The following is a 57,671-nucleotide window of genomic DNA, read 5'->3' as shown; positions in this document are numbered from 1 at the left end:
GAAAGGATCGGCTAATGAACCGGTCCTTTTATCATTTATACGACAATTTCTTTTTAATTCCAAAGCTTTTCAGAATATACTCCGTCCTTTGTAAGCTTCTCTATGGCCGCTTTTACAGTAGGCTTATCTTCCTGATAGGTTACACCAAACCATTTTGCATCTGTGTTAAACACCTTCATGTCTGCCTTACCTGCACGAATCATGTCGCTGATTACCTTGATATGGAAGAATTCGGCCTTTAGCGGATTGGAAGAGATACCGCCAAGGAAGTCTACAAAGCCTTTCTCAAGAGCTTCAAATACCTTAGGAGTAAGCCCCATCATATTCATAGAAGTTACATCCTCAAGGCTTAACTCGTGCTTTTCACCGCTTGCCGTAAAACCTACAGCTCCCTCTCCTTTCTTCTCTACATCAAGATGCTCCTCAATAGATACCAGATATCCGCTATTATCCACGCTGCAGATACCTCTGGATACTGAGCCGTTGTCGCTTAAAGTATTCTTAAGCAGGTAGCCTGCCATGCCAAAGTGAGCCTTCCCATCACTTTCATCCACATTTGCAAGGAAATCATGCATTATCTTGTAAGGCTCTCTTCCGTAAAAATCATCTGCATTTATGGCAAGGAATGGCTCGTGTACATATTCCTTTGCGGCTAAGAGCGCCTGACCTGTACCCCAAGGCTTTGTGCGTCCCTCAGGCACCTTAAAGCCCTCCGGAAGATTGTCCATTTCCTGATATACATAGTGAACAGGAACTCCTGCCTTTTCTTCAAGTCTGTTGCCGATGATTTCCATAAAATCATCCTTAATGTCTTTTCTTATGATGATGACAACCTTGTTAAAGCCTGCCTTTATAGCATCGAACACGCTATAGTCCATAATCACTTCGCCTTCAGGACCAAAGGAGTCAAGCTGCTTGATACCGCCGTATCTGCTGCCCATTCCTGCTGCCATCACCACCAATGTTACATCTTTCATAACTACCCCCTAAGTATATTTATTTGTCTATAATTACCTTTCCGGATTCCAGGTAAAAATTAACTATCTCTTCTTTTACTGCGCTTTCTTTAGTGATAACGCCTGCTGTAGCCTCGGTTATCTCCTTAAAGAATTTCCCTAAGACATCCTCTGTAATCAGAAGAGATATATTTACCTTTTCAAGGTACTCGGTTTCATATATGATAATACCAAGCTCCATGCATAGATGCTGAAGCTTTGGTAAGAGTCCATAGTCTATAACGAACTCATATAGCTTGGCAGTTGTTACCTCGACTATTTCAGCATTTTTAATGACCTCCGCTGTTGCTCCTGAATAGGCTCTAACAAGCCCTCCCGTACCAAGCTCGGTTCCTCCGAAATATCTTGTAACAATAACTATTACATCTAAAAGTCCTGCTCCCAAAATCACATCCAGTATGGGTTTACCTGCTGTTCCCGAAGGCTCACCGTCATCACTGGAATGTCTAATCCCCCTATCCGAGTTAAGCACATAAGCAGAGCAGCTGTGTGTGGCATCATAGTATTTCTTCTTTGTCTGCTTGATGAGGGCTTCAGCCTCTTCTTCTGACTTTACCTCTGCTATATGCGCAAGAAATTTGGACTTTTTTATTTCCGTTTCTGCAAAAGCATCCTTTTTCACTGTCTTATATGACACTTTTCACCTCTTTTACATTAGCCGTCATTGCCGTCATTTGAAGCGCCATCATCTTCGCCGTCCGCACCAATAGCCGAATCTGTCGGAACCACCGGTGTAAGATGTGTGCTGCAAGGTGTCTGTACCTGTTTAGTTAAAACGTAAGGTGTATCGGCTGTATTATAGTGCCTCTTAACTGCCTTTCCATAGGCATCTGTCTGTGTGATTTCCTCATTTTTGATAAGAAATACCTTGCTTATTACTTCAGGGCAATAAGGCCCTGCCGCCTGTCCTGACTCCTTACATATATTTAGTTTAACATGTACATCGCAGCTTTCCTTTGGTACCGTACCAACAGCAAAGTATTCTGTCTTTACAGTAGACCCTCCTGCTGCATGGTCACAAAGCCCGGGCACGGCAAGCTTTCCGGACTTTGTACATATAGTCGCTGTTGTAACAGAATCCGGCTTCTTAAACTGCTTTGTCTTTAATTTCTTCTTTACATTTATGCCGTCCATTATAGCCTTCCAGATAGGATGATGCCTAAGCTCATAGCCTATCTGCGATGTCTGTTCATCATATCCAAGCCAAACAGTACAGGTATAATATGGTGTGAAACCTGATATCCAAAGGTCATTGTCCCAGCTTGAACTACCTGTCTTTGCAGCCTGTCCCATACCTGCATTGGCAAGTTTTGCCCTGTAAGCAGTTGCATCCGTACGTGTAAGAGTATCGTGCATGGCATCAGTAAGTAAAAACGCTGTAGAATCCTTCATTACCTGCCTTGCAACCTTTTTATGCTCCAGGATGACATTGCCATCATGGTCAAGCACCTTGCTATAGAAGCTTGGCTTTATATATATACCGTTATTGGCTATGGCAGCATAAGCACCGGTTATCTCAAGATTTGTGGCACCCTTTGACAGTCCACCAAGTGCCACTGCAAAGCCATTATCATCCTCAGAAAGTGTTGATATTCCAAGCGCCTTAAGATAAGCCAAGGCTGTCGTAAGTCCAATTGCTTCAAGAGCCTTTACCGTAACTACATTCATAGAGCGGTAGATACCACGCCTATAGGTGCTAAGGCCCTCGTGGCTGTCTCCCCACCAGTTACGCACCTCTTTGTTGGAATTAGGGTAGAAATACTCTCCATCATCCTGTACGCTTGCAAGGGTATAACCCGCAGTATCAAGGGCAGGAAGATAGGTGGATAGCACCTTAAAAAGCGAACCAGGCTGTCTGGTTGAATCCGTAGCCCTGTTGAGGGTAAGGTTTCCTGTCTTTGCACCCCTTCCACCAACAATAGCTGATACCGCACCACTCTTTTGATTCATCACGGTAGCTGATATCTGTGGCTCAATGGTGTACTCACTTCTCTCACCTATTACCTCTCCACCACCTTTTAACTTGGCCTTCTTAAACTGCTTAATGTACTGGTCTGCACCGCCTTTTTTGTTGAACATCATACTATCGAGCTTAAACATCTGCTGTATATGTCCCTCAGAATAATTGTAGGTCTTACCATTTTTACCCTGTACAGAGAGTGCATAGGAAAGCTTCCATTTGCCAGGCATTCCCGCAAAATACTTCTCATTTGCAGTCTCTGTGTTGCAGATTTTTTGAATATCCGGATCCTGATAGGTATATATCTTAAGGCCTCCTGAATAAAGGAGGTTATAAGCCTGTGTAACCGTATATCCCTTCTCGTTAACAAGGTCTTCCACCACCTGACCTATGGTAGCGTCCACATAGTAGGAGTTTACAGTTGTGTCTACCTTTATCTCTTTATTTACAGCCTTAATCCTTGCATATACATCATCACTTTCAGCTTCTTTAAGCTGTTTTTCAGTGATAAAGCCAAGCCTTTTCATATTGTTAAGGACAGACTTACGCCTTGCGGCATTCTCTTCAGGGTGTGTAATGGGGTTATTCCCCGTAGGATTTTTGGTAATAGCCGCAATTACGCTTGCTTCCGAAAGTGTCAGCTTGCTTACGCTCTTATTGAAGTATCTAAGTGCGGCAGTCTGCACTCCGAGGGTATTTTGTCCCAGGTTTATTGTATTAAGATAATACTCAAGAATCTGATCCTTGCTGTAGACGTGTTCAAGCTGAATCGCAAGATACTGCTCCTGTATCTTTCTTTCAATTGCAGCCATAATAGTCTCTTCTTCACCGCCTGCAAAGACCTGATTTTTAAGGAGCTGCTGTGTAAGAGTACTTGCTCCCTGCTTTTTAGAGCCTCCTGACAAAAGCGCTACAAATCCCGCTCTAAATGCACCTCTTACATCTATACCCCCATGTTCATAAAAACGCTCATCCTCTATGGCAATGAAGGCCTCCTGAACAGTCTTTGGTATGTCTTTTAATTTCTTATAAATACGGTTCGCTCCCGCGCCTACAATAGTCCTTATCTTCTTTCCTTTTACGTTGTAAAAATAAGTCTGAAATCCTGTAGGCATAACATTTACGGAGTTAATCTCAGGTGCTTTGTCAATTATCCCCTTCACACTTCCGTACATAAGATAGCCGCCTGTCACAGCAAGTGCTACTACGGCTACCATAAATATTCTCACTATCCAAATGAGAACCTTAGAACCCAGTTTTCTTGAAACAGAACCATATTTTCGTTGTTTTTCTTCTATCTCAAATCTGCTATAGCTCATACATCTCCTTTTTTAATCTATTCGCTCTTTAAAATATTTAAAAACTGAAATACCGGTTCGGCAGTTTGTCCCATGTCATTGTAGCAAGCAGCTATGCCTCTTTCAGGCAAGGCCTCCTTCATCTTTACCACAAAGAGTTCCTCTTCTTTTTCTTCATCTATGCAGTAATCAGGCACACAGGCTATACCAAGCCCTATCCTCGCAAGGTCAATGAGAAGGTCGTTGCTTGCAAGCTCAATCTCAGGTATAAGCTCCAAATGATGTTTCAAAAACAGCTTGTGAAGGAATTCACTGGTGGTAGAAGCCTTATCAAGCATCATCATAGGATACTTTTGTATATCCGAAAGCTCACATACTTTGTTGATGAGCTTAGGAAATGACTTCTTATTTGCCACAAATATATCCCTAAATTCCTTAACAGGCAGGGCCTTACCAATCTGACCCAGCGCACTGTTAGGTGTATTTACTACAATGATATCCACCTGCCCGTTTTTTAGGTATTCCACACATTTTAAAGAAGTTCCATTGACAACCTTGATGTGTACGTTCGGATATCTACCGTGAAATTCTTTAAGCATAGGCTTAAGGAAGTATCTACAGATAGTATCGCTTGCACCTATACTTAACTGCCCTCCGTTTAGCGATTTTGACTCGAGTATCCTTGTCTCACCAAGGCTTATCAGGTTGATAGCAGGCTCTACGTGGTTGAAGAGAATCTCTCCTTCCTTGGTAAGCCTTACCCTCTTGGTGCTTCTAACAAAGAGTTTCTGCCCCAGTCTCTTCTCAAGCACCTTTATAGACTGACTCACCGCTGACTGCGATATGAAAAGCTCCTTGGATGCTTCCGAGAAGCTAAGTGTCTTTGCTACGTGGTAAAATACCTTATACAACTCGTGGTTAATATCCATCTTATTCCCCTTTAACTATACTAAAAGTAGTCCCTATTAAACAAGCCATATCCATCCTGTGTACAGAAAGGTTTTATTATTATTTCCGAAAATCTAATTTCTATAAAAAGCAAGCACTCACATAGGGCACAGCTCTTATTATCTCATTATTTGGCTCACAAATCAACTATGTTCACAATATTTTTATATATTGAAAATGTCTATCATTTATCAAGGCAATTTCCTCGACTTTATTAGTACGCAATGTTATAATTGTGTAGGTTGTTGCGACCTTATTTATGTGTTCTTAAAAATGTAAAGTAAACTTATACTAAATCTGTTTTTTATTAAGGAAAGGAGAATATTATGTCCTGCACTACAATTTTAGTTGGCAAAAAAGCCAGTTATGACGGTTCTACTTTGGTAGCAAGAAATGATGATTCAGGCTCAGGAAGCTTTATGCCTAAAAAGTTCACTGTTGTCTCCCCTGACAAACAACCAAAGGTTTACCGTTCTGTGATTTCACATGTTGAAATCGAACTCCCTGCCCACCCTCTTCGTTATACCTCACTTCCAAATGCGGTTGATGGCGAAGGTATCTGGGCTGCCTGTGGGGTAAATGAACTAAATGTATCAATGACTGCAACTGAGACAATAGCCTCTAATGAAAGGGTGCTCGGAGCAGACCCCCTTGTTGTCTACTCCCCTGCTAAAGGCAGAAAAGGCAGCTCAAATTATTCCCCGGAGAAAATCGGTGGCATAGGTGAAGAAGATATAGTAACCATAGTTCTTCCATACATCAAAAGTGCCAGAGAAGGTGTAATAAGGCTTGGCGGTCTCCTTGAAAAATATGGAACCTACGAGATGAATGCCATAGCTTTTCAGGATGAAGATGAAATCTGGTGGCTTGAAAGTATAGGAGGCCATCACTGGATGGCAAGGCGTGTCCCTGATGACTGCTATGTAGTGGCTCCTAATCAGCTTGGTCTTGACAGCTTTGACTTTGAAGATGCTTTCGGCAATAAGAAGGACCATCTCTGCTCAGCGGATCTGAGAGAATTTATTGCTGATAACCACTTAGACCTCGCCCTTTGTAAGGCCTTTAACCCAAGGGATACCTTTGGTACTCACTCTGATCTTGACCACATATACAATACCCCTCGTGCCTGGGTGGCGCAGAAATACTTCAATACTACCACAAGTAAGTGGACAGGTGATAATGCTGACTACACACCACTTTCAGACAACCTTCCTTGGTGCAGGGTACCTGAGAAGAAGATAACAGTTGAGGACATCAAATGGGTTCTCTCCAATCATTATCAGCATACTCCTTACGACCCTTATGCAAACGGCGCTAAGGAGTTATACCGTCCAATAGGCATCAGCCGTACAGATGTGCTTGCACTTGTGCAGATTCGCCCTTACATGCCTGACGCACTTAAAGCCATCAAATGGATAGCTTTTGGAAGTAATGTATTCAACTCCTTTGTGGGACTATACGCCAATATCACTAAGACTCCTAAGTACCTTGCAAATACAACAGGAAATGTTGACAGTCACAACTTCTACTGGGCAAGCAGACTCCTTGGTGTAATTGCAGATGCCCATTTTAACCGCTGTCTGCCAAATATAGACCACTATCAGACAGCAGTTGTGTCTCGGAATCATGAGATTATCTGTAAGTCTGATAAGGAATTTGCCTCATACATAAAGGGAGTTAAAAAGGATAAGAAAGCGGCTGAAATTTCATTCTGTGAGAAGGCAAATGAAGAAATAGTTAAGATGCTTGAAGAAGAGACCACAAAGGCACTTAACAAGGTGGTCTTCAGTGCCAGCTGCCAGATGAAGAACAGCTTTTCAAGGTCAGATGCGTAAATTGGAGTGTGATAAATATGGAACAAGATCATTCTAAGGTGGATGTTTCTGAGGATGCATTCTACACTGATGAACATATAGCTAAGCTCGAAAGGCGAATAGCTGATATTAAAGCAGGAAAGAATATTTCAGAGCATGAACTTATTGAAGACAATTGATGTTTTATACTAGATAATAAAAAGCCTGTAAAGCCCCACTCTCCGAGTGCCTTCGGTAAAGGGCTTGACAGGCTTTTTCTTGCTTCTTTAGTTACACAATACACTCTTACATTGTTCGTTTTTCATACCCCAGTTATACCCCAATTAGTATGGTTCAAACTGGTCTTTTTCGGTCTAAAACGACCTGTTTCACATTTTCTAAATTTCCCGAAACCCGCATAAACACTATGTTTTCAAGGTTCCTTAGTAATGGAGCTGAGGGGAGTCGAACCCCTGTCCGAAAACCCATTCATTGTACTTCTACAAGCTTAGCTGATTGTTTGACATTCCCTCCACCTGACTTGAATCAGCACAATTCAGGCTTTAGTAGACTCTAATACGCCCATAGCACCGAGCCCCTTGCTATGTCGTTTCCTGCTGATTCGATGCCTTAGCCCATTATGCAGGTATAACAGGTAAGACAGCTGCCATTAGGCAGCGTATGCTAAATTATCTTCAGCGTTTGTATTTAATTTTGGATTTAACGCATTCCTGCGGCTTGCTTCTCCAACTTCAAAATTCCCGTCGAAACCGGTACAACCCCGGATTTTTATAAAAAGAAGCCGTAGTCACCTAAGACTACGGCCCAGAACCAGCTATAAATTACTCAGCTATAGAAACATTTACTGCTCTAAGCTTGCTTGAATTCTTAGGATCGGTCTCTGTCTCAAATGTAACTCTCTGTCCTTCGTTAAGAGTCTTGAAACCCTCTACGTTGATAGCTGAAAAATGTACGAATACATCATCTCCGCCGTTGTCATTAGTAATAAATCCGTAGCCCTTCTCAGAGTTGAACCACTTAACTACACCTGTGTTCATTTAGGTATCCTCCCGTAAATAAAAAAATATTAGTTGCGTAATCTTCCAGTTAAAGAGCTTTGAAGCAGATACCTTTCTAGTAGTGCTGCGAGCTAACGAACAAGTTTAGAGAACTGAGTTCGACTTTCTTTAAACTTCAAGAATACGATATAATGTTAACATAAAAATCACAAAAAGTCAAATATAATAATACTAAACTAAGGTTAAAATCACATTAATAATTAATGATTATGATTAACACCTCTTATATAACCTGTATTAATACCTGCCTAAGTCGGCTTAAGGCACAAATACAGCAAGTATCAATACAGGTGAAACAGTATTAAATGATGCAAGCATCAAATGATAATAATTTCTTTTTCAAGCAAACCCCAAACGAGTTTTATAATTTTTAGACTTATATCATCAAATTCCCTTAAACCAGAAGCTAAACTCTAACTTCTGATCGTTTTGAATGTGATACTCCTTGTGAGGTCTTGCCCCCCAACTGTCATCTCCCCCTATACCCATTTGCATAAGGTCTGTCCTAATTACAGTGAACTGTGGCTTAGGAAGTTCATTTGGATGCGCAGCCTCTTCAAGCTGGTTAGGCGTATAAGGTAGTGCAGAGAAGCCCATATATCTGTCTGTAACTACTGAATTCTCAGCAGCCCTACTCTCTCCCTTGGTAGGATCCATCTGTTTCTCACTAACAAACAAAAGTCCTCTGCCCTTTCTGTCTGTTACCTTAGCATATCTTACATTTACCTTGTGACCACATTCCTGAGGCACAAGATAAGGTGCCATATTGTCTTCAACCTTATTGTTAAATAATCCAAGCTTTGCACCGCTTCTTCTATCCTCATAAGTCTCTGAAAAACCTGCCCCATACCAGGTAAGGTTGTCAAAGTCTGCGTTGGTCTTAAACATCATACCAAACTCAGGCATGTCAAAGTTCTCTCCCTTAGTCTCATAGCTTAGAGTAGTCTTTATGAAGCCATCTTCAAATACCTTGTAGCTTACAACTGCCTCTCCAAGTCCATCCATACCGAGGGCATAGGTGTAAACCACTTCCACATATCTATCAGAGCCGGATTTAGCACTGTTGTCATTTACCTTTACATCTACGCACTTAGCGTAATCTCCCGCAAGCTTCCATTTACCCTTTTCTGCAGGCATCTGCGCACCTCTGTCATTGTCCACAGGAGCCCTCCAGAAGTTAGGGCGAGGCTGGCTCTTTAGCAGCTCAACTCCTCTTAGCTTGTAGCTAGTTAGCCCTCCGTACATTTTTGAGAATAATACTGCAAAATGCTCTCCCTTAACTCCTACATTGTAGTCGCCAAATACATACTGGAGTCTGCCTGATGCAGGTTTAACTTCCGCATTTTCCATTGAGGAAGCATACATATAATCATATTTCTCATTCCCCTGAGAAATATCCATAAAGTGCCTGGTATCTGCTTTTTTAACTACAGCCTGTCCAAAGGCAACCTCGTGGCCGCACTTCGCATAGTTGGTGCAATGTTTAAGTCTTACGGATACTTCAGCAACGAATTCACCCTCTACATTAGGGATTTCGATAGGAAGTTTATATTCTTTTTCGGATAATGGTTCTACATCTGTAGTCATCATCTCCTTAGCATACTCTTTTCCGTCTTTGTAAAGAATCTCATATACATTAAATTCGGAGGTATTGGTAAAAAGATACTTATTTCTTATCTTAACCTTATCCCCACTTACAAAGAACTTGATGCCCTGATAGTTAAACTTAACCTCCTGCATCTTAGGAGATTCTGCTCTGTCAGATCCTATGGCTATACCATTGCCGCTAAAATTACCGTCATTTGGCCTGTCGCCAAAGTCTCCGCCGTAGGCCTGGAATTCTGTACCGTATCTGTCTTTTTTATATATAGACTGGTCTATATAGTCCCAAATGAAGCCACCCTGTGCCCTTGGCTCTTCCTCTGTGTATTCAATGTATTTGTGCATGGCACCGTTTGAATTACCCATAGCATGGGTGTATTCGCAGAGGATGAAAGGCTTGGTAGGAAATTCTTTCAAAAATTCTCTGATTTCTGTAACAGGCGGATACATACGGCTCTCTATATCTGTGCTTCCATCATAGCTTCTATCGTGGAATACTCCTTCATAGTGCACAAGCCTTGTATCATCAAGCTTTCTGAAAAGCTCAGACATATTGTAGATGACCTTACCGCCAAAGGATTCATTGCCCAGCGACCATATTATGACACTTGCTCTGTTCTTATCTCTGTGATATGTAGAAGCTACCCTGTCAAGCATCATAGGCTCCCACTCCATATGATCCTTAGGAAGTGAGTAATCCTCCCCATGTGCTCCCCTTACATCCCAGGTTCCATGTGTCTCAAGGTTGTTCTCTGCAATTACATAAAGACCGTATTCATCGCAAAGCTCATAGAGATAATCAGTATTAGGATAGTGACTGGTTCTAACTGCATTTATGTTATTACGCTTCATGGTAATAACATCCTTTTCTATCTCTTCTTTGGTAATAGCCCTTCCATAAACAGAGCTGAAGTCGTGTCTGTTGGTGCCGTTAAACACAATTCTCTTGCCATTTATAAGTATAATCTTATCTTTTATTTCTATTCTTCTAAAGCCTACTCTCTCGTTAATTACTTCTGCGAGTTTGCCGCCATCATCATACACCTTAAATGTAATGTCATAAAGTTCAGGCTTCTCAGCACTCCAAAGCTTTGGCTCATTTACAGTAAAAGAAAGCTTCAAGCTCTCGCTTATTTCTCTCTCATCAGTTAATATGGTTTCGCCCTTATATGATAGCCTTGTAGCCAACTTTCCTTTGCCAAGGAGCAGTCCTTCCACCTTAAGTTCCGCTTTCTTAAGGCTGTCATCAGGCACAGCCTTTACAGTGTAATCGACAATCCTTGTTCTTGGCAGTACATCTATATATACACTTCTGTATATACCCGAGAATCTAAAGAAGTCCTGGTCTTCACACCAACTGCTAATACTCCACTTGAATACCATTACTGCAATTTTATTTATTCCTGCACTTACAAACTTAGTCAAATCAAAGCTTGTGGCAGTAAAGCTGTCTGCGGCATAGCCCACATATTCTCCGTTTACCCAGAGGGCAAAGGCACTTTCCACTCCTTCAAAGGTTATGATAATATCCTTATCTTTAGCATTTTCGGAAATGTTTAAGGTTTTTACATACATCCCCACAGGGTTGAAGTCGCTAGGAACCCCGTCATGTGCCACATCCTGTACACCATCCCAAGGATACTGCACATTGGCATACTGAGGGATATCATAGCCCTCCATCTGCATATTGGAAGGTACGCTTATGCTGTCCCAACTCTTTACACAATAGTCTTTTTTGTAAAAGTCTTTGACTGCAAGGCTTAGATTCTTAGCGTAGGCAAACTTCCAAAGCCCGTCTAGCGACACTCTAAGACTTGACTTTCTCTCCTTTATCTCCTCTTCATTTCCGTATGGAATGAAGGCCGCCTTAGCAGGGAGAGCATTCTCCTTGAAAAAGGATACATCTTTAATTTTGTTGAAATCAAACACCTTTATACCTCATTTCTATATTTGATAATTACTTTATAGCTCCTGTAATACCTTCCGCAAACTGTTTCTGTAGTATAAAGAAGACTACAGCTGTAGGAATGGTTGCAATAAGTACACCTAGCATAAGCATACCATAGTCAACTGTATATCCTCCGAGGAGGTTTGCCACAAGCATAGGCATGGTTGTGGCTTCATTTTTCTGAAAGATTACCTTTGGCCATAAGTAGCTGTTCCAGGTATTCATAAAAGTTACGGTTATGGCAGCGCCGTAGGTAGAACGCATTGTAGGGACGAACATTGTAAAGAATATGCCTACTTCAGATAAGCCATCCATTCTTGCTGCTTCAATGATTTCTTTTGGAAAGCTTCTTGCTGCCTGCCTAAACATCATTATAAGAAACGGTGTAGCGAGTCCCGGAAGCACGAAGGCAGGCCATGTGTTTACCAGCCCAACTTTTGAGAACATGGTAAAGAGCGGAATCATAGTTGCTACAAAAGGAAGCATCATTGCTGTAAGAAGCACAGTGAAAAGAACGTCCTTTGACTTCTGATGGTATACTTCGAATCCATAACCGGCAATCGAGCAGATAACCATAGACAACAGTGTTAGTATAACAGAGTTTCTTACTGAGTTAAAGAAGGCTCTGCCTAGGTTCTGATTGTGTATTAAAGACTTGAAATTTTCAATCAGGTATCCTCCGGGGATGAGTTTTCCTCTCATTATCTCAACACTTGTATTGGTAGCTGCGCAAGCCATCCAATAAATTGGAAAGATTGAAATGAGTGAAACTATTGTAAGAAATGTATAAACGAAAATTTTCTGTGTTTTAGTCACGCTTATCACCTACCTTCATCTGAATCACCGAAAGTGTTCCTACCATTACAAGAATAACAACCGAAAGTGCAGCTGCATAAGGGAAATTAGGGCTCGTTACAAATGAGGTGTTGTAGATATAGTGTGACATTGTTATTGTCGCTATACCAGGGCCACCTTTTGTGAGGTTTACTGACTCATCAAATAACTGAAGAGTTCCGTTAATTGACATAATTGCAGTAAGAAGAATAGTCGGTCTAAGTAGAGGCACTGTTATCTTTCTAAAAGACTGGAAAGGAGAAGCACCGTCAATCTTAGCGGCCTCATATACCGAGTATTCTATATTCTGCAAGCCTGCAAGATAGAATACCATGTTATATCCTGTCCACCTCCAAATAAGCGCAATTATGATTACTGCCCTTGCCATCCAGTCATTCTGAAACCAGCCTATTCTGTTAAAGCCGAAGTTAACAAGCACGTTGTTTATGAAACCGTCATTTGCAAACATAGACCTAAATATCATTGAATATGATACAAGGGAAGTTGCACAAGGCAGGAATATCATGGTTCTAAACAGTCCCTTAAATCTAAGGTGCTTGTTATTGAGAATAGATGCGAGTGCCAGTGCTATACCAAGCATTATAGGCACCTGAATCACAAGATAAAATAATGTATTAAATATTGCCTGTATAAACCGCTTATCCTTTAATATTCTCGTATAGTTTCCTATTCCGTTCCAGATCATATGAGTTCCAACGCCTTTTTTTAGCGATAGTAATATAGCCTGAAACATAGGCAAAAAGCTAAAGATAACGATAAGCAGAGTAGCAGGAATAACAAAGCCCCAGCCTATCATAAGATGTCTTTTGGCAAGGCTAATTCCTTTCTTACCCTCCATAATGGTCTCCTTTCTTACAAAAAGGGCTGCCGCATTAAAGATAAGCACTTATTCTCTCTTTATTGTGACAGCCCCGTTCTGACTTATGCTAAAAAGCTAAGCTTTTATCAGCCACCCATATTAAATTCTACTGTTTCCTGAGCTGACTTTAATTCTTCTTCAATGTTTGCGCCCTTTTGAAGCACGTTGCTAATAGCCACACCTACGGCATTTCTTGCATCGTAATAATAAGCACCTGTTTTGTTGCTTGGAATCTTACTTGCAAATTCGGTGATAAGTGAGTAAATTGGCTCTCCACCGAAGAACTTCTGTGGCTTGCTGTATACTTCACTCTTTCCTGCAGGAAGATATGTTGCAAGTGCTCCTGATGAAGGAAGGATAGTCTCGTAGAACTCTACACTTCCTGCAAAGGTTGCCTTTAAGAAATCAACGGCAAGCTTCTGGTTCTCCGACTTGGTTGTAACTGCCCAAGATGATCCACCGTTATTGGAATAGTTGGTTGCACCTTCTACATCGTCAAGCTTTGGCATATCTGTTATTGCCCACTTTCCTGAAAAATCCTTAGCTGCGGTAATAGATCCTATAATCCAGCAGCCGTTGATAACAGCAGCTGAGCTTCCGCTCTGAATTGCTGCTATATACTGATCCCAGTCTGTAACCTCAACAAGGATTCCTTCCTTGTAAAGCTCCTGATATATCTCAAGTGCCTTTCTAAGTACCCCATTGTCAACTATGTTAAGTGAACCATCATCATTAAATAGTGATGCTCCTGCGGACTGAAGTATCATCATTGCAAGATCATTTGAACCTGCGGTAGCACAAAGTAGAGGTGTGTTGGTCTTCTGTTTAACCTGCTTTCCAAGTTCTATAAACTTACTCCAGGTAATGTCCTTAAAATCATCTATTTTAAGTCCTGCCTTCTCAAGGATATCTGTTCTATAAGCAGCAATTACTGCTCCATTATCAAACGGTACTCCGTAGTGTACTCCGTCAAGCGTGGAATACGCCTGCTTTGCCTCACCAAAGTCCTTGTAGTTAATGCCTGAATCATTGAGTCCTAAGAATACATCGTTAAAGTTTGTAGTGTATTTCTGGAATGAGTTGTCCTGCATAAGGAAGATATCCGGTAAGGTGCTGAGGTCTCCTGAAGTCGCAGCGGTTGTTATCTTAGTTTCTACATCATCTGAAAGCACTTCCTGAATATTTAACTTAAACTGTGGGTCTATCTTCTGATATATCTTCTCCGCTTCCTTCATAGCGTAGATGTTAAAAGCAGGATCCCAGCACCATACTGTAAGCTCGTGGCTTCCGTTGTCAGTATAGTTTCCGGCAGTTGGAGCCGTTCCCGATGTTTCTGATGCCGTACTTGAAGCCGCTTTAGATGCTGCGGATGATTTTGCTGCACCCGAGCTGCTTCCTCCTGAGCCTCCACAACCTGACAATAGGCTAACTCCCATTGCCATTACAAGTGCAAGTGACATAATTTTTCTCATTTTCATACCAATTCCTCCTCTTAAAGATAAGTATTCGGGAAATAAATTATAGTTTTACCCGAGATATATTAGTTAATTTTTAGACAATTTCTATATGTAGGTATATATCCTTGGTAATTCTGTCTAAAAAATCAACTGCTTTTATGAGGATATTATAACTAACAATCAAAGCGTAATGTTGCTAATAATTTACAAAAAAAGTGCAATTTCGACCAAATTGCACTTTGCATTTTACCAGCCTTTTTTAGTTGATACACTTGCTTTTAATAGTTTGCTTTCAAAATTGGCAGGATTTCTCTTCCACCTATAAGGAGATTCTCCTATTATTTTCTTAAAGTTCCTGTTGAAAGTAGACATCTGAGAATACCCCACCTTCATTGCAATATCTTCCATGGAGTACAGAGTTGATTTTATCAGCTCACAGGCTTTATTTATTCTAATCAGATTGAAATATTCTAAGGGGGTACGCCCCATATATGCAGAAAACAGCCTTCTAAAGTTAGTCTCACTCATATTGCAGCTATCTGCCACATCCTTTATCCTTATCGGTTTTGCATAATTCTTGCCTATGTATGATATTGCAGCAGATATAACGCTCATATCCCTGTACTCAGTTTCAGCTGAAGTATCACTTGTATTCTTTCTTGCCACCTCAAAAAACAAAGAATTACAAAGCATGATTGTTTTTTCACAGTAATACGCTTTTTTATTTCTCATCTCCTCAAAGATAGACTTTATCACACTGTATAGTTCCGGCTCCTTTTCACTATGACAAAAATATACCTTACTATTCAGCCTTTTTAAGGTGCTTTCAACAAACGGTCTGTTGTTTGGAAATGCCCTGTTTAAGATGTCTTCCGGATCACAAAATATATATTCCCAGTAGCTTTTAGTTCCTTTTTTACTTACGGTATTATGAGGAAAGTTAATTGGAATAATGGTAAAATTACCTGCCTTATATTTTTTGCTTTCTCCATCAAGTATCATCTCTCCCTCACCTGATATACAGCAGCCTATCTCCATGAGGTTATGAAAATGCAGGTTGTTAATCATTTCACCATTTGTATCTTTCCCGTATTCCCTTATCCAGCTCTCCCCAAGCATGGCAAGCACAGGCTCTTTAATCGGTTTTTCATAGTATCTAAGCTCTATGACAGTATTTTTCTTTTTTGACATAAACCACCTACCCTTATAGTAAAACACCGAAAGTTCCCTCTAATCACAGGTAACTTTCGGCATTCAAGAGTCGTTCAAAATATACTATAAATCTTTCTTACTCTTTTTCTTTATGTAAAATAAACCAACTGCTCCCCTGCCTCAGCCCTCTTAAGAGGTTCTTTGGCATAGAGCACTATTCCCTTGCCCTTGTAGTCTTTGCAGTATTCAAACCTTGCCTCTGCCTCTATATAAGCCCAGTCTTTCTGTGCAAACTCTGACGCATTGGGTGCGTGGCAGACAAAGCCTATGAACTGTACGTCTGCTGCACAACAGGTCATTGCAAATCTTCCGGGAACCAGCTTATCTTCAGGGAAATTCTTATCCCTGTAGATAAGCGCCCTAAACTTCATAGTCTTTCCCTTATACTTTTCAGGATGATCCATGGCATCCATGTACCAGAGTCCAAAGTCATCATCCTCAAGCTCAATTACAGGTTTGTCTGTATCAAATGGCAGGCTCTCCACATAGGCATCATCGAGGTTTCCTTTTTCATCCTCATAGAGGATCTGAGCCTTTCTGTTTAGTGCCTTTATACGCCTCCTATAGCCTCCCCTTACCTCATTGTCAGTAACCCTGTTAAATACAACTAGGTCGGCAGGCTTAACCTGCTCCATAACAAAGCTTCCCATATTCTGTAGGTAGCTCTCAAAGGTAGAGCCGTCTATAAGATTGATACACTGTACAAGCATCCAATTCTCAGGGAATTCATCTATAATCTCCTGCGGAATCCACATACCATTGTTCTCGATTACCACCCTATCAGGGTTATATTCCTTTTCAAGGTTTTTTAAGAATTCCTCAGTTATATCTTCCTTGTCTTCTACTACAACTGTAGACATTTTATTCCGCTTTAAGAGTTTCTCTGACAGCTCGATTTCGCCCTCTTCACACAGTATGAAAAGGGATTTGTTGCCATCTTCAAACTCACCGCCCTCTAAGGTATCCCTTAAAAATGCGGTCTTTCCACTCTCAAGCATACCTGTAAACATATATACAGGTATATCTTTTTCCTGATTCATATATTCTCCTTATCAGCCTTAGTATATCCACATAATGCCACAATACCTTATGTCTGTCATACTTTAGGCTTAGATAATACTCTCTGATTATATAGCTGTCAAAAGCATTGATACAGACACTATAGCTCTTACACTTCAAAAAGAGCCTTAATATCATCTTTTTTAAGTCTTGAGCCTATTACACAGAGCTTACCTGTTACGTCAGGTGCACCATTTCTTACTTCAAATTCTCCAGGCGTAAGGTCAAACTCAAGCCATCCTTCACCCTCTGACTGAACTATACCCTTTGCACGTAGTATGATGCCAAGGCCGTTGCCCCAAGCGAGCTTGTCAAGTATCTTCTCAAGAGCCTCTTTCGTAAAACGCTTAGGAGTTGTGATGCCCCAGCTGTCAAATACCTCATCAGCGTGGTGATGGTGGTGGTGATGTCCGCAGCCGCACTCATGACCGTCTTCATGGGTCTGCTCGTGATGGTGTCCACAACCACACTCATGGCCGTCTTCGTGCTCATGATCGTGATGATGTCCGTGGCAGCACTCGTGGTCGTCTTCATGCTCATGATCGTGGTGGTGTCCGTGGCAGCACTCGTGGTCGTCTTCGTGCTCATGCTCGTGATGGTGCCCGTGGCAGCATTCGTGGCCGTCTTCATGGGTCTGCTCGTGATGATGTCCGTGACAGCACTCATGGCCGTCTTCGTGGTGGTGATGTTCACAGCTTTCAAGCTCTTCCTTTGTAAATAGTAAATCCTTTATCTCTCCTGCTGCCTTCTCCATTGTATCAAGAATCTGCTTTCCTGTAAGACTATCCCAGTCTGTTGTTATGATAACCGCCTTGTCATTGTGCTCCTTTATGGCAGCTACAGCCTTTTCAAGCTTACTCTCAGGAGTCTTTGATGTACGGCTAAGTACAATAGTGTTGGCATTTTCAATCTGGTCATTGAAAAACTCACCAAAGTTCTTCATATACATAGTAGTCTTGCCTGCATCGGCTACCGTAATAAAGCTGTTAAGCTCTACATCCTCAAAGTCCTTCTTCACATCAGCAACAGCCTTAATTACATCCGAGAGCTTGCCTACTCCCGAAGGCTCAATGATGATTCTGTCAGGAGAATACTTTGTAATAACATCTCTTAGTGCGGCTCCAAAGTCTCCTACAAGAGTACAGCAGATACAGCCGGAATTCATCTCTGTGATTTCAATTCCTGCCTCTTTTAAGAAGCCTCCATCTATACCTATCTCGCCAAATTCATTTTCTATAAGCACTACTTTTTCACCGCCAAGTGCCTCTTTTATAAGCTTTTTGATGAGGGTTGTCTTACCTGCGCCAAGAAATCCTGAGATTATATCTATTTTTGTCATTTTACTACTTCCTTTCACACTATTTATAGTTAGTTAAATGTAACCCTTTCGGAATAGTCACTATAGTACCACAACAAATCTTCAAATTCAACTTTTAAAATTCCTCAAAATCTAAAAGGCAAATTCTCCCTCTCAAAGCTATTTTATAAGCTCCAGTTTTTTAAGTACTTCTTCCATCTTGTCCGTATCAAGCGGCTTATTCGCATAGCCGTCGCATCCCAGTTCAAAGGCTCCGTCTACATAGTTCATATCGCTAAGTGCTGAAACCATGATTATCTTAGGACATTTATCCTCCGGAATCTTAAGCCTTTTCTCACTCTCCCTTATCCTATATAGCGCCTCTATCCCGTCTGTCCCAGGCATCATTATATCAAGGCAGATAAGGTCGTAGTACTCTCCATCCTCCGCTGCAAATTCAAAAGCAGCCACTGCTTCTTCTCCATCTACAGTCGCATCCACTTCTCCATATTTGCTTAGAAAGCTTATTCCAAACTTTCTGCTGGCATAGTCATCTTCGGCCAGTAAAATTCTCATGTCATCCTCCTCATTATTCTGCAATATGGTCGTAAGGAAGCTCTATATCAACTTCGGTTCCTTTACCTTCTTTGCTTTTTAGCACTACTCTGCCATTAATCTCTTCAATCAGATGGGCTACCTGGTCTAGCCCCACTCCTCTTCCCGAATAATCTCCTATGGTCTTCCTTGTTGTAAAGCCTGTCATAAACGGTATCTTCAATATATCTTCTAAAGTATAGCTTTCCTTCGGATTGAGGAGTATTCCCCTCATCTCTGCCGCCTTAAGTATCTTGTCAGGATTAATTCCCACTCCGTCATCAGAAAAATGAAGCTCTATTCCCTTGAATTTATCTGATTTTACTATCTCAAGCCTTATATGTCCTTCTTCTTTCTTACCCGCCTTAACTCTTGCAGTCGGTGCTTCTATTCCGTGGTCAACAGCATTTCTTATAAGGTGGGTGAGCGCCTTTGAGAGATTGGCTGTCTTGTACTTTTCTATATGAATAACATGCGTCTCATCCTCCAAAAGCTTAACCTCAAATTCAGCCTTCTTTCCTGTATGCTTAAGCAGGTCTTTGGCTGCAATCTTAGCCTTAGACACAAGCATAGACAAATCAGTCATCCTTGCATCCATTACCCAGCTTTTCACCCCTTTAGCAAGGCTGTGGGCCTCCGATACTACATCTGTCTTCTTTCCGGCTTTTAACTCATCCGCCAGCTTCTCTAGTCCAATACTTAGCTTCCTTATCTCTTCCATCTTGTCATCAGTGATGGTAAAACTTATGAGCCTGCTCTTTAGCGAACTTAAGATCTCATTGGGTGTCTTTGGCTTTATGAGACCATCTTCATATTTTTTATTCTCATCCAGTAGAAGACCGTCAAAAACTCCCTTTTTAGGCGATACTACAGCTGTATCATTTGCAGACTTACTGGGAATATAATACTGCTTACGCCTTGTAGGTGTTGAGGTAGGAAGCTTATTAAAGCCTACTACTCCTGTATCCATGTGGTCGATAAGCTCTATTATCTCACTATTATCTCCGTCAACCTTTTCATTGTGAGTGAGTTTATAAAGCTCGCTGTGAATGAAGACCGAATAAGCGTTTAACACTTCCCTGAAGCTCTCAAAATCAGGACTTTCAGCCCTCACATCCCTGTAGCAGTCCATTAGCTTTTCAAGCTTGCCACTTACCTGGGCTATCCCGTCAAAAAGCAGCATACTTGAGTCCATTCTGATGATGCGCACAAGTTTAGCAAGCTCCACTATTAGCTCTCTTTCAAATTTGCCCGCATTCTCACCTTCAAGCATGTATTTATCAAATGCTTTTATCGAGTCTCCGGCTTCACTTGCAAATATTTCAATTATAGGTTCTTTTTTTGCAACTCCCAAATCTAGTTCCTCCTAATCCCGCTTAGTATCTTCATAAATATGTCTACAATGCCCGGATCAAAGCTCTTCCCCGACTCTTCTTTAATTATCTCAATCGCTTCATCATGAGTGTATGCATCCCTGTAGCATTTATCCCTTGTAAGCGTGTCATACACATCCACCAGAGAAAATATCCTCGCTGACATCGGTATTCCCTTCCCTTTTAGTCCCTTTGGATAACCAGAGCCGTCCCATTTCTCGTGGTGATAATATGCAATATCTATAGCCATGCCAAGATATCTGCTAAACTCATTGTGGCGGTAAACCTCTGTAAGTGTCCTTGCGCCTATCTCAGCATGAGTTCTCATAACTGTCATCTCGTCAGGAGTCAACTTGCCCCTTTTTAGCAGTATCCTGTCACTTATAGTAAGACTTCCTATGTCGTGAAGAGGGGCAGCAAGGCCTATGTCGTCTATGAAGTTATTGCTGATGTACTTTTCATATTCAGGAGACAGCTGCAAACTCTGCGCCAAAAATGCAGAATTTGCAGATACATTTATCATATGGGTACCTGTAGGGTCTTCCCTTGATTCTGCAAGCCTTACAAGGCCATATATCAGGTACCTTTGGTCGTCCGTTATCTTGGCTATCTGGGTATTCATCATCCTATGCAGTCTTTTATTATACTCTTCAAGTTCACGCTGCATAACAAGGTTTTTTATCTGAGTATTTATTCTAAGCCTTACCTCATCAAAGTCAAAGGGCTTAACTATAAAGTCCACCGCTCCCACGTTATAGCCTTTTTTCCTCGAATTCACGTCGTTTAAGGCTGATACAAAAATCAGAGGAATATCCGCTGTCTTTGGATTGGACTTAACCATCTCGCAAAATTCATACCCGTCGATATCAGGCATGGACACATCCGACAGGATAAGGTCGGGCAAAAGGGCGTCTATTGCCTCCATAGCCTGCTTAACATTCTGTACGGGTCTTGCTATGTAGCCCTCACTTTTTACTATGTCAGACATAAGTGCAAGGCTTGTAAGTACATCATCAACAATGAGAATATTCGTCTTCATTTACCTCTACCCCTTTTAGAACCCGAGTTCGGCAAGCTTCTCCTTAAATATGTTGTACTGCTCTATAGCCTTGTCGTGGTTACCCCTTCGAATAATCAGTTCAAGCCTAAAGGCCTCCTTTTTAAGCTGCTGCTCGGATTCGTTGTCAGAAATCAGATTTTTAACGACACTGGCAAAATTCTCTGCTTTTTCCCAGTTGCCTAGTTCAATGCATATAAAAAGTTTCTCGAGGGCTGAATTTATTTCCTTGATATTCTCACTGGTTCCAAACTGGTATATCTTGTCCGAATTGGCAGTAAGCCTCCAGTCTGAGCTTCCTTCACCCGAATAGCTCGACTCCTCCTCTGATTCGGTATACTGTCCGCTGCCTTCATAGACGAAGTTTCCGTTAGGAAGTTCTACTCCTGTAGTCTCTTCTGCCGCGTCTGCTTTGCCAAGAATTACATTGAAGGAAAATGAGCTTCCCTTGCCCGGTTCGCTCTCTACCTTGATGTTTCCTCCCATAAGCTCAACTAACTTCTTGCTTATGGACAGCCCAAGACCTGTTCCACCAAATTTCCTTGTAGTAGAAGCATCCACCTGCGAAAATTTCTTAAACAGCTTATCCATGTTTTGTTTGGAGATACCTATACCCGTATCAACTACCATGAAGAAAAGCTCTACATAGTCGTCCTCTTCACGTATGAGTGATGCTTCCACCGCAATGTGGCCTATGGTTGTAAACTTAACCGCATTGCTTAGAAGGTTGTTAAATATCTGCATAAGCCTTAGCTCGTCTCCCACCAGATACTTAGGGATATCATCTCCCACATGTACAAGAAGCTTCAAGCCCTTTTCATTTACAAGGGTTACGTTAAATGCCATTACGTTGTTAAGAAATTCTCTAAAAGAAAAAGCCTTTTTCTCAAGCACCAGCTTATCGGATTCCATTTTTGAGAAATCCAAAAGGTCATTGATAATCTTGGACATATTCACGCAGCAGCCCTCGATTATCCCCACAGTTTCAAGCTGGTAGGAATTGAGCTCTGTATTAAGAAGATTCTTAGCCATTCCCTGGATGCCGTTTACAGGCGTTCTTAGCTCATGAGTAATATTGGATACAAATTCAGTCTTGTACTTAAGTTCATACTTAAGTTCCTCTTTACAGCTTTTTAGTTCTCTCGCAACATTTCTTTTTTCAGTTTGATCTATTGCAAATATAATAAATTTATCGTCTTCATAGCTTACAATCTTAAGGTCTGCAGGAAAACATGTTTCATTTTTCCTGTACACGTCAGTCTCAATATGTTCATGAAGGGCAGTTTCTTCCAGAGAAATATTGGGAAAGCTTATCTCAAATTTCCCTACTTCCTCTTCAGGTAAATAACCAAGGCTTTCCCTTGCTTTGTCTGAACAGGTAATACACTTACCTGTTTTGTCATAGATAAAAACAAGTTCAAGACATTCCTCTTTAAGAATATTATACAGCTTCATATCGACACTCATAATCCACCCCACTATACACAATTTGTGTATTTTTTTGCAATAACGTTTGACATTTTACGTTCAAAATTATATATTTATAGTATACTATATATTTGTAGTATGTTGTTTTGTTATACAATCTCTTTATTTCAAATATATCATTACAGGAGGTAACATATGAACTTTCATTTGAGACTTAAACAGCTCCGCCAGAAAAAAGGACTTACTCAGGGCGAACTTGCCGGCATACTGGGACTTAAGCCTACAGCTATCTCAAACTACGAATCAAACAGAAACGAGCCTTCCTTTGAAAAGCTGATTGCTTTGTCTAAAGAATTTGACGTAACCTGCGATTACCTGCTAGGTGTATCCGACTCTGCACTTCCTATTGGCGGAGAAATACTTGACAAGGAAATAGTTGATTTCTTCCTTGTATACCAGCAGCTCATGCCTGAAAGTGCAGCATCTATAAGAGATTATGCAGAATATCTTCTTGACAGACAGGAAAACAAAAGGAACCGTAAGCAGTCCTAGTTAGTGCCGCTGGTTCCAAAACCGCCTCTGTCCTCATTTTCAAGAGAGTCAACTTCAAGGAAGTTTATCTGCGGCTGATGTTTCATTATACGGAATTGGCAAAGCCTGTCGCCTACATGAACCTCTGTGTCACGCATAGCCAGGGCAGGCCATTTCCATTCATCAGCATCTCCCTTGTAGCTCTCGTCAATCACTCCCATGTGGTTGGTCTGGATGAGCCCAAAATTTTTATAGGTTGAGCTTCTTGGCACTACGTGTGCCTCATATCCCCGGGGCAGCTCCATAGCCACCCCAAGTCTTATGAGTCTGAATTCACCCTTTTTCATCACCACATCTTCTGCTACTCTAAGGTCTATCCAATCTGAATTGCCGGCTATATAGCAGAGTTTATCAATCTTATCCGTAAAATATTTTATCTTTATCGTTTCCATTTATTCTCCTAACAATGTGAGCATCCTCTTGGCCTCTACCGCTCTTTGGGTATCTCCATGCTTTTCTACAATCTTATTGTACCATTCAATGGCTTTAGTCTTGTCTCCGGACCTGTCGTAGCTTCTGGCAGTAAAGTACATAGAGTCGACATTTTCAGGATTCATCTTTAGGGAAGTTTCAAATGCTTTAAGTGCTTCCTTATACTTTCCCCTGCTATACTGGGTATAGCCTTCCTGATACAGCCTTGCAGACTGCTCAGCAAATACCTTCACAGAAAGCTGGTTGTAGAGGTTTAGCATGTTCTTATCCTTAAGGGTGGACTTATCTACCTTTACCAAGGTATCAGCCGACTTTGCCTTATCATCCATAGTATAATATGCCGCAGCCTCAACAAGAGCACCAAAGCCGTTATTTTCATTCTTCTTGGTGGTTTCTGAAAGCTGTTTATTCTTAGTCTCAAGAGTCTCTACCTTTTTCTTAAGCTCTGCATTTTCGCTCTTGATGCTGTCAAACTCCGCATTGGTCTTAGCCATGGTCTCATTGAGGCTAACTATCTCGGTATTCTTATTGGAGACAGACTTAGCCCTTATACCAGGCACGATTGCAATCATAAAAAATGCCATGCCAAGCACTATTCCTGCCAAAAGACTAATCCAAGGCAGGATTCCGTGTTTGTTATCTCTGTAAGCATTCATAGGAGCAAAGGATTCTCTTGCATTTAGGACAAGTTTATTGGCATCATTGTCCTCTGTCACATCCTCTCCCTGGCTCTTCCCCTTGACCTCAGCCATATAAAGCATGGCAAGAGGGTTCATTTTATCTACCTTTAGTGCCATCTTAAGGTATTTCTTAGCCTGTGAGATATTGCCAGCCTTGATATTTAAGAGGCCAAGAAGCTGTAAGCCTTTGACATGCTTAGGGTTAAGGGAAATCAGCTTTTTAAGCTGAATGATGGCAAGGTCATAGTTGCCGGACTTAACAAGCTTTAGTGAGGCATTGTACTTTTTGATAACCTGCCCCGCTGCATCAAGCCTGGTCGGATTGTTTTGAAAAAACGACAGGTATTCGGACGCGAGGTTATTATCAGGCTCAAAATGACTGCTTATTATCCACTCACTGAGGGCATCCACTGTCTCGCCCATTTCGCTGTATATAAGTCCTAAGAGGTTTCTAGCCTCGGTATTCTTTTTATTTATCTTTAAGCTGTTTTGAAGGCTTATCACCGCACCGGACAAATCCCTTGCCTTAGCCTTTTCGAGTCCTTCATTGTAGCATCTGTTTGATATACTGTATAGTTTCTTAAATAGCTTTACGTCACTGCCGCATTTTTCACAAGTGTCCCCGGCTGTGAGTGTTGCCTTACAATATGGGCACTGCATATATTTACCTCGTTTCTCTGGTTTCTTTAAGTACTTCCTTAATCAGGTCGGCAACATCTGACACATCGTTATGTCTGACAACATCAGCCACCTCTTCGATTTCAAGGCTTGGCTTAAACTTCTCAAGTTCTTTTTCAAAATCCAACATAATAACTCCCTTCATATCGTAGCTATATCAAAAATGTGGTATATTTATAGTTTTTCCACCCTAAAATGATACCACATTTTGTAGTCTTATTCAATTAGAAACAAGAATTAATCATAGGCTTACTTCTTAAATTAATGTGGATAGATACAGCGCTATTTAATCTGCCAAATAAAACCTGTCTGCCGCTAAACAAACGGGTAATACCTGCCGATATATGTTTATGGAAGTAAAGTACCTTAAATAATATATTTTTCACGAATGGAGGGAACCATGGGAAAAAATAAGGAAAGAAAGACTACCGAAAAGAAGAGCATTTTCAATAGTTTTGCAGTAAGAGTAGGTCTTATTGTATCGCTTGTTTTGCTTGTAGTTTTAGGAGCAAAGGCGGTATTTGATAACAACTACGAAAAAGAAACTGCTATTCAAAACGTTGAAACCGCAAAGCTTGAAGAAGCAAAGAAGATAGCTTACAAGATTGAAAGTCAGTTTGCCGGTGCATATCAGATTGGCTATGATGTAAAGTCCATAGCAGAGGCCATGCTTAATGATGTTCCTCTTGAAAACAGAAGCAGGAGTATGATTGTAGGCAGCGCAAAGCAGATATTTGACAACAACGACTTTATATCAGGTGTTGGCATTTACTTTACTGAGAATGGATTTGATGGTAAGGATGCTAAAGATGGCCGTTTTTCAGAGTATATCGAACGTGAGGATGGCAAAGTCATCTCCACTTATGAGGATGGAATTGATGATAAAGAATGGTATAGTGCTACATTATCAGGAAATAAGCCTATTCTTTTAGACCCTTATATTGATACAGATAACCAGTTGAAGACTTCATACTGTATTCCTATATCATACAAGGATAAGGCAGTGGGAGCTGTTGTTGTAGACATACTTTTAAGTGATTTACAGCAGGATTTTAAGGATGATTCAACAGATGGTGAAGAATTTAAGGGACTCCTTACAGACACCGGTTTCTTTATAGCAAATGCTATGGATGACAGTGAGGTTGCAAAGAACCTATTTGAGCAGGTTCCTGAGGCAAAGGCAAATGTGGCTGAAGCCATTGCGAATGGTTTCAAGCAGTCCGAAGAAACAATAGCAGGTACGGACTTACCTGGAAAAATCACCTATGTTGTAGTTAATTTCCCTGGGGTAGATAAAAAATGGTGCCTTGAAAATATCATTTCATACAGAAGGGTGGTTGAACACGCTACACAGTTTGTTCTTAGCAACATCATATATCACGCAGCAATCATTTCGATAATAGCAGGAATAGTTATCTTCCTTATGATTACCCGTGTGGCAAGGCCTATGGCACTCATAGAGAAGGCTATGCATAAGATGGCTAATTACGACCTTGATATATCTGATGAAACAGCCAATGCCACAAAGTACATGAAGGGCAAGGATGAGATTGCAAATGTAATGAGGTCAATAAAAACTATGACAGAGAACCTCTCTTCTATAGTTAATAACATCTCTTCACACGCGCAGAATACAGCAGCTACAGCTGAGGAGCTTACAGCAACTGCACAGTCTGCTTCCTCTTCATCAAATGATGTATCTAATGCTGTAAACAATATATCCGAGGGCGCTATGAGCCAGGCAGAGGATACTCAGAGTGCTGCAGGCTCAGTTGAGAAATCAGGCGAGCTTCTTGACGGCATGGTAGAGATACAGGAAAAGCTTTCACATTCAATGGAGCATATTAACAGCCTGAAGGATGAAAGTAATGTGATTATGAATGAGCTTGTACAGATAACCGGAGAGAACAAGGAAATATCTGAAAAGGTATCAGACGTAATTCAGGAGACAAATGATGCTACAGAAGCAATTGCAAGCGCAAGTGAGATGATACAGTCTATCTCAGACCAGACTAATCTCCTCTCATTAAATGCTGCCATCGAGGCTGCAAGAGCCGGAGAGGCCGGAAGAGGCTTTGCTGTCGTTGCTGATGAGGTTAGAAAGCTTGCAGAGGATTCCGCTAAGTTCACAGGCGAGATTAGAGAAGTTATTGACGAGCTTAAGAAGAAGGCTAAGGAAGCTGTAGATATGATTAAGCTGTCTAATGAAATCATTGACAGACAGGGAAGCAAGGTCAAGGAAACAAATGACAAGCTTGCTGAAATATCTGCTGAACTCGAAGGAAGCAAGAGAATTGTAGAGAGCATCAATGAGTCCTCTACTCAGATAAAGACCGAGAATGAAAACGTAGTTAAGGTAGTTGAGAATCTTTCTGCAATAGCAGAGGAGAATGCAGCAACAACTGAAGAGGTTGCGGCATCTGTAGATACTCAGGTACAGGCTATCCAGAACATTTCTCAGGCATCTGAGAGCCTTGCTGATATTGCATCACAGTTGCAGTCAGAGGTTTCTAAGTTTAATCTGTAATAGCTTTGCTGCCACCTTAATAAAATTTGTTAAGGCGGCAGTTTTTTCTTGCTTTTTTTTATTTTTGCTGTTAATATAATATCAAATCACGATTTACTAAATCACGATTTGATATTATGGAGGTCAACATGTTTATTGGAAGAGAGCAAGAATTGCAGTTCCTTAATGATAGATATAACGAGAATAAAGGACAGTTAATTGTTCTTTACGGCAGGAGGCGTGTGGGTAAAACTGAGACGCTCCGCGAGTTTTGTAAGGATAAACCCCATGTATTTTTTTCCTGTACTCAAAGCACCGATAAGGCACAGCTGAGTAGATTTTCCTCTATCCTCCTCAAAGAAAATATTCCTGCTAGAGATTATATAAGCGAATTTTCTGATTGGGAAAAGGCTTTTCGCTCGGTCCTTGACCTTCCATACAGAGACAGTAAAAAACTAATTATAATTGACGAATTCCCGTATATGTGTAAGGGAAACCCCAGCATACCTTCTATCTTACAAAACCTCTGGGATATAGAATTTAAGGATAAAAATGTAATGATAATTCTCTGCGGTAGCTCTATGAGCTTTATCGAAAAGGAAATTCTGTCAGAGAAAAATCCTCTATACGGCAGAGCTACCGGTGTATATAAAATGAAGGAGATGGGCTTCTATGACGCGATACAGTTTTTCCCTAATTATTCTGAAAGGGATAAGGTATATGCATACTCCATCCTTGGAGGTATCCCACATTACTTAAAACAGTTTAATCCTGAACTTCCACTTAGAGAAAATATAAAACGTGGTATACTTACCAAAGGTTCGGTGTTATACAGTGAGGTAGAGTTTTTGCTGCATCAGGAACTTAGGGAAACTTCCGTTTACAACTCAGTTATAGAGGCCGTTGCCCTAGGCAGCACCAAGCTAAATGATATCAGTCAAAAATCAATGGTTGAAGATACTTCAAAAACGAGTGTATACTTAAAAAATCTAATTGAACTTGGACTTATAAGCCGCGAATTTTCCATTGAATCATCTACAAAGGAAATGGCAAATACGAAAAGAGGTTTATACAGGTTAAATGACAACTTCTTTAGATTTTGGTACGCTTTCGGATACGCAAATATCTCACAGCTTGAAGACGGCGATGTAGAAGGCGTGCATAAATACATAGTAGAGCCTTCTCTTCATGAATTTGCCTCTTTAGCATTTGAAGACGTATGCAGACAGTTTATCATGGAACTTCAAAAGAAAGACCAGCTCCCATTTCGTATCATTAAGCTTGGACGATGGTTTGGAAAGACTACCATGCATGATAGCAAAGCCTCAAGCGGACTAAGGATAGCCGAAACAGAGATAGACCTTCTAGGTATAGGAAGGAATAATAAGGAATATCTAGTCGGTGAATGTAAGTTTAAGAATGTCCCTTTTGATTACTCAGAGTATATTAGCACCGTAGCAAAGCTTACTCACGAAAAGGAAAAAGCCAAGTTCTACTATGCTCTTTTTTCAGAATCAGGCTTCGATAAGAAAATACTTACGGAGGCAAAGGCTTCTAAAAATATTTATCTTTATGACTTGAATACGATTGTGAATCTATAGGAATTATGAGAGTTGCACTGTTGATAAACTTCATTTGTCTGGCTCTCATTATTCGATAGCCTTTAATGCTAGTCAAAAACCGGCACAGATGGCGGAATATCCGTTACCTGTACCGGTTTTAATTAGCTGTAAGAATCTGTCATAACATCTTTATTACCTGGCATCTTTAATTCCAAGTACTTATATACCTTGAGTTTTATGCCCCTTTGGACTTAATTCTAAATCCTTAGTTTTTCTTAAGTCTTCCCAGCTGTTCTTCTACCTGCTTAAGCATCTCGGTATATTTAGCGAGCTTCTCCTTCTCCTCATTTATCTTAGCCTCAGGAGCCTTGGATACGAACTTCTCGTTGCTTAGCATACCGTTTGAGCGGGCAATCTCTCCTTCAAGCCTCTTATGCTCTTTTTCAAGTCTCTCCACTTCCTTATCTATGTCTACAAGGTCGCTAAAAGGCATGTAGATTACTGCCTGAGATATAACCGCAGATACTGCATTGTCATCAATTCCAGACTTATCTGCCTGTACCTCTACCTCACTTGCATAAGAAAGACTTGCAAAGAAGCTCTCACCCTCTGTAAATACCTTTCTTACCTCCTCCTTGTCAGAAACGACTATAACCTTTGCCTTCCTTGAAGGTGGTACATTCTTATCTGTACGCACCGCTCTGATACTCTTTACGGCCTCTTTGATAAGGGCAACTTCTGCCTCTTCCTTCGCAAAATCCCACTCTGCCTTAAATGTAGGCCAATTAGATATCATAATGCTCTCTTCCATAGCAGACTTAACTGCCTCATTAGGCTCATTTTCACGAAGTGCCTGATAGATTTCCTCTGTAACAAAAGGCATGAAAGGATGGAGGAGTTTCAGCATATTGATAAGTACCGTCTTAAGTGTAAATAAGGCAGCTGCCTTGGTCTTATCAGTATCGCTGTAAAGGCGAGGCTTCACCATTTCGATATACCAGTCACAGAACTCCTCCCAAATGAAGTCATATACCTTCTGAACTGCTATACCAAGCTCAAAAGCATCCATGTTCTCAGTCATTTCTGCTGAGAGCTTGTTTGCCCTGCTAAGTATCCATTTATCGGCAGGAGTAAGTTCAGAGAGGTCAATGTTAGCAGGAACTTCTGCGGCGTCCAGGTTCATCATGATAAATCTTGATGCATTCCATACCTTGTTGGCAAAATTTCTGCTTGCTTCCACTCTTTCGTTGTAGAAACGCATGTCATTACCGGGTGCATTACCTGTGATTAGTGTAAACCTAAGTGCATCAGCACCGTATTTGTCTATGATTTCAAGCGGATCTATACCGTTGCCAAGCGATTTACTCATCTTACGTCCCTGTGAATCCCTTACAAGGCCGTGGAACATAACAGTATGAAAAGGTGCCTTTCCTGTCTGTTCGTAAGCGGAAAATATCATCCTTATAACCCAGAAGAAGATGATGTCATAGCCTGTTACAAGCACATCTGTAGGGTAGAAATACTTGTATTCAGGAGTCTCATTAGGCCAGCCAAGTGTTGAAAATGGCCAAAGTGCTGATGAAAACCAGGTATCAAGGGTATCCTCATCCTGCTTAAGATGTGACTTACCGCACTTAGGGCACACCTTTGGCTCTTCCTTGGCAACTATAATCTCTCCACAATCACCGCAGTACCAGGCAGGTATTCTATGTCCCCACCAGAGCTGTCTGGATATACACCAGTCTCTGATATTGTCTGTCCAGTTAAAATAGGTTTTGTCCATTCTCTCAGGGATGAGCTTAATCTCACCTGTCTTTACAGCCTCGCTTGCAGGCTTAATCATTTCATCCATTTTTACAAACCACTGCTCTTTGATAAGAGGCTCAACTACGCTGTGACAGCGGTAACAGGTACCTACATTGTGGCTGTGGTCTTCTATCCTGCCAAGGAGTCCAAGGCTGTCAAGCTCCTCAACGATCTTCTTTCTAGCCTCATATCTGTCAAGACCTTCGTACTTGCCACCATTTTCATTGATGGTAGCATCATCATTCATGATGTTGATTTCAGGGAGGCCATGGCGTTTACCTACTTCGAAGTCGTTAGGGTCGTGAGCAGGAGTAATCTTAACTACACCTGTACCAAATTCCATATCTACATAGCTATCTTCAATCACAGGGATTTCACGCTCTGCTATAGGAAGCCATACTGTCTTCCCCTTAAGGTAGGTATATCTTTCATCCTCAGGATTTACCGCTACAGCTGTATCTCCAAGCATGGTCTCAGGACGTGTGGTGGCAAATTCAAGGAAGTTGGTTGTGCTAGGCTTCCCGTCTTCCATAATAGGGTATTTGATATGCCAGAAATGCCCTGCCTTTTCCTCGTGCTCAACCTCAGCATCTGAAATGGAGGTATTACATACAGGGCACCAGTTTACAAGCCTTGAGCCCTTGTAAATGAGCTTCTTGTCATAAAGCTTTACAAATACCTCTTTAACCGCCTCAGAGCAGCCCTCGTCCATAGTAAAGCGTTCTCTCTCCCAGTCGCAGGATGAGCCAAGCTTTTTAAGCTGTGAAATGATTCTTCCGCCGTACTCATCCTTCCATTCCCATGCACGCTTAAGAAAGCCTTCTCTACCAAGTTCTTCCTTAGAAGTACCCTCTTCTTTAAGCTTTTCTACTATCTTAGCCTCAGTAGCTATGGAAGCGTGGTCAGTTCCTGCCTGCCACAGTGCCTCATAGCCCTGCATCCTCTTAAAACGGATGAGGATGTCCTGCATGGTATTGTCTAATGCATGTCCCATGTGAAGCTGTCCTGTGATATTTGGTGGCGGCATAACTATGGTAAATGGCTTCTTGTTAGGATTTACTTCCGCATGGAAATATCCCTTCTCAGTCCAGTTATGATAGATTTTGTCCTCAATCTGCTTCGGATCGTAGGTCTTCTCAAGTTCTTTTTTCATGTAATCCTCCTTTAAAATAAGAATCCTGCAAAGCAGGATTTTTCGCCTGCTGCGGGTCGCACTAGCGACATCTACTCATCCGCCGCAGTGCAATCCCTCGGAGAGATTTTTATTTGACAGGAAATTTTGGAGAAATTTCCTGTCAAATAAAAAAACTCCCACCCCTAGCCTTAGCTAAGGGCGAGAGCATATCCCGCTGTACCACCTTAATTTATGATAAATTTCAAACATTAAGTTCAATTCATTCACACCTCAGGTCACAGACCTCTTTTTTAGATAAGTGAATAATTTGAGTTACGTTAAACTCATCACCTTTATCTCCGTAACGGGGAATCCGTCATCTCCTAATCTGCTTATCGCACTTTCTCAGAGATGCTGTTTGAAAGCTACCTTCACTCCTTCTTCCTAAGACCTCTCACCCACCGGCCTCTCTCTGATAAGAATACGGAACTACTCCTCTTTCGCATTACATTTACAAACATAATAGCGAAATGAATCAGTTTTGTCAACTACTTGGTTTCATTTGCTATATTTTCCGTATACCTGCAATTTGGATAGGAACTGCAGCCAAAAAAGCTGCCAAATTTGCCATTTCTAAGCTTAAGAGTTCCTCCACACCTTGGGCATACCTTAAGGGGCTTTTCGCCATTTTTTAGTTCCTCTCCCAACCTTTCAAATACCTGCTGGTTCATCCTACAGTCATTCAAGGCTCTGTGTGCTCCTTCGGCTGGTATCTTATAGTATGTAGCAAGGTCTGTAAGCTTATGGTGTCCTAAGATAGGCAGACATTTCCTTGCCAGAGGCAGGGTATCTATGTAGTCATTGCCAAGGAAGAGCCTAAAAAATGCCTCACAGTCCCTGTGGATAAACTTCATATCAAATTCATGGATATTGTGCCCAACAAGGATATCATCTCCTATAAAATCGATAAAATCCTTTAAGACCTCCTCAAAGACCGGCATATCAGCCACCATCTCATCGGTAATTCCGTTTACCCTAGATGCTCCGTAAGGAATCCTCCTCTTAGGATTTACCAAGGTCGAGAACTCATCTACAATCTGCCCGTCCCTCACCTTGACTGCAGATATCTCTATAATTGCATCTGTAAGTGGCGATACCCCTGTTGTTTCAAGGTCAAACACCACATAATCCTTCACATATTTTTCCAGTTTTTCACCGGTTCTAAGACCTAACATTTTAACCTCCAATGTAATGCTAATAGTTTTTTAGTTAATTTAAGCTTATATTATAGGATTGCTCGCTATATCTCTGATTGACAATCACACCAAATAAGAGTAAACTCTAAAGCAAGAAATGAGTTTTTCAACCGTACAATTTTTACTAAAGCGGCCTGCTCGTTTCTTTTTTTATCCTAACTTATATCAACTATTTTACTCTCATAGTCTATAATAATATATATACACTGAGTTAGCAACTCTATAGTATTTTTAACATCGTTTGAAAAGCCATTATTTGCTTTTAGTGTTCGTAGTGAAGCCAATAGAAATTTTCCTTGTAGTATTTGAAAATGAAAGGCTTGGAAGTTAATGTTATGATGAAAGAATGTGGAATAACACATCATTGATTTAAGAGGTATGAACATTGATAGAAATAAGAGAAATTACAGAAAACAAGAAACAGTATTTATCACTTTTATTGCTGGCAGATGAGCAAGAAGATATGGTCGACAGGTATATAGCGGATGGCACAATGTACATTTTAGATGACAATGGAGTTAAGGGCGAATGTGTAGTTCTACCTATAGGCGGCAATACTCTTGAGATTAAAAATATTGCCATTCATCCGGATTATCATAGAAAAGGATATGGAAAAGCTTTGATTGATTTTATCATAGAAAAATACAAAGGGAAATATTCTGTATTACAAGTGGGAACGGGAGAAAGTCAGGCTACTATTCCTTTTTATGAAAAATGTGGTTTCATTCGTTCTCATACCATCAAGAATTTTTTTATAGATAATTATGACCATCCGATTTACGAAGAAGGTATCCTGTTAGTGGATATGGTTTATCTTAAAATGGATTTGTAAGTCTTGCTTTATTAGCATGAAAAATTATAAGTGCATGAAGAGATGATTTAGTTTTAAAGTCTTTGGCTGGCAAAAAAAGCTCATGGTAGAATATCCATTTCGCCTTACGAGTTTTCGGATATTTACCATGAGCTATTAATTGAAATAAGACACTTCTTTGCTAATTAAACAAAGCTTATACTTGGGAGAGTAATATTTACCTCTTATAATAAGCCTTAACACAGGCATTTACCGGGTAAGCTGGACCACTTTCAGTTGCATACTGATTCAAGTCCATGAATCCCATTTCCTTATCGTAAACGTAAGTTTCTTCTTCTCCTACCTTTGCATTTTTACCTTGTCCCATAATATTCTTTTCTTCAATAACCATATCATACTTATGTTTAGGATCCTCTTTGTCTGAGTTTTTTGTCCAGATTCCGACTGCAAAGTCTTTACCCTTTTTTATCTTAGCATCTACTTCAGCCGGGATATCAAGAGTATGATAGCCTGCATTATCAGCTATTCCTGACAATACCTTATATTGCTGAACCATCTTGTAAAACTCTTCTGCTTCATCTTCACCCAAATCTTTAGCATCTGTAGCAAAGCTATTAAAGTCAGGTATTAAATACACTTCATACTCTGCATTCTTCTTTGTAGTGTAGAAGCCTATCTTCTCTATCTTTGAGTCACTTACAGCCTTATATCTGTTAAACAAAACATCTTTTTCATCAGTCGCAAAGTTGATTCCTTCCCTAAACCCTGTGAATGCAAGCTCATCGTGCTGATAAATACTATACTGTGGCTCGATTACCTCTGTAAACACATAAGGATTCTCGCCCATTGAAACAGACTGAAATGACACGTAGAAATATCCCTTATCGCCGAAGTCTTCACTCTGTGCATCCCTTACTATCCAAGCTCCGTCTATCTCAGGCTTGGTGGTAAAATTATCCTTTGAGAAATCATCATCCCACCCAACTATAGTTATAGCGTGATTTGCTCCGTATTTTACTCCGTCTGCCTCTACGGTTTTGTACTTCGATGTCCTGTCACTGTCTTTCCCATCAAAATAATAAGCCTTGGTCTCAGGATTGTAGTACTTTACATCTGTGTATGGGAAGGTCTTATTGCCGTCGTGAGCCATGTACATATCTGCTACTACTCCACCATTCTTAGCAATAGCTTCTTTAATCTGCAAAAGTTCATCATCCTCGGCGGAGATAACCTTTGTTGTATCAACAGTCTTAAGGAAGTCAAAGCCCATAATCTGCTTAACTCCGTCTTTAATAACAGGATTCTTAGCTGCTGCATTTACCTGCTCCTGTGTAAGGTAATTTCCTTCCCCACCTTCACCCTTCATAGGAATGTACGGATCATCTTCTTCTAATATAGGTCCATAGTTTACAAGATAAGGTATATCAGAATTTCTGTTTCTTCCCTGCCTTACATTATTAGTGCCAAAGTAAAAGCCTTGGCGGTTCTCAAAGTTGTTCTCTGAAAGGTCAAGCTCTGCCCCTGTTTTAAGCTTGATGTGAGACTCCAGCGCACCAAGCGCAGCAAATGACCTACAGCCACCATCTCTGAACTGATTCTTTATCTTACTTACTGCATTCACTTCTCTAAGGTCATACTTTCTATAAACCTTACTATTTGCTTCAAGCTTAGGTTCAGGCTTCTCATCTACAGGAGAGTTATTCTCGCCTTTTTTCTCATTGGTTTCAGGCTGTCCTACCACATTTCCAACTGTATTTTGAAGAATATTATTGATGTTAGTTCCATCCCCAAGAGGAGTAGTCTCATCATTTAGGCTTACTGTATTGTCTAACGAGTTTTCATAGCCTCCCTTATCAGCTAAAACTCCATTCTTAAGTTCTTTGTAAGCACCACTCATCAGCACTGTCTCATCACCTGAAGCATTCTCTACAAATACTTCTTCCTTTGTTTCATTCTTAACTACTACATTTACCTTCTGGTCAGTAGCCTTTACAGATGAACCCTCCGCCCCCTTCTTGAATATGGCTTCAGTATTCTTATTTGCTATAAGCTCTACCTGTACACTGCTTGTGACCTTGGTTCCCTCAGCGTTTACAGTTACAGGCACAAGATCTGTCTTTCCACTTAGACTAAGCTCAGCCTTCTTTTCAACTACTAGGCTTGTAACCTCGCCCTTTATGCTTACATCAGCCTTAGCACCTGATTTTAGGAATCTGATGAAGGCTACCTTTGCATTCTTACTTACTTCAATGCTGCTCTCTTTGCTTTTTACCACGAGACCATTTCCATTAGCCTTCTCAACCCACTTCTTGCTGCCTATTTCAATTATCTTAAATCTTCCCTTATTAGTAACCTCTGCCTTAGGGGCATCTATTACGAGCTTAACCTTCTTATGGTTTCCCTTGAGACTAAGTTTTACCTTCTTATTTGTATTCAGGCTAATCTCTGTATTGGCACTGTTCTTAAGTGCCTTGTTAAGCTCTGAAACAGTTTTTACTACTACTGTAGTCTTATTTTTAGAAGTAGTCTTATTCTTTGTAGCATCCTTCTTTTTTGTAGTAGTCACCTTTGCATTCTTAACACCTGCGCTCGCATAGTTTGCAGGCACTGAGCTTATTACAAGTGCAGCAGCAAGTACTCCTGATGCTATCATCATATTTTTTCTTTTCATCTTTATTTCCTTCCTAGGTCTTTTATATTGTATCTATCTACTAAGCCCGGTTTACAGGGAAGAATCCTGCAAAGTAGGATTCACACAGCTTTTATCCCCGGTATCGAGGCTAAGAGTTCCTTCGTATAGTCATCCTTAGGATTTTCAAATATCTCTCTTGTCGAATTTTCTTCAACAATCCTCCCCTTGTACATGACCATAACTCTGTCGCTGATATTCTTCACAACTCCCAAATCGTGAGAAATAAATATATAAGTTAAACCCTTCTCCTTCTTGAACTTTTCGAGCAGAGCCAAGATTTCAGCCTGTATAGATACATCCAGCGCTGATACAGGTTCATCACAGATTACAAGCTCCGGCTCACCTATAAGCGCCCTTGCTATTACTATTCTCTGCTTCTGCCCCCCTGAAAGCTCGTGCGGATATCTTTCGGCAAAGCCTTCGTTTAATCCTATTTCATACAAGGCTCTCTTCACCCTTTCTTCAGCCTCTTCTCCCCTAATCCCTAAGTTATTAAGAGGAGCGAAGAGGCTTTCTCTTACCGTCATCCTTGGATTTAGCGAGCTGTATGAGTTCTGAAATATGAGCTGTACCCTCTTCCTAAAACACTTCATATCCTGCTTTGAAAAGCTTTCTATCTCTTCACCGTCAAATACTATCCTGCCTGAGGTTTTCTTTATAAGTTTTAGTATAGTCCTGCTAAGCGTAGACTTGCCACAGCCCGACTCCCCTACAAGCCCTAAGGTTTCACCCTTATAGACATCAAAGGATACCCCGTCTACTGCCGGTATATATTCAGTCCTGCCAAAGAGTCCCTTTCTGCCTGCAAATGATACCTTTAGATTCTCCACGGTTAATAGCACTACTCCCTTAGTCTGCCCCACTTCTCTAAACCCACTCATATCAGGTATGGAGGATATTAAGAGCTTTGCATAGTCAGACTTTGGCTTGTTAAATATCTCCTTTGACTCCGCTTCCTCTACTATCCTACCGTCTTTCATAACCAGAACCCTATCAGATACCTCGGCAATTATCCTTAAATCGTGTGAAATAATGATGGCTGCTGTATTAAGCTCCTCACAGAGTTCTTTGATTAAGATGAGAATCTGCTTTTGAGTAGTCACATCGAGAGCTGTAGTAGGTTCATCAGCTATAAGAAGCTTCGGTTTACAGGCAAGAGCCATAGCTATCATAACCCTTTGGAGCATACCGCCCGATAGTTCGTGAGGATACTGCTTCATACGTAGCCTCGACTCATTTATACCTACCTTATTAAGCATATCTATGGATTTTTCATCGGCCTCTCGTTTCTTTAGTCCTTCGTGCAGGCTGAATACCTCGGAGAGCTGTTTCCCTATTGTATCCGTGGGACTTAAAGAGGCGGCGGGATCCTGAAAAATCATAGATATATCCCGCCCACGAAGCTTTACCATATCCTTTTCGGAAATATCTACAAGATTTTTTCCGTCAAAGTTTACTTCATCTGCACTAAAGAGCGCATTCCTTGGCAAAAGTCCGATAAGAGCTGATACTAGCATAGATTTTCCACTTCCGGACTCTCCCACAATCCCAAGGCTGACTCCGGAATATAGTTCAAAGCTTACCCCATTTACTGCGGTAAGCCTTGACTTTTTATTCGGAAACTCTACTGATAAATTTTTAACAGAGAGTAATTTTCCCATATATTTTATTCACTAACCTTCCAAGTATGAATTTCCCAGTTAAATGTACTGAAGTTCTCAGGTTTAACCCCGCTAAGACGCTTATTATAAGCAACTAAGCTGTTTGTGGTAAAGAGATATCCATAAGGGCTTATCTTCTTCATTTCAACCTGAAACTCGTCAAATACAGGCTTTCTTTCCTCCATTGTCAGAAGTGAATCACCCTTCTTCAATAGCTTAATAAGCTTATTATTCTCTTCGATTTTGCAAAGATTAAACGCTCCCGTAAGCATCTCAGAACTCTCACTAGGATTCAATGAACCTCCTGAACCTACTATTCCTAAGTCCTCATCGCCCTTTTTAGCTGCTTCCATAAATGCAGGGAAGTCCACCTGTACTATCTCAGTCTTAACTCCAACAGCTTTAAGGTTCTCGGCTATGATTGCTGCAGCCTTCTCACGCATAGAGTTACCAGTAGGTACGTAGAACTTTAAGGTCTTGTCAAACGGGAACTTAGCTTCTTCAAGCTGCTTTTTAGCCTGATTTACGTCATACCACACTTTAACATCCGGGTTATAGTAAGGGTTGATAGATGAGATAGGTGTAATGATAGGCTCTCCTTCACCCTGTAAAAGCTGCTCTACAAGGCTCTTACGGTCAATAGCCATGCTAAGCGCCTGCCTAACCTTCTCACTCATATACTTCTTAGAGCAGTTGAAAATGAGGAGCTGATAGCCCTGACTCTTAACTGACTCAGTTACAAGATTTTCCTGCTCCTTAGCAAGCTTAAAGTCATCAAGAGGCACACCGCCATAAAGTACTGTATCAATCTCACCATTCATAAGACCTGCAAGTAAGTTAGCTGAATCAACCACACGGATAACGAGTTTATCAAAATCAGGAGCTCCGTTATAATACTCTTTATTTGCCTTAAACTCTACTCTTTCACCATCTACCATGCTATCGTAGATAAATGCACCGGTTCCGTTTGGATTAGCCCAAGTCTCTGCCTTGCCAAGTTCCTCTGCAGACTTATCCTTAAGCTTGGTACCCTCTACTATGTACACATGGCTTAAATCATCAAGGACTGTATCAACAAAGGTAGGTTTCTTAAACTTAAATACTACTTCGTTGTCACTTTTAGCAGTTACCCCTATAGAACCCTTCTTAGTCTCAACTCCGCTCTCATCACAGCCATCAAGATATCTGAGATAGTATCTGCTGGTGGTTTTGATATCAGGGTTTGAATATATCTTGAAGCTTTCAACGATGTCATTTGCGCTAAATTCATCACCATTATGCCACTTGATTCCTGATTTTAACTTAAAAGTAAGCTCTGTAGATTCTTTGTTTACTTCCCAAGACTCCGCTAATTCTCCCTGATAGCTTCCGTCACCATTTAACTTAACGAGAGAATCATAGACCTGATCAAAGATAATATTGTCATAATGCGAATCCTCACCCATAGGATAAAGGTCTGACCACTTGCCAGGCATAGCCGCTACTACAGTCTTTTCACCCGACTGTTCTGTTGTGGATGCACTGCTTGTCTTACCCACTGAGCTTGTTGCCTCTGCACTACTTGTTTTTGTAGCAGAGCTTGCTGTAGAAGAGCTCTTTGTCTCAGATGTCTTGGTGTCAGCAGGCTTTGAGCAGCCTACCATAGAAATTGTCATGGCTGCCATCAAAAATGCAGCTAAAACCTTTTTCTTCATTTTCCGTTCTCCTTTTTTATTTGGTTTACTTTGATACAGGATTGAATAAGCCTAGCTCCTTCAATCCTAAAATATATATGTAACCTGATTATTCCGTTTTAGCTCATAATATAATCTTTCTTTATCTAAGATAGAAGTATCATAACTTAAACCGATAATCCGGTGGTTACCTGCTTAGTATGCCTTTGGATCAAGCGCATCCCTGAGCCCGTCTCCAAGAAAATTAATACTCATTACCGTAACTATGATGGCTATTCCTGCCGGCACCCACTGCCAGGGCTTACCTATAAGTATGGCTATGGATTGGGCTTCAAATATGATATTTCCCCAGCTTGCCTGTGGTGGCTGAACACCCATACCAAGGAAACTAAGAGCAGATTCTGTTAGTATAGCAGAGGACATATTAAAGGCTGAAGATACGAGTATAGGTGCCAGGCTGTTAGGAAGTACATATTTCCATATAATCTCATTATTTCCCGTACCAATCACTTTTGCTGATTCTATATATCCAAGGTGGCTTACAGTAAGTACCCTGCTGTAAGTAAGCCTTGTAAAACCTGTAAACCCCATAATTCCAATAATTATGGAGACAGACCATACAGAAGGACCTACAAGGGCTACTGCAACCAACACTAAGATTACTCCCGGAAATGCCATAAATATATCCGTAATGCGCATAATTACGCTTTCTGCGATTCCTCTGTAATATCCTGCATATAGACCTAAAGGTACCCCTATAGCAAGGCTTACTAAGGTAGAGAAAAATCCTACAAAAATTGAAACCCTGCCCCCATACACAAGCCTTGCAAGTACATCCCTGCCTATGCTGTCTGTTCCCAAGATATGTCCACCCACTCCGGGAGCAGTTCCAAAGTTAATACTGTCTACCGAATATGGATCTAACTTCATTATCATAGGGATGAAGGCAGCTATAAATATCTCAGCCAAAAGAATGATAAGCCCTATAATAATCAGTTTTTCATTTCTAATTTTGTTAAAAGCCCTTTTCATGCCTCTCCTTTAACCTTTGATTCTTGGATCTAAAATGCCGTATAAAATGTCTGAAATCAGATTGACTATAAGTACAACCACAGCCGTAAGCACTGTTACTCCCATAATCACAGGATAGTCCCTTGCCTTTATAGCAGCTATAATAAGCATTCCTATGCCCTGCCAGCCAAAGAGCTGCTCCGTAACCACAGCCCCTCCTATAAGCCCCGGTATGGTACCTGTAATGACTGTAAGTACCGGGATGAAAGCATTCTTAACTCCATATCTGATTATAGCCTGTGTTTTTGACAGCCCCTTAGCCCTTACCGCCCTCATGTATTCTTCCTGTAAGACTTCTAAAAGAGAGCCCCTCATCTGCTTAAACCAGCTTCCAATATTTTGTATAGATAGCACTATACAGGGAAGCACCATATGCTTTGCAAGCATGAGCACCGTCTTTTCACCCGATGCATCATACATTCCGCTTGAGGGAAGGAGTTTAAGCTTAACTGAGACCGTATATATAAGTATGAGCCCAATAAAAAAATTGGGAACTGACATAAGGAAAAATGAAATTGCACTAAGTACATAATCCTCTCCCTTACGCCACCTTGCCCCAGCCCACAAACCAAGTGGAATGGCAATGACAAATGAAACTATGAGAGACGCTGTCCCAAGCATAAGAGTTGCCGGAAGTCTGTCTGTGATAAGCCCAAGCACCGGTCTGTTTCCTGAGTATGAGTAACCAAAATTCCCCCTCAATATATTTACTAACCAATGGTAATACTGTATAAAGACAGGCTTATCAAGTCCAAGTGACTCTTTTATCCTTAGAAGTTCTGCTTCCGTAATACCCGGAACTGAGAGAAAGGCATCCATCGGGCTTCCCGGTGCTAAGGACATAAGCAGATAAACAACAACTGTTACACCAAAAAAGGTGGGTATCATAAGCAACAGTCTTTTAAGAATGTATTTTTTCATATTAGTCCACATAATTAAGCCCAAATTATCCTTAAAGTGACTCGAATAATTTGGGCCAACTTCTAAAATCAATAAGTTTCAAAAATAATTTTTATAAGCAGTGACAATTGTAGTCTTTTTTCTGATTATTTTCAATAATTATAAAAAAACACAATAATTATATATATCTATCGCGATTACCTATTAACGCAATAAAAGTAACTCCCCTCAAGAAGAGTTACTTTTAATTATTCTCTATTGTCTTTATTATTTACTTTAACACGATTCCTTTAACAGTTATGCTATTATTAGGCTCTCCGTCAGGAAAAGATAAATAGCTGAAGTCCTTTTCATTTCTAAAGCTAAGGGTAAGGTCTATCTTCTTTTCTCCCTTTGCCTTAAGTTCAGCACCAGCTGTCTCATTTAATGTGAACTTTATCTTGCCTTCTTCAAGAGCAACCTGAATATTGCTGTCACTCGAGGCAGCCTTAATATTGGCAGCACCAATTGAAGCCAGTCCCTTAACAGGTGAGTCCATTTCTGCTGTTAAATCTGATACTTTAGCTGCTTCACCCTTGTAATCTACATTCTGTCCATCTATAACAGCCTCATAAAGCGATGTTAATCCTGAGAGAGGAGTAAAGTCATAAACCTTATTTCCATTTAGCTCAATACTTCCAAGCTCTGAAAATGCTGATATAACAGCAATGTCTTCTACATTGTTCTTTGAGAATCTAAGCTCTGTAAGTCCTGTATTCCCTGCAAGAGGTGTTATATCTGAAACTTCATTACCACTAAATCTAAGCGCTGTAAGCTTTGTCTTACCTCTTAGTACATCGAGGCTTGTAAGCTTATTGTTATCCAAATAAAGGTTGTTAAGCTCGGTACAGTTTGCTAAGAAGTCAACGCTTGTTAATCTGTTATTGCTTAGATCTATCTCGACAACCCCATTAAGCCCTGCAAAAATATCTCCCGTAACATCAGCATCATCTATTCCACAGTTATTTAAGTTAAGCTCTTTAAGCTTGGTAAGGTTCTTAATAACCTTGATACCGCCAAGATTTTTATTATCTTCAAGATTAAGAGTTTCAAGCTTTACCAAATCTTTAATGCAGTCAATATCTTTTACATCATTTTGCTTCACATTGAGTATGAGAAGACCTGTTATGTCTTTGAGTGCAGAAATGTCTGTAATCTTGTTTCTTATAGCATTGAACATGGTCATTTTGTTATAATTCTTTGCTACACTCACATCTGCAATATAATTTATTGAGATATCAAAGTCCACAAGATTTGTAAGTTTTCCTAAAGAGCTTACATCTGCAATTCTATTGTGCGAAATGTAAAGATGCTTTAAGTTTGTAAGCTCTTTAAGAGGTGTAACATCCTCAATATTATTATGTGATAACCTCAAAAACTCTAACTTCTTCAAATCCTTAAGAGGATTTAAGTCGCTTATAGAGCTGGCTGAATATCTGATGTCACCAGCTTCCGGGATATCGCTTGATGAGAAGGTAAGCATCTTAAGGTTAACTGCCTTTTCAAGGCCCTTTATACTCTTAACAGTTATCTCATTCTCATAATCCTTATCCCAGCCGGTAAAGGTGAGTGCCTCAATCTTTGCCATCTCACTTTCATATATCTCAGTATCCTTAGGATTCTTTCTAAATGATGTATCTGTGAGTTTGATTACATACTCGCCCTTCATATCATCACGCTCTTCATCACCCTTATAGCCCTTAAGCAAGGCAAGAAGATATTCTTTGAGGTTGTTGTCTTCAAACTGAACAGTTTTACCCTTTGTAAAGTTAAGCTTAACATTCTGCACTGAAAATCCCATCCCGGCAATGTCACTGATAACAAGGGGAACTGTTATTTCCTCCGTTCCAAGCAATTTTAATGTATCAACTAATTTGTTACTTACCTCAAGCTTGATTTTATTTGTTGCTTTATCATACACAGCCTTTATGTCATCTCCGTACTTTTTAGCCTCAACCCCCATAAAGAACTGAACATCATCTTCAGCTATTTTGCTAAGACTTGCATCAAGCTCATCTATGCCTAAAAACGGATTGTCAAATTCAGCCTTACCATTTGATACAAATACTTTTTCATTAAAATCTGTTGTCTGACCTGAGAAATTAAGGCTCCAGCCAGGCTCTTCATTTGCAACCTTTATATATCTCTCAGCTAAATACTCACCAAGCCCTCTATAATCAGTAATATTGTTTCCTGATAAATCTAAATCTTTGATATGAGTAAGGTTCTCAAGTCCCTTTACATTGGTTATTCTATTTGCGGAAAGGTCTAAAAACTCAAGCTCTTTCATATCCTTTATGGCTTCTGATACTTCGGTGATGCCCTTAGACTTAACCTCTTTACCTTCTTCCTTTGTAACTGTTACATTATAATGTAAGTCCAATCCCTTTAACTTAGTAAGACCTGCCAGAGGTGTAACATCCTCAATGAGGTTGTTGTAGAGCTTTAAGTATCTAAGTTCTGTAAGCCCTGCGAGTGGACTTACATCGACTATCCTATTTCTCTGAAGCTCGATATATTTTAACTTTTTGAGATTTCTAAGCGGGCTTATATCTGCTATTTCATTTTCATTTAACTTAATCTGCTCAAGATTTACAGCATATTCAAGACCTTTTATGCTCTTAATTCCTCTAGATACCATAAACTTAAAGTCAGGAGTATCTTTTAAGCTTCTTGGATTGCCTAAGATAGATTCACTAGGTCTGTCGTCATCTTCACCACCCAAGAATTCACCCTGGGACACCTTTGGCTTACCATCTTCTCCGAGAAAAATCGATATAACTTTAAGGCTTGCCATTTCTTCCTTAGTCACTCTCTGATCATCAGCCCTGTCTTTATCAATGTTTTTGTTTATGACCTTTAACAAAAGTTTATCTTCAATAGGAGCATATTTATCCTCATCAGAAGCCAAGCCCATAACATTGCCTGCGTTTATAAGAGTACTTCCTGTAGAAATACCTGTATTTACATCGCCAAGAGGAGTAGTATCATCATTTAAGCTTACAGTATTATCTAATGAATTTCCTGATTTGCCCTTATCAGCAACTATTCCGTTCTTTAACTCCTTATAAGCACCGCTCTCAAGTACAGTCTCATCTCCTGCTGCATTCTCTACAAATACTTCTTCCTTGGTTTCATTTTTAACAACAACTTTTACCTTATTATCAGATGCCTTTACGGATGAACCCTCAGCCCCCTTCTTAAGTACGGCCTCAGTATTCTTAGTTGCTGTAATTTCAATCTGAACACCGCTTGTAATCTTGGTTCCACCTGCATTTACCACTATAGACACAAGTTCAGTCTTACCTGTAAGTTTAAGCTCTGCCTTCTTATCTACAATGAGGCTTTTCACTTCGCCATTTACGCTAACATGAGCCTTAGCACCTGACTTTAGGAACCTTATATATGCTGCCTTAGCGTTCTTGCTAACTTCTATACCGGTCTTTGCACTTTTTACTACAAGGCCGTTTCCTTTAGCCTTTTCCACCCATTTCTTGCCATTTATTTCTATTATCTTAAATCTGCCTTTGTTTGTAATCTCTGCTTTAGGAGCACTTATTATAAGCTTAACCCCTTTATGATTTCCTTTAAGATTAAGTGTGATTTTCTTGTCAGTTTTTAATCTAATCTCTTTATTAGCACTGTTCTTAAGTGCGTTGTTAAGCTCAGAGGCTGTCTTTACAACCACCCTAGTCTTCTTCTTTGAGACTGTTTTCTTTTTCTTTGCAGCCACGGCTCCGGTAATATCCCTTACTTCTGCACCTGCATAATTAGTTGAAAATGAACCAATCACAAGGGCCGCAGCCAATGTTCCCGCCAGTAACTTAACTTTCTTTGATTTCATACCTTCTCCTTCTGATTCACTATTTGATGTATCATTTGATAAAATGGCTATTTACACGTATTTTGACATATCAAAACTGTAGAACTCCCCTATGGATGACCCCAATCAGATTATTACAAATTTTTCAGAGATATTACCTTATAATTTTGATAAGTTCTACGAATAAATATTAACTGTGTGCTATTGTATTCTCTTTTCTGACAAATTACAATAATTATAGCCATTTACAATATATGCTCATATTTATTACATTATCAAATATTTAGATCAATTATTTTTTTGTGTACTTAAGTATTATATACATGATACCGATATATAAATATGTCTACATATTATATAACAAGGAGTAAATTATCAATAAACGCCATTGACAAGTTACTTGTTATACTGTATTATACTAATACATATTTGTATGCGTGAACTAAACACATTATGTGAATATCGAATAAATAAGGAGATTTTATGAGAGGAAAACTAATTAGGCATAAAGCCTGCGGACTTGCTATTGCACTTGTTACAACCAGCTCACTTTCACTATTAACACCATCCTACTCTTCAGAGGGTTCATCACTTGCAGGACTTGTTGCTAAAAATACCGGTCTCAGTGTGGTTGTTAAAGCAGAAACAGCACCAACCTTAGCTTTAACTGCTTCTGATTTAACTGTAAGTGGCGACACCATTACAGGATTTTCTGCATCCGGTCTTGCAAAGGTAAATGCGGTTACTGTAACAGGAACTTCTATTAAGTTCCCTACAGGTTTAGCTGCTACCAAGATTGGCAAGTCAGCTTTTAGCAAAAAGTTCAAGAATAAGAAGGTTAAGATTGAACTTCCTGATAGCATTACAGAAATAGGCGACTCAGCTTTTGCTTCAAATTCAGCTATTACAGCTGTTAAGTTCGGTTCTACACCTACAAGCAGCAAGTTAAAGACAATCGGAGCAAAAGCTTTCTATGAGGCAGGTCTTGCTGAAAATATAAAGTTCCCGGATGGTTTAGAGACCTTAAAGGATGATTGTTTTGCAAAGAATGAGTTAACCTCTGTTACTCTCCCTGATAATCTTTTAATAATTGAGGGACGAGTATTTGCAGATAATAAAATAACAAAAGCTGATTTGGGTAAGTACGATAAAGTTAAAACCAAGATGAGAGAATATAAAGTTGGAAGCAATAATGTTATTGCTGACGCAGATACTCTTAATGTTATTCCTTACGGTATATTTTGGAATAATCAAATTAGTAGCTTAAAAGATGTAAAATTTCCAACAAGCATTTGGGGAATAGGTGAGTCTGCATTTGCAAATAATAAATTTACTTCACTTGAACTTCCTGCACATATACATGATATATTTTTCTACGGATTTAAGGATAACAAATTACTTAAAAAAGTTAGTTTCCTTACAAAAGACGAAGGCACAAATTTTGAAAGAAAATATCTTCAAATTGACAGAGGTTCTTTCCAAAACTGCGCTATCGAAGGGCATCTTGAGTTCCCTACCAAGACCAATCAGATGGGAGGCTTTTCATTTGCAGGAAATAAGATTACCAGCGTAGACTTTGGACCTGATGCACCTCTTATAGGATATCAATCTTTTGAAGGTAATCCTATAACAGAAATATATAATCTTAATAGCTGGGGACTCGAATGGAAGCCATTTTTCAACACAGATGCTCTAAAGAACATAAATTTTGAGTATAAAAACCCTAAGTCAGGAGAGCGCGGAACTTTTGGTCAAAGTTTTGACAATACTATTAGCCTTAGGGCCTTTAATAAAGGTTTACTAAAAAGCATTAAATTTCCTGCTTACGTAGATAAAATGATTTTTGATATAAATGGCAAAAAATACATTTCAAATGCATTTTTAGAAAATCCTGGTTGGACAGAGGGCACAAATAAAGTTGCCTTATATAGAGTTGCTTCTGACGGGGCTACCTATGTAACTGACAATGCTCTTGATGATAGTAAAGCAAAAGATTATATTATAAACCCTGTCTTAGTGAAGTTTGTTGCTAAAGACCAGTATGGAAATGCAGTTACCTTAAGCAGCATTGAGGTTGAAAGAACCAGAACAATAAAGGGAGCTTCTGAGGCAAAAACTGTTACTTCTACAGCTGTTAACCAGGCTGACTTTAAGTTAGGTGATAAGATTAAGTTTGCTATTCCTGCTGCCCCAGAGGGTTATGAAATTGCAGAAAGCCCTGTTTCAAACAGTGCTATAACCAAAACAGCAGATGGTAATTACGAGGTAACCCTAGATCCTACAAATGTAGAAGTTGTTAAAGAAGTAGCTTATGGTGATGGTTACAAGGTTGGATATAAGGAGACTGTGATTGAGATAGGATACAAGAATCTTTCTCCTGAGCCTCCAAAGCCTGAGGTAAAACCTGAGAACCCTGGCACTCCTGCTACTCCTGGAGCAATACAGCCTGAGAAGCCTAGCACTCCTGGAGCTATAACTCCTGAGAGCCCTAGCGCTCCTGCTACCCCTGAAGCTATAAAGCCTTCTGAGCCAGCTAAGCCTAGTGAGCCTGTAACTCCTAGCACACCAGGTAACCCAACAACACCAAACACCCCTGTAGTACCTACTAATCCTACAGAACCAACAACACCGGTTAATCCTGCAACACCTACTACTACAATCCCTACGGAAAACCCACCTACCAATGTACCATTTACACCTGAAAGAATAGTTAATCCAAACCTCATTCCTGAAGGTAACCCAGTGTTCAACATTGTCGATGAAGATGGTACTTCACTTGGTAATGCTGAGGTAAACAAAGATGACGGAACTTATACTTTCGTAAAAGACAAGAGAACTCCTAAGGGAGTAGCTAAGATCCGCAAGGATAATACCCTTGAAGTAGTTAAGGTATTTGATGGAAAAACTCCTCAGGGCAAACTCCCAAGAACCGGAGGAAGCTCTGAAGAAGGACTTGTTCTTCTTGGTGCAGCAATGCTTGGACTTGGAGCATTTTTCAGAAGAAAAATTAAATAAGATTCACTCATCCCCGACAGAGTTAGACTTCCTGTCGGGGATTTTATTATTAGTTTGTACAATTATAAATATACACAATAGCCAGCTTCAAGCGGATTTTTATACTATTGATATCCATTATCATATCTTAATATTTTCTAAACATTTCCTTAAATTTATGCTTATTCTCCATTTTTAATTGACTTTGAATTTTTTATGGTATAAAATCCCCCTAGACAAAAGCTACATTTTATTCATCTATATGGATAAAATGTTATATTTTTTTGGTGCTTTTATGGTTGCTTTTATTTGGCCAAAGCACCTCATTTCTTTGTCAAACGTTATTAAAATACTTTACAAAGGAGAATGACAATGAAGAAAAAGTTTAATAGCAGACATACAGCAGGGATACTCGCTCTTGCTCTCGTTGCAACCAATTCGCTTTCACTGCTTGCCCCACCTATTAGCTCTGGCAGCTTGGGTATAGGTGCTTTAGCCGCAAAAAGCTTAAATTACTCTGTTGTTGCAAAGGCAGATGTAAGAGAGGATGATACCATCACCCTTGATAGCTCTTGTCTTAATATAAACGGATCTAATATTATATATCGAAATCGCGATGCGATTGAGCGTAAATTAAGGAATACATCCGGAAATATTATCAAAGTGAAGTTTGACCCTAATCTTAATATAAAGGGGATTTCTAGAGCAGCCTTCAGGGGAGCATTTAACGGCAAGCAGTTCATACTTGAATTGCCTGATTCGCTTGAAACTATTGGTGATTACGCATTTGCAGGCTGCGATTTTATCTCAATCAGGTTTAATAATAAATTAAAATCAATTGGCGATGGTGCTTTTAGTGGCAATCCTATCCTATCCTCCGTTAACTTAAACAACGGTGTTGAGACCTTAGGAAATAGCGCTTTTTATAATTGCGCTTTATCATCTATCACCCTTCCAAATACTCTTAAAAGTATCGGTGATAATTGCTTTAGAAGCAATAAGATAACCTATGTTTCCATCCCATCAAGCCTTACAACCGTAGGTATCAATGCCTTTAGAAACAACCAGATATCCGGAATAAACTTTGGATATGGAAACTATAACGTAAAAGGAAGTCTTAAGGCAGGTAACGGTGAAGACTTTGGTCCTGCCAGCAACGGAGGCGATAATCCGGGTGACGCTCTTATGGGCGAAGTTAACAATCAGTTTATTATACCAAACGGAATGTTTGCATATAACAAGCTGACAAGCTTAACTCTCCCTACCAATATCAAGGCTATAGGCAATCAGGCATTTATTGGTAATGATATAACAGACATTAATATCCCTGCCAGTGTAGAAGTTATATATAATGAGGCTTTTCTCAGAAGCTATGAAAATTTTAATAGTAACTTCACAGCAAGGCTTAACTTTGCATACGGCAGTAAACTTAGGAAAATAGGATATGCGGCATTTATGGGCGCCAGCATAGGAGGAAGGCTTACCTTCCCAAGCACAGTTGACTTCATTGGTGCTCATTCCTTTGAATACAATAAGATAACAGGGCTTTCACTTAATGGACTTAATGCTCACATCCGCACCCGTGCCTTTGGTAATACAACCTTAAAATCCGTAGAAGGATTAGATTTTAAGCCAAGCGGTGATATAAAGGTTTTGTCAAAGGAGATGTTTGCTGAGATTGGACCTGATTATGGCTCATTGCATTCGCTTAAAAACGTTAGCTTTGACTATGCTAACCCAGACCCTGGCTTTACAGGTTTAGGGTATAATGCTTTTTATGACCAGCCTATTAGAAGCATGAAAATTCCTGCTCAAATTGTTAACTTTGACAAGGATGTATTTGGCTCCTTAAATGCTTACCTTGAAAACGGCTGGTACCAGTCTACCGAAGACCCTAACGCACGTGATTTCAGAGTTGCCTTATACAGGGTAGATAAAAACCTCAACTATGTGACTACTAACAATGTACCTGATGGAGATACCTATGTCTTTAACCCTGTGCTTTTTGAGCTTAAGCTTAAAGACAATTCCGGGAATAATTATGCTGATTATGTGACCAATATACAGATTGAGGGTACTAACAGGAAATCCACAATTGCAAAAATCGACAGGGAAGATGCTCGCAACGATGTTGATTATAAGCATTTCAAGTTAGGAGATAAAGTTACCTTTAGCCTTAAACAGAGTCTTCCTTCAGGCTACAGGCTTGAAAGCCCATGGCTAAAGTCACTTGGAAATAACAGATATGAGATTGCGCTTGACCTACGTAGTGGAGCTGTAAAGGAAGCTAGATATAATGATTCTGAATACAATGTTGGATATATGAAGACAACCATAAGCTTGGTTGATCCTACTAAGCCTGTACAGCCAACACCTCAGCCTACACCACAACCTACTCCACAGCCTACTCCTCAACCAACGCCACAACCTACACCTCAGCCTACCCCTCAGCCTACCCCTCAGCCGGCTCCACAGCCTATGCCTCAGCCGGCTCCTCAGCCTACACCTCAGCCGGCTCCACAGCCAAGCAATCCGGTTCAGCCTTCTCAGCCGGTTACTCCTAGTCAGCCAAGTACAGGTGGTGGCGGACAGGTTGTCTATCCGTTAATTCCAAGTATTAACGATAACGGTTCATCAAACACAACTGTTAGTGATGACACCACCCCTCTTAGCCCTGTGAAGCTATCAGCTTTTGACAAGCTTATCGCAAAGCTTAAGAAGACTGCTGATAAGAACAAGCTGAAGGCTATCCGCAAGAAGATAAATGCCAAGAAGGGACTTACAATTGAACAGTTTGCAAAGGAGCTTGTAAAAAAGAAAATAATCAAAAAGGCAAACAAGAAGGATACAAAGAAGTATCTAAAGGGTGTTAAAACTTCAAAGTGGGCAAGAGCCTATGTAGCCGGCCTTATAAAGACAGGTGCTCTTACCAAAAAGGATATTAAGAATGTAAAGAAGAAGGTTACTGAGAATAACGCAGCTAAAATACTTACAAAGATTTTTATCAAAAGTAAGAAGATAAAGAAGTAATCTAAATTTGCAAAGAAAATTTGTCATAAGAATAGGGTGTCAGACATTTTGACATCCTATTTTTTGTTAATTTGACATAATAACAAACCAATTTCTCCAACAAGAAAAAATCCTACAGGTTTTAGTTCCCTGTAGGACTTTGTATGTTTACTTAGCATCCCTTATATAGTAAAAGTTATCCTTCGGCAGCTCTCCTATAGCCTTTTTGTCTACCTTTTTAAGAGAGTCAAGGTAGGTCTTAGCTGCCTTTTTCATGGTTTCTCCCCTTAGGCAGGCTACCTTACCTGAAGCAATTACCTTAGCAGCCTTATCAGAATCAGCAGCATCATATTCTTTGATTAGCTTATCTGCCTCTGCCCCATTATCCTTCTCAGTCATCCACATAGCAGAATAACTATAGTCTCCTAAAAGAGCGTCTACAGCATGCTTATTTTCCCTTACAAACTTAGCAGTTGTAAATATACCTGACATAGAATGTTTTTTCCTGTTAGACTTATCCCACTTTTTAGTAACATCAATCACAGTAGTTGCAACCATCCTGATATTACCATCTGTTTCACCATAAAGCTTTACAGCCGCTTCAATAGGAAGTACTGCCATGTCAAGCTCTCCCTTTACAAGCTTATCGCCAAGTTCCTCAGATGAAGATAACTGACTAAAATCATAGCCATTTACTGTCTTATCCTGCTTTGCATTGTCAATAAGCTTAACCAGGCCTACTATATCATTTCCTTTGATTCCTGCGATTTTTACCATAACTCCACTGTCCTCTATGAAGCCACAGCAGTTATATACTTCCTTTGATGACTTACCTGACGTATCCCCCTCTGCGGCACCGTTTGTTGCCACTTTAGTATCTTCTTCAGTCTTATTCGCGTTAACCACAGATACTCCCTCAGAAACATTTGCCACCACTGCGGCATTTTCACTTGAGGCTGGCTTATTTTCAGGCTCAACATTAATATTTTTTGTCGCTGTAGCAGTTCCACAGGCCGTAAGTGATAAGCCTAACACAAATGCCAGTGCAGTATTAATTATTCTCTTTCTCATAAATCTCCTTAATCAATTTTTGTAAAAAATAACAAATATTATTTTAGCCAAGCGAATACCCGAATCGATATTATTTTGACGCTTATCAGAACATGTAACGCATAAACTTAGCCTATAAACAGGCTTTCATTATAACGGAATACTAAATATATAACAACTGATAATTATTATCAATAATTTCTATAAATCTTCTGGTTTATTTGTTTATTTTTTAACTATCCTTGATTTTCCTTTAGCCATTTTGTACAATGAAGTTATCGATATTAAAACTATATTTGTGAGATATTTTTGAAAATTAATCCATGGTTTTTTGCATATTTTTACAAATGAGTAGTTATCGGTTCGAAAATTATGATGGTAAATCAAAGGAGGTAGTTAAATGAGCCGTTTGGAAATTTTTACGCCGGACAGAGCCACTCTTGTAATTGAAGACTTGTACAGAACTCTGGACAAAAGAATAGAGGCAAGCCCTCCCGGACTCTGTCCTGTAGACATCACAAGAGCATTTATTGAAATGTGCCACGCACAGACCTGTGGAAAATGTGTTCCCTGTCGTGTAGGACTGCTCCATCTAAAGCACATGATGACAACTGTTCTTAATGGTACAGCCACTATGGACATTATCGACCTTATAGAGGAGACTGCCAAATCAATCTCAGAAACTGCAGACTGCGCTATTGGTTACGAAGCTGCACATATGGTATATAAGACAGTTACTACTTGTCGTGATGACTTTGAAGAGCATATCAGAAATGGCCGCTGTAACTGTATGACAAAGCAGCCTGTTCCTTGTGTTGCTCTCTGCCCTGCACACGTGGATGTGCCGGGATATCTCGCCCTTGTTAGGGAAGAGCGCTATGCTGATGCAATCAGGCTCATAAGAAAGGATAATCCATTCCCAACTACCTGTGGATTTATCTGTGAGCATCCTTGCGAAGAAAAATGTAGAAGAAATATGGTGGATGATGCCGTAAATATCAGAGGTATCAAGCGTGTTGCAGCAGATATGGCAGGAAAGGTTCCACCTCCTCCTTGTGCACCTTCTACAGGCAAGAAGATTGCCGTTATCGGTGGCGGCCCTTCAGGACTTTCAGCAGCTTACTACTTACAGCTTATGGGCCATCAGACAACGGTATATGAAATGCTCCCTAAGCTTGGCGGTATGCTTAGATACGGTATTCCTAACTATCGTCTGCCAAAGGATAGACTTGAAGAGGATACAGATGCTATCCTTGCTACAGGTGTAGAAGTAAAATACGGTCTTAAACTTGGTGTTGACCTCCTCTTACCTGACTTAAAGAAAGAATACGATGCAGTTCTTATTACTATAGGTGCGTCTACCGATAAGAAGCTTGGGCTTGAAGGTGAAGATGCTGAAGGTGTTATGTCTGCAGTTAAATTCCTTAGGAATGTAGGTGTTGAGCAGTATGACGACCTTACAGGTCAGAATGTAGCCATCGTCGGCGGTGGTAACGTGGCTATGGATGCGGTAAGAACAGCAGTTAGACTTGGTGCAAAGAAGGTTAGCTGTGTCTACAGACGTAGAATCGCTGATATGACCGCCCTTCCAGCCGAAATAGAAGGCGCTCTTGCTGAGGGTGTTGAGATGGTTACACTTAAAGCTCCTTCAAGACTTGAGATTGAAAATGGACATATTAAGGGAATCTGGGTAACACCTCAGATGATATCTAAAATAAGTGACGGAAGAGCCTCTGTAATCGCTACAGGTGAGCCTGACGAGTTCATTCCTTGTGAGACTCTCATAGTAGCAATCGGTCAGAATATCGAGACCAAGTACTATGAAGATGAGGGAATCCCTGTACAAAAGGGTAAGATGTTCACCATGCCTAACGGCGGATTTACAGGACTTCCGGGAATATTTGCAGGTGGAGACTGTGCTTCAGGACCTGCTACCGTAATCAAGGCTATTGCCGCTGCAAAGGTTATGGCTGCAAATATTGACGAATTCTTAGGCTATAAGCACGATATTACCTGTGATGTCGATATCCCTATTCCAAGTAAGGTAGAGCACTCAGCCTGTGGTAGAGTTGAACTTACGGAGCGTGAAGCTTCTGACAGGGTACATGACTTTAATGGTGTAGAGAATTGTATGAACAAAAAGGAAGCCTGCCAGGAATCAGGTCGCTGTCTCAGATGTGACCACTTTGGCTTTGGAATATTCAAAGGAGGTCGTGAGAATATATGGTAAATTTAACAATAGATGGAAGAAGCGTAAATGTGCCTGAGGGAACTTCCATAATGGATGCGGCTTATAGTGCCGGAGTTCCTGTTCCTCACCTTTGTTTCTTAAAGGAAATCAATGAAATAGCTGCCTGTCGTGTCTGCATAGTTGAAATAGAAGGCAAAGATAAGTTTGTTACCGCCTGCAACAACAAGGTTGAAGAAGGCATGGTAGTATATACCAACAGCCCTAAGGTAAGACTTGCAAGACGTAGAACAGTACAGATGATACTTTCACAGCATGACTGCAAGTGTGCAACCTGCGTAAGAAGCCGCAACTGTTCACTTCAGACTCTTGCAAATGACCTCAACATCACAGATACTCTATATGAGGAGCGTCTTGAGGTTCAGGAATGGGATAAGACCTTCCCACTTATAAGAGATTCTAAAAAATGTATCAAATGTATGCGCTGCGTTCAGGTCTGTGATAAGATTGCAGGACTCGGCGTTTGGACTCTTGAGGGCACAGGTGCAAGATCAACCATAAATGTATCCGGTTCAAGAACAATAGCAGAGGCAGACTGTTCTCTTTGCGGTCAGTGTATAACCCACTGTCCTGTAGGTGCTCTTAAAGAAAGAGATGATACCGAGGAGTTCTTAAGAGCCATAGCAGATCCAAAGAAGGTAGTTGTAGTTCAGGTAGCTCCTGCTGTAAGAGCTGCTTGGGGCGAAGGTCTTGGACTTGACCTTAGCGAAGCCACTGTTGGAAGAATCTTTGATTCTCTTAGAAGAATAGGTGCTGACTACGTATTTGATACCGCTTTCTCAGCTGACCTTACCATAATGGAGGAAGCAAGCGAGTTTATAGCCAGATTCTCAAATGGAGAGCTTAAGGATAAGCCAATGTTTACCTCCTGCTGTCCTGGTTGGGTGCGTTTCCTTAAGAGTAACTACCCACACCTTACAGGCCAGCTGTCATCAGCTAAATCACCAATGCAGATGTTTGGTTCAGTTATGAAGACCCACTTTGCTCAGGAAATAGGTGTAGATCCTGAAAATATTTACTCAGTCGCAATCATGCCTTGCGTAGCTAAAAAGGGCGAGCGCAATATGGAATTCTTCAATGAGGAGTATGCAGGACACGATACAGACTGTGTGCTTACCTCAAGAGAGCTTGTTAGAATGATTAAGGCATTCCATATCCTTCCTGAGACGCTTGAAGATTCTGAGCCTGACCACCTCTTCCACGATGTAACAGGTGCAGGTATTATCTTCGGAGCTACCGGCGGTGTTATGGAGGCTGCTCTTAGAACAGCTTACCATTCACTAATGGGCGAAAACTGCCCTCCTGATGCTTTCAAGGTAATAAGAGCTGAGTCACAGAAAACAGGACTTACAGAGGCTACCTTCAATCTCAAAGACATCGACCTTAGAATAGCTGTAGTAAACGGCCTTGCAAATACAAGAAGGCTTATAGATGAAATAGATGCAGGAACTAAGAAGTACGACTTCGTAGAGGTTATGGCTTGTCCGGGGGGCTGCGTAGGTGGCGGCGGTCAGCCTATACATGACGGTGAGGAACTTGCTTTTGCCAGAGGAAAGAATCTCTACTTCCTTGACAAGAACTCCAAAATCCGCTATTCTCACGATAACCCTGATATCAAGTCTCTCTATGAGAACTACTTTGGCACTCCTAACTCACATAAGGCACATCATGTGCTTCATACAGACCATTTTGCTTGGGAAATGCCAAAGCGTCCTACAAGAGATAGAGACGGCTATATCATAAGGGAAAGACATTTGATGTAATAATGCTATTTTCACAAATATGGATTAGTACTGCACTTTGAAAAATACTGGACTACAAATATTTGCAATAGATTTAAATGCACTAAACTGTCCCACCTGCACTATTTACTTAGCGGCAGGTGGGACTTTTATATTTGTGAATTGCTGCTTATGCAGTTGCGCGTATAAAATTCTTAAAGTGATTTCCGAGAAAATATAAAAAATCCTTAATAACAAGTGTATTCTTCTGAATTAATCTCTGTTATTAAGGATTTATTTTATTGTGTACAAAGTTGAAGCTGTACATCCTTTGTAAGGATATCGGTATAGGTGTAAGAAACAGTCTTACCTGCATCTTCCTCACTGTCATTTATTTGAATCATAAACACGTGAGGATAAACCTCTTTAATCACGCCTTCGTTCACATCGAATCTATGTCTGCCACGATTGGCTTTGACTACGACTCTGCTTCCAATGGCGCGGTATACTGCATTACGG

General features: G+C 40.4%; 40 protein-coding genes, 1 other RNA gene and 1 other annotated feature (2 of these 42 cut by a window edge). Of the genes, 11 read left to right on the top strand and 30 right to left on the bottom strand.

What is annotated here, in order from left to right; genetic code table 11:
• A protein-coding gene (locus tag JJN12_RS00750) for an AraC family transcriptional regulator (RefSeq protein ID WP_208427900.1) crosses the window boundary here: on the top strand, positions 1–15 show its 3' portion. The gene continues 813 nt to the left of window position 1, outside the view; the window shows 15 of its 828 coding nt (coding positions 814–828); its start codon lies off the left edge, out of view; its stop codon occupies positions 13–15.
• A 38-nt stretch (positions 16–53) separates the two neighbouring features.
• Here JJN12_RS00750 and JJN12_RS00745 read toward each other — a convergent pair whose 3' ends face one another.
• Genes JJN12_RS00745 through JJN12_RS00730 form a run of 4 tightly spaced genes read right to left on the bottom strand, consistent with a single transcriptional unit; the run spans position 54 to position 5,203 of the window.
• Positions 54–977 (bottom strand): nucleotidyltransferase family protein, encoded by a 924-nt coding sequence (locus JJN12_RS00745; RefSeq protein WP_208427899.1) that lies wholly within the window; start codon positions 975–977, stop codon positions 54–56.
• Between the two features lie 19 nt (positions 978–996).
• On the bottom strand, positions 997–1,653 hold the full coding sequence (locus JJN12_RS00740; RefSeq protein ID WP_208427898.1) for a YigZ family protein: 657 nt from the start codon (positions 1,651–1,653) through the stop codon (positions 997–999).
• A 17-nt stretch (positions 1,654–1,670) separates the two neighbouring features.
• A complete protein-coding gene (locus JJN12_RS00735) occupies positions 1,671–4,295 on the bottom strand; it encodes a transglycosylase domain-containing protein (RefSeq protein WP_208427897.1) in 2,625 nt (874 codons plus the stop codon).
• 17 nt (positions 4,296–4,312) lie between these two features.
• Entirely contained in the window at positions 4,313–5,203 is an 891-nt protein-coding gene (locus JJN12_RS00730) for a LysR family transcriptional regulator (RefSeq protein WP_208427896.1), read from the bottom strand.
• Positions 5,204–5,548: 345 nt separating this feature from the next.
• Here JJN12_RS00730 and JJN12_RS00725 point away from each other — a divergent pair, with 345 nt between their 5' ends.
• Positions 5,549–7,057, top strand: a complete 1,509-nt coding sequence (locus tag JJN12_RS00725) for a C69 family dipeptidase (protein WP_208427895.1) — start codon at positions 5,549–5,551, stop codon at positions 7,055–7,057.
• A gap of 17 nt (positions 7,058–7,074) precedes the next feature.
• Entirely contained in the window at positions 7,075–7,215 is a 141-nt protein-coding gene (locus tag JJN12_RS00720) for a hypothetical protein (RefSeq protein WP_236013605.1), read from the top strand.
• A gap of 247 nt (positions 7,216–7,462) precedes the next feature.
• On the opposite strand, the gene ssrA is transcribed toward JJN12_RS00720, so the two are convergent.
• From ssrA to JJN12_RS00655, 13 genes are all read right to left on the bottom strand, one after another.
• Positions 7,463–7,798, bottom strand: a transfer-messenger RNA (tmRNA) gene (gene ssrA / locus JJN12_RS00715).
• Positions 7,799–7,857: 59 nt separating this feature from the next.
• On the bottom strand, positions 7,858–8,073 hold the full coding sequence (locus JJN12_RS00710) for a cold-shock protein (protein WP_208427894.1): 216 nt from the start codon (positions 8,071–8,073) through the stop codon (positions 7,858–7,860).
• A gap of 405 nt (positions 8,074–8,478) precedes the next feature.
• Positions 8,479–11,631, bottom strand: coding sequence for a glycoside hydrolase family 2 TIM barrel-domain containing protein (locus JJN12_RS00705; protein WP_208430271.1), 3,153 nt, complete (start codon positions 11,629–11,631; stop codon positions 8,479–8,481).
• Between the two features lie 22 nt (positions 11,632–11,653).
• A complete protein-coding gene (locus JJN12_RS00700; RefSeq protein WP_328706778.1) occupies positions 11,654–12,460 on the bottom strand; it encodes a carbohydrate ABC transporter permease in 807 nt (268 codons plus the stop codon).
• Positions 12,453–13,337: a carbohydrate ABC transporter permease gene (locus tag JJN12_RS00695; protein WP_208427893.1), complete on the bottom strand. Its 885-nt coding sequence runs from the start codon at positions 13,335–13,337 to the stop codon at positions 12,453–12,455. Before JJN12_RS00695 ends, JJN12_RS00700 begins: the two co-directional genes overlap by 8 nt.
• A gap of 107 nt (positions 13,338–13,444) precedes the next feature.
• Positions 13,445–14,836: an ABC transporter substrate-binding protein gene (locus JJN12_RS00690; protein WP_208427892.1), complete on the bottom strand. Its 1,392-nt coding sequence runs from the start codon at positions 14,834–14,836 to the stop codon at positions 13,445–13,447.
• 225 nt (positions 14,837–15,061) lie between these two features.
• Positions 15,062–16,006: an AraC family transcriptional regulator gene (locus tag JJN12_RS00685; protein ID WP_208427891.1), complete on the bottom strand. Its 945-nt coding sequence runs from the start codon at positions 16,004–16,006 to the stop codon at positions 15,062–15,064.
• A gap of 110 nt (positions 16,007–16,116) precedes the next feature.
• Positions 16,117–17,067 carry a TIGR03943 family putative permease subunit gene (locus tag JJN12_RS00680; protein WP_208427890.1) on the bottom strand — a complete coding sequence of 317 codons (951 nt, stop codon included), beginning with the start codon at positions 17,065–17,067 and terminating at the stop codon, positions 16,117–16,119.
• 128 nt (positions 17,068–17,195) lie between these two features.
• Positions 17,196–18,425 (bottom strand): CobW family GTP-binding protein, encoded by a 1,230-nt coding sequence (locus JJN12_RS00675; protein ID WP_208427889.1) that lies wholly within the window; start codon positions 18,423–18,425, stop codon positions 17,196–17,198.
• 138 nt (positions 18,426–18,563) lie between these two features.
• Entirely contained in the window at positions 18,564–18,959 is a 396-nt protein-coding gene (locus tag JJN12_RS00670) for a response regulator (RefSeq protein ID WP_208427888.1), read from the bottom strand.
• Positions 18,960–18,972: 13 nt separating this feature from the next.
• Entirely contained in the window at positions 18,973–20,331 is a 1,359-nt protein-coding gene (locus JJN12_RS00665) for an ATP-binding protein (RefSeq protein ID WP_208427887.1), read from the bottom strand.
• 2 nt (positions 20,332–20,333) lie between these two features.
• Positions 20,334–21,389: an HD domain-containing phosphohydrolase gene (locus JJN12_RS00660; RefSeq protein WP_208427886.1), complete on the bottom strand. Its 1,056-nt coding sequence runs from the start codon at positions 21,387–21,389 to the stop codon at positions 20,334–20,336.
• A gap of 15 nt (positions 21,390–21,404) precedes the next feature.
• Complete coding sequence (locus JJN12_RS00655) at positions 21,405–22,862, bottom strand: PAS domain-containing protein (protein WP_208427885.1); 1,458 nt, start codon at positions 22,860–22,862, stop codon at positions 21,405–21,407.
• 168 nt (positions 22,863–23,030) lie between these two features.
• Here JJN12_RS00655 and JJN12_RS00650 point away from each other — a divergent pair, with 168 nt between their 5' ends.
• A complete protein-coding gene (locus JJN12_RS00650) occupies positions 23,031–23,387 on the top strand; it encodes a helix-turn-helix domain-containing protein (protein WP_208427884.1) in 357 nt (118 codons plus the stop codon).
• Here JJN12_RS00650 and JJN12_RS00645 read toward each other — a convergent pair.
• Genes JJN12_RS00645 through JJN12_RS00635 form a run of 3 tightly spaced genes read right to left on the bottom strand, consistent with a single transcriptional unit; the run spans position 23,384 to position 25,346 of the window.
• The gene (locus JJN12_RS00645; protein ID WP_208427883.1) at positions 23,384–23,818 is read right to left on the bottom strand and encodes a dUTP diphosphatase; all 435 of its coding nucleotides are present in this window, start codon (positions 23,816–23,818) and stop codon (positions 23,384–23,386) included. The two genes, JJN12_RS00650 and JJN12_RS00645, sit on opposite strands and share 4 nt — an antisense overlap.
• On the bottom strand, positions 23,819–25,198 hold the full coding sequence (locus tag JJN12_RS00640; protein ID WP_208427882.1) for a tetratricopeptide repeat protein: 1,380 nt from the start codon (positions 25,196–25,198) through the stop codon (positions 23,819–23,821). It lies immediately after the preceding gene.
• A 4-nt stretch (positions 25,199–25,202) separates the two neighbouring features.
• Positions 25,203–25,346, bottom strand: a complete 144-nt coding sequence (locus tag JJN12_RS00635) for a hypothetical protein (protein ID WP_208427881.1) — start codon at positions 25,344–25,346, stop codon at positions 25,203–25,205.
• A 270-nt stretch (positions 25,347–25,616) separates the two neighbouring features.
• On the opposite strand from JJN12_RS00635, the gene JJN12_RS00630 reads away from it, so the two are divergent.
• Together JJN12_RS00630 and JJN12_RS00625 are read left to right on the top strand one after the other, a co-directional pair.
• Positions 25,617–27,743, top strand: coding sequence for a methyl-accepting chemotaxis protein (locus JJN12_RS00630; RefSeq protein ID WP_208427880.1), 2,127 nt, complete (start codon positions 25,617–25,619; stop codon positions 27,741–27,743).
• 128 nt (positions 27,744–27,871) lie between these two features.
• Positions 27,872–29,323 carry an ATP-binding protein gene (locus JJN12_RS00625; protein WP_208427879.1) on the top strand — a complete coding sequence of 484 codons (1,452 nt, stop codon included), beginning with the start codon at positions 27,872–27,874 and terminating at the stop codon, positions 29,321–29,323.
• A gap of 226 nt (positions 29,324–29,549) precedes the next feature.
• Here JJN12_RS00625 and JJN12_RS00620 read toward each other — a convergent pair whose 3' ends face one another.
• Together JJN12_RS00620 and JJN12_RS00615 are read right to left on the bottom strand one after the other, a co-directional pair.
• The gene (locus JJN12_RS00620; protein WP_208427878.1) at positions 29,550–32,243 is read right to left on the bottom strand and encodes a valine--tRNA ligase; all 2,694 of its coding nucleotides are present in this window, start codon (positions 32,241–32,243) and stop codon (positions 29,550–29,552) included.
• A gap of 173 nt (positions 32,244–32,416) precedes the next feature.
• Positions 32,417–32,719: a binding site (T-box leader), on the bottom strand.
• Positions 32,720–32,752: 33 nt separating this feature from the next.
• Positions 32,753–33,439: a 3'-5' exonuclease gene (locus JJN12_RS00615; RefSeq protein WP_208427877.1), complete on the bottom strand. Its 687-nt coding sequence runs from the start codon at positions 33,437–33,439 to the stop codon at positions 32,753–32,755.
• Positions 33,440–33,845: 406 nt separating this feature from the next.
• Between JJN12_RS00615 and JJN12_RS00610 the strand changes: the two genes are divergently transcribed.
• On the top strand, positions 33,846–34,292 hold the full coding sequence (locus tag JJN12_RS00610) for a GNAT family N-acetyltransferase (protein ID WP_208427876.1): 447 nt from the start codon (positions 33,846–33,848) through the stop codon (positions 34,290–34,292).
• A gap of 196 nt (positions 34,293–34,488) precedes the next feature.
• On the opposite strand, the gene JJN12_RS00605 is transcribed toward JJN12_RS00610, so the two are convergent.
• The 6 genes from JJN12_RS00605 to JJN12_RS00580 all read right to left on the bottom strand — a co-directional run bounded on the left by JJN12_RS00605 (position 34,489) and on the right by JJN12_RS00580 (position 46,151).
• The gene (locus JJN12_RS00605; protein WP_208427875.1) at positions 34,489–36,942 is read right to left on the bottom strand and encodes a lectin like domain-containing protein; all 2,454 of its coding nucleotides are present in this window, start codon (positions 36,940–36,942) and stop codon (positions 34,489–34,491) included.
• Between the two features lie 80 nt (positions 36,943–37,022).
• A complete protein-coding gene (locus JJN12_RS00600) occupies positions 37,023–38,624 on the bottom strand; it encodes an ABC transporter ATP-binding protein (RefSeq protein WP_208427874.1) in 1,602 nt (533 codons plus the stop codon).
• 5 nt (positions 38,625–38,629) lie between these two features.
• Positions 38,630–40,318: an ABC transporter substrate-binding protein gene (locus JJN12_RS00595; protein ID WP_208427873.1), complete on the bottom strand. Its 1,689-nt coding sequence runs from the start codon at positions 40,316–40,318 to the stop codon at positions 38,630–38,632.
• 174 nt (positions 40,319–40,492) lie between these two features.
• A complete protein-coding gene (locus tag JJN12_RS00590) occupies positions 40,493–41,329 on the bottom strand; it encodes an ABC transporter permease (protein WP_208427872.1) in 837 nt (278 codons plus the stop codon).
• A gap of 9 nt (positions 41,330–41,338) precedes the next feature.
• Positions 41,339–42,289 (bottom strand): ABC transporter permease, encoded by a 951-nt coding sequence (locus JJN12_RS00585; RefSeq protein WP_208427871.1) that lies wholly within the window; start codon positions 42,287–42,289, stop codon positions 41,339–41,341.
• A gap of 250 nt (positions 42,290–42,539) precedes the next feature.
• On the bottom strand, positions 42,540–46,151 hold the full coding sequence (locus JJN12_RS00580; RefSeq protein ID WP_208427870.1) for a leucine-rich repeat domain-containing protein: 3,612 nt from the start codon (positions 46,149–46,151) through the stop codon (positions 42,540–42,542).
• 462 nt (positions 46,152–46,613) lie between these two features.
• Here JJN12_RS00580 and JJN12_RS14335 point away from each other — a divergent pair, with 462 nt between their 5' ends.
• On the top strand, positions 46,614–49,145 hold the full coding sequence (locus tag JJN12_RS14335; RefSeq protein ID WP_208427869.1) for a leucine-rich repeat protein: 2,532 nt from the start codon (positions 46,614–46,616) through the stop codon (positions 49,143–49,145).
• 351 nt (positions 49,146–49,496) lie between these two features.
• Positions 49,497–52,154: a leucine-rich repeat domain-containing protein gene (locus tag JJN12_RS00570; protein WP_208427868.1), complete on the top strand. Its 2,658-nt coding sequence runs from the start codon at positions 49,497–49,499 to the stop codon at positions 52,152–52,154.
• Positions 52,155–52,301: 147 nt separating this feature from the next.
• Here JJN12_RS00570 and JJN12_RS00565 read toward each other — a convergent pair whose 3' ends face one another.
• Positions 52,302–53,204 (bottom strand): hypothetical protein, encoded by a 903-nt coding sequence (locus JJN12_RS00565; protein ID WP_208427867.1) that lies wholly within the window; start codon positions 53,202–53,204, stop codon positions 52,302–52,304.
• A gap of 379 nt (positions 53,205–53,583) precedes the next feature.
• Here JJN12_RS00565 and JJN12_RS00560 point away from each other — a divergent pair, with 379 nt between their 5' ends.
• Together JJN12_RS00560 and JJN12_RS00555 are read left to right on the top strand one after the other, a co-directional pair.
• Positions 53,584–55,413, top strand: coding sequence for an NAD(P)-binding protein (locus JJN12_RS00560; RefSeq protein WP_208427866.1), 1,830 nt, complete (start codon positions 53,584–53,586; stop codon positions 55,411–55,413).
• The gene (locus JJN12_RS00555) at positions 55,407–57,194 is read left to right on the top strand and encodes a [FeFe] hydrogenase, group A (protein WP_208427865.1); all 1,788 of its coding nucleotides are present in this window, start codon (positions 55,407–55,409) and stop codon (positions 57,192–57,194) included. Before JJN12_RS00560 ends, JJN12_RS00555 begins: the two co-directional genes overlap by 7 nt.
• A gap of 257 nt (positions 57,195–57,451) precedes the next feature.
• Here the strand turns inward: JJN12_RS00555 and JJN12_RS00550 are convergent, their stop codons facing one another.
• Positions 57,452–57,671, bottom strand: the 3' portion of a protein-coding gene (locus JJN12_RS00550) for a Veg family protein (protein WP_208427864.1). Its footprint extends 26 nt past the window's final position; 220 of the gene's 246 nt are visible here — the last part of the coding sequence; its start codon lies beyond the right edge, outside the window; the stop codon is at positions 57,452–57,454.

The organism is Catonella massiliensis (assembly GCF_016651435.1).
Lineage (GTDB): Bacteria > Bacillota > Clostridia > Lachnospirales > Lachnospiraceae > Catonella > Catonella massiliensis.
This window is presented reverse-complemented; position numbering and strand designations above follow the sequence as displayed.

Bases quoted from the DNA above. Each gene is read 5' to 3' on its own strand.
- JJN12_RS00620 (WP_208427878.1), bottom strand. From the start codon at position 32,243: ATGAAAAAAGAACTTGAGAAGACCTACGATCCGAAGCAGATTGAGGAC.
- JJN12_RS00745 (WP_208427899.1), bottom strand. From the start codon at position 977: ATGAAAGATGTAACATTGGTGGTGATGGCAGCAGGAATGGGCAGCAGA.
- JJN12_RS00720 (WP_236013605.1), top strand. From the start codon at position 7,075: ATGGAACAAGATCATTCTAAGGTGGATGTTTCTGAGGATGCATTCTAC.
- JJN12_RS00630 (WP_208427880.1), top strand. From the start codon at position 25,617: ATGGGAAAAAATAAGGAAAGAAAGACTACCGAAAAGAAGAGCATTTTC.
- JJN12_RS00690 (WP_208427892.1), bottom strand. From the start codon at position 14,836: ATGAAAATGAGAAAAATTATGTCACTTGCACTTGTAATGGCAATGGGA.
- JJN12_RS00625 (WP_208427879.1), top strand. From the start codon at position 27,872: ATGTTTATTGGAAGAGAGCAAGAATTGCAGTTCCTTAATGATAGATAT.
- JJN12_RS00640 (WP_208427882.1), bottom strand. From the start codon at position 25,198: ATGCAGTGCCCATATTGTAAGGCAACACTCACAGCCGGGGACACTTGT.
- JJN12_RS00685 (WP_208427891.1), bottom strand. From the start codon at position 16,006: ATGTCAAAAAAGAAAAATACTGTCATAGAGCTTAGATACTATGAAAAA.
- JJN12_RS00595 (WP_208427873.1), bottom strand. From the start codon at position 40,318: ATGAAGAAAAAGGTTTTAGCTGCATTTTTGATGGCAGCCATGACAATT.
- JJN12_RS00730 (WP_208427896.1), bottom strand. From the start codon at position 5,203: ATGGATATTAACCACGAGTTGTATAAGGTATTTTACCACGTAGCAAAG.
- JJN12_RS00645 (WP_208427883.1), bottom strand. From the start codon at position 23,818: ATGGAAACGATAAAGATAAAATATTTTACGGATAAGATTGATAAACTC.
- JJN12_RS00660 (WP_208427886.1), bottom strand. From the start codon at position 21,389: ATGAAGACGAATATTCTCATTGTTGATGATGTACTTACAAGCCTTGCA.
- JJN12_RS14335 (WP_208427869.1), top strand. From the start codon at position 46,614: ATGAGAGGAAAACTAATTAGGCATAAAGCCTGCGGACTTGCTATTGCA.
- JJN12_RS00580 (WP_208427870.1), bottom strand. From the start codon at position 46,151: ATGAAATCAAAGAAAGTTAAGTTACTGGCGGGAACATTGGCTGCGGCC.
- JJN12_RS00650 (WP_208427884.1), top strand. From the start codon at position 23,031: ATGAACTTTCATTTGAGACTTAAACAGCTCCGCCAGAAAAAAGGACTT.
- JJN12_RS00605 (WP_208427875.1), bottom strand. From the start codon at position 36,942: ATGAAAAGAAAAAATATGATGATAGCATCAGGAGTACTTGCTGCTGCA.
- JJN12_RS00680 (WP_208427890.1), bottom strand. From the start codon at position 17,067: ATGAATCAGGAAAAAGATATACCTGTATATATGTTTACAGGTATGCTT.
- JJN12_RS00670 (WP_208427888.1), bottom strand. From the start codon at position 18,959: ATGAGAATTTTACTGGCCGAAGATGACTATGCCAGCAGAAAGTTTGGA.
- JJN12_RS00675 (WP_208427889.1), bottom strand. From the start codon at position 18,425: ATGACAAAAATAGATATAATCTCAGGATTTCTTGGCGCAGGTAAGACA.
- JJN12_RS00570 (WP_208427868.1), top strand. From the start codon at position 49,497: ATGAAGAAAAAGTTTAATAGCAGACATACAGCAGGGATACTCGCTCTT.
- JJN12_RS00695 (WP_208427893.1), bottom strand. From the start codon at position 13,337: ATGGAGGGTAAGAAAGGAATTAGCCTTGCCAAAAGACATCTTATGATA.
- JJN12_RS00655 (WP_208427885.1), bottom strand. From the start codon at position 22,862: ATGAAGCTGTATAATATTCTTAAAGAGGAATGTCTTGAACTTGTTTTT.
- JJN12_RS00565 (WP_208427867.1), bottom strand. From the start codon at position 53,204: ATGAGAAAGAGAATAATTAATACTGCACTGGCATTTGTGTTAGGCTTA.
- JJN12_RS00600 (WP_208427874.1), bottom strand. From the start codon at position 38,624: ATGGGAAAATTACTCTCTGTTAAAAATTTATCAGTAGAGTTTCCGAAT.
- JJN12_RS00560 (WP_208427866.1), top strand. From the start codon at position 53,584: ATGAGCCGTTTGGAAATTTTTACGCCGGACAGAGCCACTCTTGTAATT.
- JJN12_RS00590 (WP_208427872.1), bottom strand. From the start codon at position 41,329: ATGAAAAGGGCTTTTAACAAAATTAGAAATGAAAAACTGATTATTATA.
- JJN12_RS00735 (WP_208427897.1), bottom strand. From the start codon at position 4,295: ATGAGCTATAGCAGATTTGAGATAGAAGAAAAACAACGAAAATATGGT.
- JJN12_RS00615 (WP_208427877.1), bottom strand. From the start codon at position 33,439: ATGTTAGGTCTTAGAACCGGTGAAAAACTGGAAAAATATGTGAAGGAT.
- JJN12_RS00725 (WP_208427895.1), top strand. From the start codon at position 5,549: ATGTCCTGCACTACAATTTTAGTTGGCAAAAAAGCCAGTTATGACGGT.
- JJN12_RS00710 (WP_208427894.1), bottom strand. From the start codon at position 8,073: ATGAACACAGGTGTAGTTAAGTGGTTCAACTCTGAGAAGGGCTACGGA.
- JJN12_RS00555 (WP_208427865.1), top strand. From the start codon at position 55,407: ATGGTAAATTTAACAATAGATGGAAGAAGCGTAAATGTGCCTGAGGGA.
- JJN12_RS00585 (WP_208427871.1), bottom strand. From the start codon at position 42,289: ATGAAAAAATACATTCTTAAAAGACTGTTGCTTATGATACCCACCTTT.
- JJN12_RS00635 (WP_208427881.1), bottom strand. From the start codon at position 25,346: ATGTTGGATTTTGAAAAAGAACTTGAGAAGTTTAAGCCAAGCCTTGAA.